48 protein-coding genes, 1 other RNA gene and 2 pseudogenes (2 of these 51 cut by a window edge) are annotated in these 57,671 nt (G+C 32.2%); 43 read left to right on the plus strand and 8 right to left on the minus strand.

Annotated elements, in window-relative coordinates; genetic code table 11:
• The 8 genes and pseudogenes from ATE84_RS15585 to ATE84_RS15615 form a co-directional block, all read left to right on the plus strand.
• Positions 1-480: the 3' portion of a nucleoside hydrolase gene (locus ATE84_RS15585; RefSeq protein ID WP_101448841.1), read on the plus strand. 450 nt of this gene lie to the left of the window's left edge; the window shows 480 of its 930 coding nt (coding positions 451-930); its start codon lies beyond the left edge, outside the window; the stop codon is at positions 478-480.
• 15 nt (positions 481-495) lie between these two features.
• Complete coding sequence (locus ATE84_RS15590; RefSeq protein WP_255412030.1) at positions 496-798, plus strand: MFS transporter; 303 nt, start codon at positions 496-498, stop codon at positions 796-798.
• A gap of 54 nt (positions 799-852) precedes the next feature.
• Positions 853-1,251 (plus strand): LacI family DNA-binding transcriptional regulator, encoded by a 399-nt coding sequence (locus tag ATE84_RS15595; protein WP_101448843.1) that lies wholly within the window; start codon positions 853-855, stop codon positions 1,249-1,251.
• Positions 1,252-1,379: 128 nt separating this feature from the next.
• Positions 1,380-1,547 (plus strand): annotated as a pseudogene (locus tag ATE84_RS26230) (isopenicillin N synthase family oxygenase); the annotation flags it as partial.
• Between the two features lie 305 nt (positions 1,548-1,852).
• A complete protein-coding gene (locus ATE84_RS15600) occupies positions 1,853-4,834 on the plus strand; it encodes a pitrilysin family protein (RefSeq protein WP_101448844.1) in 2,982 nt (993 codons plus the stop codon).
• A gap of 143 nt (positions 4,835-4,977) precedes the next feature.
• Positions 4,978-5,724 carry a 3-oxoacyl-[acyl-carrier-protein] reductase gene (gene fabG / locus ATE84_RS15605; protein ID WP_101448845.1) on the plus strand — a complete coding sequence of 249 codons (747 nt, stop codon included), beginning with the start codon at positions 4,978-4,980 and terminating at the stop codon, positions 5,722-5,724.
• A gap of 156 nt (positions 5,725-5,880) precedes the next feature.
• Complete coding sequence (locus tag ATE84_RS15610; RefSeq protein ID WP_101448846.1) at positions 5,881-7,911, plus strand: hypothetical protein; 2,031 nt, start codon at positions 5,881-5,883, stop codon at positions 7,909-7,911.
• A gap of 21 nt (positions 7,912-7,932) precedes the next feature.
• Complete coding sequence (locus ATE84_RS15615) at positions 7,933-8,748, plus strand: prohibitin family protein (RefSeq protein WP_101448847.1); 816 nt, start codon at positions 7,933-7,935, stop codon at positions 8,746-8,748.
• 167 nt (positions 8,749-8,915) lie between these two features.
• On the opposite strand, the gene ATE84_RS15620 is transcribed toward ATE84_RS15615, so the two are convergent.
• On the minus strand, positions 8,916-10,316 hold the full coding sequence (locus ATE84_RS15620; RefSeq protein WP_101448848.1) for a clostripain-related cysteine peptidase: 1,401 nt from the start codon (positions 10,314-10,316) through the stop codon (positions 8,916-8,918).
• 103 nt (positions 10,317-10,419) lie between these two features.
• Positions 10,420-11,016 carry an AraC family transcriptional regulator gene (locus tag ATE84_RS15625; protein WP_143273652.1) on the minus strand — a complete coding sequence of 199 codons (597 nt, stop codon included), beginning with the start codon at positions 11,014-11,016 and terminating at the stop codon, positions 10,420-10,422.
• 750 nt (positions 11,017-11,766) lie between these two features.
• Here ATE84_RS15625 and ATE84_RS15630 point away from each other — a divergent pair.
• The 4 genes from ATE84_RS15630 (at position 11,767) to ATE84_RS15645 (ending at position 17,925) form a co-directional block, all read left to right on the plus strand.
• Positions 11,767-12,246, plus strand: a complete 480-nt coding sequence (locus tag ATE84_RS15630; protein ID WP_101448850.1) for a MarR family winged helix-turn-helix transcriptional regulator — start codon at positions 11,767-11,769, stop codon at positions 12,244-12,246.
• A gap of 8 nt (positions 12,247-12,254) precedes the next feature.
• Complete coding sequence (locus ATE84_RS15635) at positions 12,255-12,725, plus strand: OsmC family protein (protein WP_101448851.1); 471 nt, start codon at positions 12,255-12,257, stop codon at positions 12,723-12,725.
• Positions 12,726-12,739: 14 nt separating this feature from the next.
• Entirely contained in the window at positions 12,740-13,672 is a 933-nt protein-coding gene (locus ATE84_RS15640) for a GNAT family N-acetyltransferase (RefSeq protein ID WP_101448852.1), read from the plus strand.
• A 122-nt stretch (positions 13,673-13,794) separates the two neighbouring features.
• Positions 13,795-17,925: a CUB domain-containing protein gene (locus ATE84_RS15645; protein ID WP_101448853.1), complete on the plus strand. Its 4,131-nt coding sequence runs from the start codon at positions 13,795-13,797 to the stop codon at positions 17,923-17,925.
• Between the two features lie 158 nt (positions 17,926-18,083).
• Here the strand turns inward: ATE84_RS15645 and ATE84_RS15650 are convergent, their stop codons facing one another.
• Both ATE84_RS15650 and ATE84_RS15655 read right to left on the minus strand, forming a co-directional pair.
• Positions 18,084-18,593 carry a hypothetical protein gene (locus ATE84_RS15650; RefSeq protein ID WP_101448854.1) on the minus strand — a complete coding sequence of 170 codons (510 nt, stop codon included), beginning with the start codon at positions 18,591-18,593 and terminating at the stop codon, positions 18,084-18,086.
• Between the two features lie 13 nt (positions 18,594-18,606).
• A complete protein-coding gene (locus ATE84_RS15655) occupies positions 18,607-19,530 on the minus strand; it encodes an OmpA family protein (RefSeq protein ID WP_101448855.1) in 924 nt (307 codons plus the stop codon).
• Between the two features lie 344 nt (positions 19,531-19,874).
• On the opposite strand from ATE84_RS15655, the gene hisG reads away from it, so the two are divergent.
• The 21 genes and pseudogenes from hisG (at position 19,875) to pdxH (ending at position 41,380) form a co-directional block, all read left to right on the plus strand.
• On the plus strand, positions 19,875-20,732 hold the full coding sequence (hisG, locus tag ATE84_RS15660; RefSeq protein ID WP_101451061.1) for an ATP phosphoribosyltransferase: 858 nt from the start codon (positions 19,875-19,877) through the stop codon (positions 20,730-20,732).
• A gap of 41 nt (positions 20,733-20,773) precedes the next feature.
• Positions 20,774-22,057, plus strand: a complete 1,284-nt coding sequence (gene hisD, locus ATE84_RS15665) for a histidinol dehydrogenase (RefSeq protein WP_101448856.1) — start codon at positions 20,774-20,776, stop codon at positions 22,055-22,057.
• Positions 22,058-22,119: 62 nt separating this feature from the next.
• Complete coding sequence (gene hisC / locus ATE84_RS15670; RefSeq protein WP_101448857.1) at positions 22,120-23,178, plus strand: histidinol-phosphate transaminase; 1,059 nt, start codon at positions 22,120-22,122, stop codon at positions 23,176-23,178.
• Positions 23,179-23,257: 79 nt separating this feature from the next.
• Positions 23,258-24,394, plus strand: coding sequence for a bifunctional histidinol-phosphatase/imidazoleglycerol-phosphate dehydratase HisB (hisB, locus tag ATE84_RS15675; protein ID WP_101448858.1), 1,137 nt, complete (start codon positions 23,258-23,260; stop codon positions 24,392-24,394).
• A gap of 45 nt (positions 24,395-24,439) precedes the next feature.
• Positions 24,440-25,021, plus strand: coding sequence for an imidazole glycerol phosphate synthase subunit HisH (gene hisH / locus ATE84_RS15680; RefSeq protein ID WP_101448859.1), 582 nt, complete (start codon positions 24,440-24,442; stop codon positions 25,019-25,021).
• A gap of 36 nt (positions 25,022-25,057) precedes the next feature.
• Positions 25,058-25,414, plus strand: coding sequence for a four helix bundle protein (locus ATE84_RS15685; protein ID WP_101448860.1), 357 nt, complete (start codon positions 25,058-25,060; stop codon positions 25,412-25,414).
• A 33-nt stretch (positions 25,415-25,447) separates the two neighbouring features.
• Complete coding sequence (gene hisA, locus ATE84_RS15690) at positions 25,448-26,176, plus strand: 1-(5-phosphoribosyl)-5-[(5-phosphoribosylamino)methylideneamino]imidazole-4-carboxamide isomerase (RefSeq protein ID WP_101448861.1); 729 nt, start codon at positions 25,448-25,450, stop codon at positions 26,174-26,176.
• A gap of 120 nt (positions 26,177-26,296) precedes the next feature.
• The gene (gene hisF, locus ATE84_RS15695; RefSeq protein ID WP_101448862.1) at positions 26,297-27,052 is read left to right on the plus strand and encodes an imidazole glycerol phosphate synthase subunit HisF; all 756 of its coding nucleotides are present in this window, start codon (positions 26,297-26,299) and stop codon (positions 27,050-27,052) included.
• 62 nt (positions 27,053-27,114) lie between these two features.
• Entirely contained in the window at positions 27,115-27,711 is a 597-nt protein-coding gene (hisIE, locus tag ATE84_RS15700; RefSeq protein ID WP_101448863.1) for a bifunctional phosphoribosyl-AMP cyclohydrolase/phosphoribosyl-ATP diphosphatase HisIE, read from the plus strand.
• 292 nt (positions 27,712-28,003) lie between these two features.
• Entirely contained in the window at positions 28,004-30,646 is a 2,643-nt protein-coding gene (locus tag ATE84_RS15705; protein ID WP_101448864.1) for a gliding motility-associated C-terminal domain-containing protein, read from the plus strand.
• Positions 30,647-30,650: 4 nt separating this feature from the next.
• Positions 30,651-31,568: a type IX secretion system membrane protein PorP/SprF gene (locus ATE84_RS15710; RefSeq protein WP_101448865.1), complete on the plus strand. Its 918-nt coding sequence runs from the start codon at positions 30,651-30,653 to the stop codon at positions 31,566-31,568.
• On the plus strand, positions 31,569-33,647 hold the full coding sequence (locus ATE84_RS15715; RefSeq protein ID WP_101448866.1) for an OmpA family protein: 2,079 nt from the start codon (positions 31,569-31,571) through the stop codon (positions 33,645-33,647). It abuts the gene before it with no gap.
• A 176-nt stretch (positions 33,648-33,823) separates the two neighbouring features.
• Positions 33,824-35,644, plus strand: coding sequence for a 30S ribosomal protein S1 (gene rpsA, locus ATE84_RS15720; protein WP_101448867.1), 1,821 nt, complete (start codon positions 33,824-33,826; stop codon positions 35,642-35,644).
• A gap of 352 nt (positions 35,645-35,996) precedes the next feature.
• Positions 35,997-36,392, plus strand: coding sequence for a hypothetical protein (locus ATE84_RS15725; protein ID WP_101448868.1), 396 nt, complete (start codon positions 35,997-35,999; stop codon positions 36,390-36,392).
• Positions 36,393-36,516: 124 nt separating this feature from the next.
• On the plus strand, positions 36,517-37,221 hold the full coding sequence (locus tag ATE84_RS15730) for a hypothetical protein (RefSeq protein WP_101448869.1): 705 nt from the start codon (positions 36,517-36,519) through the stop codon (positions 37,219-37,221).
• Between the two features lie 112 nt (positions 37,222-37,333).
• Complete coding sequence (pyrR, locus tag ATE84_RS15735; RefSeq protein ID WP_101448870.1) at positions 37,334-37,873, plus strand: bifunctional pyr operon transcriptional regulator/uracil phosphoribosyltransferase PyrR; 540 nt, start codon at positions 37,334-37,336, stop codon at positions 37,871-37,873.
• A 46-nt stretch (positions 37,874-37,919) separates the two neighbouring features.
• Complete coding sequence (locus ATE84_RS15740; protein WP_101448871.1) at positions 37,920-38,849, plus strand: aspartate carbamoyltransferase catalytic subunit; 930 nt, start codon at positions 37,920-37,922, stop codon at positions 38,847-38,849.
• Between the two features lie 3 nt (positions 38,850-38,852).
• Positions 38,853-39,185 carry a ribonuclease Z gene (locus tag ATE84_RS15745; RefSeq protein WP_101448872.1) on the plus strand — a complete coding sequence of 111 codons (333 nt, stop codon included), beginning with the start codon at positions 38,853-38,855 and terminating at the stop codon, positions 39,183-39,185.
• 50 nt (positions 39,186-39,235) lie between these two features.
• Positions 39,236-39,694: a thioredoxin family protein gene (locus ATE84_RS15750; RefSeq protein ID WP_101448873.1), complete on the plus strand. Its 459-nt coding sequence runs from the start codon at positions 39,236-39,238 to the stop codon at positions 39,692-39,694.
• 62 nt (positions 39,695-39,756) lie between these two features.
• The gene (locus ATE84_RS15755) at positions 39,757-40,662 is read left to right on the plus strand and encodes a ribonuclease Z (protein WP_101448874.1); all 906 of its coding nucleotides are present in this window, start codon (positions 39,757-39,759) and stop codon (positions 40,660-40,662) included.
• 74 nt (positions 40,663-40,736) lie between these two features.
• A pseudogene (gene pdxH, locus ATE84_RS15760) lies at positions 40,737-41,380 on the plus strand (pyridoxamine 5'-phosphate oxidase).
• 6 nt (positions 41,381-41,386) lie between these two features.
• Here pdxH and ATE84_RS15765 read toward each other — a convergent pair.
• Positions 41,387-43,588: an OmpA family protein gene (locus tag ATE84_RS15765; RefSeq protein WP_101448875.1), complete on the minus strand. Its 2,202-nt coding sequence runs from the start codon at positions 43,586-43,588 to the stop codon at positions 41,387-41,389.
• 388 nt (positions 43,589-43,976) lie between these two features.
• Here ATE84_RS15765 and ATE84_RS15770 point away from each other — a divergent pair, with 388 nt between their 5' ends.
• The 4 genes from ATE84_RS15770 (at position 43,977) to ATE84_RS15785 (ending at position 48,153) form a co-directional block, all read left to right on the plus strand.
• A complete protein-coding gene (locus tag ATE84_RS15770; protein ID WP_101448876.1) occupies positions 43,977-44,462 on the plus strand; it encodes a histidine phosphatase family protein in 486 nt (161 codons plus the stop codon).
• Entirely contained in the window at positions 44,462-46,567 is a 2,106-nt protein-coding gene (gene ppk1 / locus ATE84_RS15775) for a polyphosphate kinase 1 (RefSeq protein ID WP_101448877.1), read from the plus strand. The genes ATE84_RS15770 and ppk1 overlap by 1 nt, the downstream gene beginning before the upstream one ends.
• Before the next feature lie 5 nt (positions 46,568-46,572).
• Positions 46,573-47,472, plus strand: a complete 900-nt coding sequence (locus tag ATE84_RS15780; protein ID WP_101448878.1) for an exopolyphosphatase — start codon at positions 46,573-46,575, stop codon at positions 47,470-47,472.
• Positions 47,473-47,592: 120 nt separating this feature from the next.
• Positions 47,593-48,153: a porin family protein gene (locus ATE84_RS15785; protein ID WP_101448879.1), complete on the plus strand. Its 561-nt coding sequence runs from the start codon at positions 47,593-47,595 to the stop codon at positions 48,151-48,153.
• Positions 48,154-48,159: 6 nt separating this feature from the next.
• Here ATE84_RS15785 and ATE84_RS15790 read toward each other — a convergent pair whose 3' ends face one another.
• Positions 48,160-48,813, minus strand: a complete 654-nt coding sequence (locus ATE84_RS15790; protein ID WP_101448880.1) for a Crp/Fnr family transcriptional regulator — start codon at positions 48,811-48,813, stop codon at positions 48,160-48,162.
• Between the two features lie 364 nt (positions 48,814-49,177).
• On the opposite strand from ATE84_RS15790, the gene ATE84_RS26480 reads away from it, so the two are divergent.
• The 3 genes from ATE84_RS26480 (at position 49,178) to ATE84_RS15810 (ending at position 53,881) form a co-directional block, all read left to right on the plus strand.
• Positions 49,178-52,198, plus strand: a complete 3,021-nt coding sequence (locus tag ATE84_RS26480; RefSeq protein ID WP_199176885.1) for an amino acid adenylation domain-containing protein — start codon at positions 49,178-49,180, stop codon at positions 52,196-52,198.
• A gap of 129 nt (positions 52,199-52,327) precedes the next feature.
• Positions 52,328-53,119: an enoyl-CoA hydratase gene (locus tag ATE84_RS15805; RefSeq protein ID WP_101448881.1), complete on the plus strand. Its 792-nt coding sequence runs from the start codon at positions 52,328-52,330 to the stop codon at positions 53,117-53,119.
• Positions 53,120-53,149: 30 nt separating this feature from the next.
• The gene (locus ATE84_RS15810) at positions 53,150-53,881 is read left to right on the plus strand and encodes a DUF6733 family protein (protein ID WP_101448882.1); all 732 of its coding nucleotides are present in this window, start codon (positions 53,150-53,152) and stop codon (positions 53,879-53,881) included.
• 144 nt (positions 53,882-54,025) lie between these two features.
• Here ATE84_RS15810 and ATE84_RS15815 read toward each other — a convergent pair whose 3' ends face one another.
• On the minus strand, positions 54,026-54,607 hold the full coding sequence (locus ATE84_RS15815) for a tRNA-(ms[2]io[6]A)-hydroxylase (protein ID WP_101448883.1): 582 nt from the start codon (positions 54,605-54,607) through the stop codon (positions 54,026-54,028).
• A gap of 147 nt (positions 54,608-54,754) precedes the next feature.
• Between ATE84_RS15815 and ATE84_RS15820 the strand changes: the two genes are divergently transcribed.
• Complete coding sequence (locus tag ATE84_RS15820; RefSeq protein WP_101448884.1) at positions 54,755-55,183, plus strand: hypothetical protein; 429 nt, start codon at positions 54,755-54,757, stop codon at positions 55,181-55,183.
• A 32-nt stretch (positions 55,184-55,215) separates the two neighbouring features.
• Here ATE84_RS15820 and ATE84_RS15825 read toward each other — a convergent pair whose 3' ends face one another.
• Positions 55,216-57,033: a DNA polymerase III subunit gamma/tau gene (locus ATE84_RS15825; RefSeq protein WP_101448885.1), complete on the minus strand. Its 1,818-nt coding sequence runs from the start codon at positions 57,031-57,033 to the stop codon at positions 55,216-55,218.
• A 127-nt stretch (positions 57,034-57,160) separates the two neighbouring features.
• Here ATE84_RS15825 and rnpB point away from each other — a divergent pair.
• Both rnpB and bshA read left to right on the plus strand, forming a co-directional pair.
• Positions 57,161-57,469, plus strand: an RNA gene (gene rnpB, locus ATE84_RS15830) — RNase P RNA component class A.
• A 67-nt stretch (positions 57,470-57,536) separates the two neighbouring features.
• Positions 57,537-57,671: the 5' portion of an N-acetyl-alpha-D-glucosaminyl L-malate synthase BshA gene (bshA, locus tag ATE84_RS15835; protein ID WP_101448886.1), read on the plus strand. Its footprint extends 993 nt past the window's final position; 135 of the gene's 1,128 nt are visible here — the first part of the coding sequence; its start codon is at positions 57,537-57,539; its stop codon lies off the right edge, out of view.

Here is a 57,671-nt window from a genome sequence, read left to right on the forward strand (position 1 = left end):
GGAATAGGAAAAGGAAGAGGTAATGTTACTCCAATAGCAGAATATAATTTTTGGGCTGACCCCGAAGCTGCAAAAATTGTTTTTGAATCAGGGATGCCAATAAAAATGGTAGGTTGGGATATTTCAAGGAAATATGCAGTATTTGATAAGAATGATGCTAATAAAATTAAGGAACTAGGTACTCCTTTAGCAAGTTTTAGTGTTGATATTCAGAAAAAATGTGATGAATATGCAAGAAATAATTCCTTAATAAAAGGATTTGATTTACCAGATCCTATTGCAATGGCAGTAGCATTAGATAAAACCATCGCAACCGAGGTAAGAAAAGCTCATGTAACTATTTTAACCAATGATGATTATTCTAGAGGACAAAGTGCAATAGATTATACAGGCTCAACATTAAAAGAACCAAATGCAGAAATAGTACTAAAGGCAGATAGAAATGGATTTCTAAAAATACTATACGAATCCTTGTCTTAATAGGCATACCTTTTATTGGTTTTAGTCTTTTTAATACTAGAGAAAATGGCCTTTGATTTTTATTTCATATCAGGGTCGCTATTTGTAGATAAAACGGCTAATTCAAAAATACGCTCTAGTACGCAGGGGTTATTTATGATGATGGTGAATGGTCTTGGAGCGGTACTAGGTGCCTACGCTAGTGGTTTTGTGGTTGATTTTTATACGATAAATGGTATAAGAGACTGGAGTACAATATGGTATGTGTTTTCTATTTATGCGCTACTGACTGGGGTTACATTTATGCTGATTTTTAAATATAAACACACCAAAGAATAATAAATTTTATTAGTTCTAAAGAGTAGATATTAAAGTTTCTATTAAATAAAAGACATGAAAAAAAGAGTCACTTTAAAAGATATATCCAAAATATCTGGATTTTCTGTATCCACAATATCAAAGGCATTGCATGATGATGCTGATATAAGTTATAAGACTAAAACAAAGGTTAAGAAATTAGCTTCTATATATAATTATGTACCTAATTTTTTAGCCAAATATTTAAAGTACGAAATACCAAACATTATTGGCGTGTCTGTTCCAAAAAATGGAGAGTTTGATATACCAAAAATTGTAAAAGAGATTACTTGTATTCCCTTATTAAAAAAATGTGAATTGGTTAATTATCAATTAGAAGATAATAAAGTTAATGTAGATGTAAGAATGCAAAATATAATTGAAGGAGATATTGCAGGAATCATAGTTTTATTTTCTAACAAAGCAAGGGATTAGAATACTTAGGAATACTAAGGATTTTGTAGAATAAGAAACACCTTTTTTCTATGAGATATGTTTTGTTCTAAAATAAGTCAATTTTATGTCAACTTATTTTAAGACGAGACAATATAAATAAATTAAAAACCTCTAGATATTCGATGCCTTTTTTCTTACATCCTCATCCATATATGGATTTGTCGTGTTTAGAAGGATGTATTTCTAAAGAAAACCCCAAGAGGTATGTGAATACAACTTCTGGTGAATTTCTAAATGAGCGTTTAATAGAACTTGGTCTAAAAAAACAAATGTAACGTTGTTTTTGTAAGAATTGATTACCTCTTCAATATAAGCTGATAAATTCTAATCAGTATTAATTTCATTGATGTTATGATGGGTACCTGAATATGAAGGTTATATTCATTTTGGGTATGCATAAAATAACTCTTTTGAGATATCTTTTTTGAGTTTTTGTATTTTTCACATTTCTTGTTAAAATACTCTTAAAAATTGTAACATTGATAATAACTACGCGTATTATAGTACATTATTATAAACTAACTCAAAATAATTAACTCTGGTGTTTTTACAAGATACCAAAAAAACAATTAAATAACATATGAAATTAATTAAATCGGTTTTGTTGTTGCTATTAATCATTTGCCTTAGCAATTGCAAAAATTCATCATCAGAAACCAGTATTTCGCAAGAAGCTAAAGTCGAACAACATACCGACGCAGCAGGTTTCAATTATGAAACTGTTACTAATGATCCAACGGGGTTAAGGTTATATACTCTGGAAAATGGCTTAAAAGTATATTTAGCTAAAAATGAAGAAGAACCAAAAATTCAAACATTTATAGCCGTACGAGCTGGTTCAAATTATGACCCTAAAGAAGCAACAGGACTTGCACACTATTTAGAGCATATGGTTTTTAAAGGTACTGATGAGATAGGTACTCAGGATTTTGAAAAAGAAAAAGTGTTACTACAACAGATTTCTGATCTTTATGAGCAACATAAAGCAGAAACAGATGCAGATAAAAAGAAAGAAATCTACAAGAAGATAGACGAAGTTTCTTTTGAAGCTTCAAAAATATCTATATCTAATGAATATGATAAAATGATTAGTTCTTTGGGAGCAGAAGGAACTAATGCACATACTTGGTTTGAGGAGACAATTTATAAAAATAAAATTCCTGCAAATGAATTAGATAAATGGCTGAAAGTAGAAAGCGAACGATTTAGTCAACTGGTATTGCGTTTGTTTCATACAGAACTCGAAGCTGTTTATGAAGAGTATAATAGAGGACAGGATAGTGATGGGTGGAAATCATATGCTGCAATGCTAGAAGGATTGTTTCCTAATCACCCTTATGGTCAACAAAAAACAATAGGAACCTCGGAGCACCTTAAGAACCCATCTATGGTAGCTATACATAATTATTTTGATAAGTATTATGTTCCTAATAATATGGCGATGGTATTGGTTGGAGATATCGATTTTGATCAGACTATCCAAAAAGTAAATAAGACTTTTGGTGGTTTTGAGAACAAAGAAGTAGTTCATCCTGTATTACCAAAAGAAGACCCAATAACCAGCCCGGTTATTAAAGAAGTATTTGGACCGACTGCAGAATCTGTTTCTGTAGCATTTCGTTCTGCTGCTATAGGTACAAAAGAAGAAAAATTGTTAACAGTAGCCGATATGTTATTGGCTAATGGTAATGCTGGTCTAATTGATCTAAACTTAAATCAGAAACAAGCAGTTCAGAATGCAGGTTGTTCACCTACATTTTTAAATGATTATGGATATCATCAATTTTATGGATCACCAAAAGCAGACCAGACTCTGGATGAAGTAAAAGATCTATTGCTCTCTCAAATCGATAAGTTAAAAAAAGGAGAGTTTGACGAGTGGATGATTTCTGCAGTGATTAATGATTTAAAACTTAGCCAAACTAGAGAATACGAAAATAATACGGCATTAGCTTCGGCATATTATAATGCGTTTATTCATAGAGAAGATTGGAAAGATAAAGTTGAATTCTTGAATGAACTTAAAAAAGTTTCAAAACAAGAATTAGTAGATTTTGCAAATTCTTTTTATAAGGATAATTATGTAGTGATATACAAACGTAAAGGAGAAGATAAAAATATAACTAAAGTAGAAAACCCAGGTATTACTCCTGTAGAGTTAAATAGAGATAAACAATCAGAATTTATAAAGGCATTTACTCAGCAAGAAACACCTCCTTTAACTCCTAAGTTTATTGACTATAAAACAGCAATTAAGGAAACTAAGACAGCTAGCGAATTAAAAGTATCTTATATTGACAACCCTAATAATGACTTATTTAACCTTAGTATCATTTTTGATATGGGAAGAGATAACGACCGCAAAGTTTCTCTGGCCGCAGGTTATTTAGATTATTTAGGTACAGATAAATACTCTCCTGAAGAGTTGAAAAAGGAATTCTATAAATTAGGAATCGATTATTATGTTAATGCAGGATCTGATAAAACTTATGTTGGTATTTCAGGGTTAAAAGAAAATCTTGATGCTGGCTTGGCTTTATTAGAACATTTATGGACTAATGCAGTTCCTAACCAAGAAACATATGCAAAATATGTGGACCAGATCGCAAAAGGACGTCAAGATGGGAAAACGCAAAAAGGAAACATTTTGTGGAACGGACTGATGAGTTATGGTAAATATGGTGATAATTCTCCTTTACGTAATATCTATACGATAGGAGAATTACAAGCTGTTAATCCACAAGAATTAATAGATAAAATCAAAGAGCTTCGTAATTTTAAACAACGTATATTTTATTACGGTAAAGATGTAGATGCAGCAATTGCATCCATAAATAAAAATCATAAAGTTCAAAATGAATTATTAGACTATCCGGAAGAAGTAAAATACGTCGAAAAAGAAACTGGAGGAAATGTGTACTTTGTTGATTATGATATGGTACAGAGTGAAATGATATTTTTGGCAAAAGGATCAGAGTTTGATCCAGATAAAATGGCAGCTTCACGATTGTTTAATACATACTTTGGGAGTGGATTATCATCTATAGTATTTCAAGAAATTAGAGAGTCAAAATCATTAGCATATTCTGCGTTTTCTGCATATTCAACAGCATCAGAAAAAGGAGATTCGAATTATATATATGCATATATTGGTACTCAGGCAAATAAAATGCCTCAGGCAGTAGATGCAATGATGGATTTAATGACTAACATGCCAGAAGCAGAAGAACAATTTAATGCAGCAAAAGAAGCAACGTTAAAGAAAATTGCTGCTCAGCGTATCACCAAATCTAAAATTTTCTGGACTTATGAAGGGTTAAAGAAAAGAGGAATCGATAATGATAACCGAGAAGAGATGTATAATACCATTAAAGATATGACTCTAGAAGATCTTAAATCTTTCTTTAATGAAAATATAAAAGGAGAAACGTATAACATACTTGTAGTTGGAAATAAAAAAGATGTAAATATGAATGCGTTATCTAAATTAGGTGAAGTTAAGGAAATGGATATTGATTATCTTTTCAATTATGAGAAGAAAAATGAAGATATAAAACTATAAAATCAGATAAACGATTATTAATTTATAAACCCTGTGAGAAATCACAGGGTTTATTGCTGTTGACCTATTTGTAATTCTTATATTTGAATTCACATTGCAAATTATAAATGGTTTAGATACCACAAAAAATAGAAACATAACGAATGAATCTTTTACAAGGTAAAACAGCTATTATCACTGGAGCTACTCGTGGTATTGGCAAAGGAATAGCAGAAATTTTTGCGCAACAAGGGGCTAATATTGCTTTCACTTATAGTTCTTCTGTTGAAGCAGCTAAGACATTAGAAAAAGAATTAAATGGACTAGGAATAAAAGCTAAAGGATATCAGAGTAATGCAGCAAGTTACGATCAAGCTCAGGAATTGACTGCAGATGTCTTAGAAACATTTGGTAGTATTGATATTTTAGTAAATAATGCTGGTATTACCAAGGACAACCTTTTAATGCGTATGAGTGAGGAAGATTTTGATAAAGTTATCGAAGTAAACCTAAAAAGCGTATTTAATATGACTAAAGCTGTTCAAAGAACGATGCTTAAACAACGTAAAGGAAGTATTATAAACATGAGTTCGGTGGTCGGGGTAAAAGGTAATGCAGGTCAGGCTAATTACGCAGCTTCAAAAGCAGGAATTATTGGCTTTTCTAAATCTGTTGCGCTAGAACTTGGATCTAGAAATATTAGAAGTAATGTAGTTGCACCTGGCTTTATTGAAACCGAAATGACAGAAAAGCTGGACGAAAAAGTTGTAGAAGGATGGCGTAATGCAATTCCGCTAAAAAGAGGTGGTAGTCCCGAAGATATTGCAAACACGTGTTTATTTTTGGCAAGTGATTTAAGTACTTATATTACTGGGCAAGTCCTTAATGTAGATGGAGGAATGCTTACCTGATTTTAGAATTGCAATTAGCGATTTAAGAATCTATTTTTTTTGAATATTTTAATACTAAAAGTCGTTAAATTTCAACTTATATAGAAAGAGTTACACTTAACACTCTAAAATAAATTGTAATTCGTAACTCAACCATTGTATATCGTAATTTATAGAATGCAAACACAAACAATTTTATTGATCATAGCCGCTTTTATAACAGCATTAATTGTTGCATTGTTTCAATATTGGTATAAGACAAAAAACAGGAAAAAAAATATCCTGTTTTTTGCTTTTTTACGCTTTCTTAGTGTTTTTGCACTACTATTGTTATTGATCAATCCTAGCTTCAAGCAGAATACCTATTATATAGAAAAACCGGTTTTGGTGGTTGCAGTGGATAATTCTTCTTCAATAAAATATCTTAAAAAAGATCAAGAAATTACTCAGTTTGTAAATCAAATTGATGATGATGAAGATCTAAATGAAAGGTTTGATATTACTTATTATTCATTTTCTGATAAATTACATGATTCTTTACGCTTTTCTTTTGATCAAAAACAGACCAATATATCAAGAGCATTAGAAGAACTTGAACAAATTCATAAAAATACAATTGCTCCTACAATTGTGATCACCGATGGAAATCAAACCTATGGTAAAGATTATCAATTTAGTAGTATAGGTTATAAGCAAGCTGTGTACCCAATTATTTCTGGGGATACAATTAAGGTACTAGACACCAAAATACAACAACTTAATGTTAATCGTTATGCGTATTTAAAAAATAAATTTCCCGTCGAGGTAATTCTTACATATTCGGGTAATGAAGAGATTACAACTACATTTCAGATAAAATCGGGAATTAATACAATCTTTTCTCAACCCGTTTCTTTCTCGGGAACAAATAATTCTACGGTAGTTAATTTTACACTTCCTGCCAATAGAGTGGGGGTAAATCAGTATGTTGCTGTATTGACACCTTTGGATAAAGAAAAAAATACAATAAATAATTCAAAAACTTTTGCAGTAGAGGTAATTGATCAAAAAACTAATGTGTTATTGATAAGTGATATTGTACATCCAGATCTTGGGGCAATAAAGAAAAGTGTCGAAAGTAATGAAAGACGAAGTATTACAATTAGTAAACCAAGTGAGAAGAAGGATTTAAACGATTATCAGTTAGTTATACTATATCAACCCAATACCAGATATAGAGCAGTGTATGAAAAATTAAACACTCTGAAAAAAAATTACTTTACAATTACCGGCCCTAATACAGATTGGGTTTTTCTTAATAGGATTCAAAATAAATATACTCAGGAAATTACACGACAGAATGAATATTATGTTCCTAGGTATAATAACAATTATGGGGCATTTCTTCAAGAAGATATTGGATTTCAAAGTTATCCTCCTTTAATAGGAACTTTTGGTGAAATTAGAATGAATTCTAATCATGACCCATTATTATACAGAACGGTAAGCAATATTGATACCGAAGAAATATTACTTACGACTATAGAACAAGGAGGAGTAAGAGAAGCAGTTTTGTTTGGAGAAGGAATATGGAGATGGAGAGCTCAGAGTTATTTGCATACTCAAAAATTCGAAGATTTCGATGAGTTTTTTGGTAAACTGATACAGTATCTTGCTTCCAATAAAAGAAAGAGTAGGTTAAATACCATTTCAGAATCGTTTTATTATGGTAATGCCAGTGTTATTCTTAAAGCTGAGTATTTTACCAAAAATTATGAATTTGACAGGAGAGGAAATCTAAGAATCTCTATTAAAAATAAGGAAACAGAAGCGACTCAAACTATCCCTATGTTGTTGAAAAATAACTCATATGAGGTAGACTTGAGTAACCTTGAAGCAGGAAATTATGAATATACAGTAACGGTGTTAGGTGAGAATATAGCACGTTCGGGAAGTTTTGCAATTCTTGAATATGATGTAGAACAACAATTTCTTAATGCAGATGTAACAAAACTAACACAAGTAGCTACTAATACTAATGGAAAGTCATATTATTTAAACCAAAAAGATACACTCATAAAAGAACTACTAGAAGATCAAAGATATCAAACGATACAAAAAAACAAGGAAAATGTAGTATCTTTAATTGACTGGAAATATCTTTTGGCAATAGTTATTTTGTTACTTACTATAGAGTGGTTTGCACGAAAATATAACGGACTTATTTAAAATTAAAAATTCAAAATTATTATGGAAAAATTACCAAAAATAGGATTGCCTATTCTGATTTTATTAGTATTAGTAATCGTCTTCATTTCAAAATCAACAGAAACTATTGGTTCTGGAGAGGCTGGTGTATTATATAAAACATTTGGAGGTGGTGTAGTTACAGATTCTCCGCCATTAGGAGAAGGATTTCATTTAGTTGCTCCCTGGAATAAAGTAATCGTTTACGAAGTAAGACAGCAAGAAGTTTTTGAAAAAATGCAGGTACTTTCTTCTAATGGATTAGAAATAAAATTAGATGCTTCTGCATGGTTTCAGCCAGATTATAATAAATTGGGGCTATTACACCAGCAAAAAGGAGAAAATTATGTATCACGAGTTTTATTACCAACAATACGATCAGCAGCTCGTAGTGTAGTAGGAAGATATACTCCAGAACAATTGTATTCTAGTAAACGAGATGCGATCCAAAAAGAAATTTTTGAAGAAACAAAAAAAATAGTAGGTAATCAATACATTCAGCTTAATGAAGTATTGGTACGTGATGTAACATTACCATCAACGATCAAAGAAGCTATAGAACGTAAACTAAGGCAAGAGCAAGAAGCTTTGGAGTATGAATTTAGATTAGAAAAAGCCAAAAAAGAAGCAGAAAGACAAAAAATTGATGCCGAAGGTAAAGCTGTTGCTAATCAAATATTAAGTGCTTCGCTAACTGATAAAATTCTTACAGAAAAAGGAATAGAAGCAACATTACAACTGGCCAAATCACCTAATGCTAAGGTTGTAGTTGTAGGATCGGGGAAAAACGGAATGCCAATAATTCTTGGAAATCAATAAGTTTTTACAAAATTGTTACTATATATTGGCGCTTTCGGGCGTCAATTTTTTTTTAGTGTTTTATAAAAAAACCGTTCGTTCTCTATACTATATCTTTTATTCCTGTAGTTTACAGAACGAACGATTACAAAAGTATTGATTTGCTTTCTGACTAATAAAGTACATCACTATTTTGTGAAAAGAAAGTCCAAATACTCATAAAAGTTATCTGCTTTTTCATTTTTTGGTTTCATGCCGTCGATACACCAATTATATAAACCGTAAGCTTTTGCAATATGCTTTTGATCGTATGGGCTATACCATTTTTTTACATGTTCCCAAAAAGTTTTTCCCGTTGGAGTATATACCTGATTGCCTCGAGGAGCAATCATATAAACGCCATTTTTCCCTTCCATGAAACCACTTTTTTTTGGTAAAGGATCTTTACCTCCATAATATGAGTGTATTACCAGTTGATCTATGATTTTACAAACTTCTTTGGCTTTTATCCTAGTTTTTTGATGTAATTCTTGAGTATTACTAATTTTTTGTGCAAAATCATAAGCATCTACATATGGGAAGGCTACTTCTTGTTTTTCTTTTTTAATACCTTTTTCATTGTAATATCCAGAGGATCGTTCTAAAATAGAATATATAGTAGCATTCTTTTCTACAGAAAGAAGTCTTGCTAATTCGTCTATTTTTAGTTTAACATCAGTAATCTTAGTATTATCAAATAACCCCCAGGAAGACCATTTTTGGCTATCATATATTTCTTCTATAAGGAGTTTTGAGAATTGATCAGGGGTCATTTTAAATGGATCAAGGATTTTTTCTTTTCCTTCTTCAAAATAATTATTCTGTTTACTAAAACCATTTTTAGTATCTGCACTTAAGCGACTAAATATACTTTTGTAATCCCATGAAGATGAAACAGGAGCCGAAGCAAGGATATAATCTGCAGAAAAAGAAGTCTCGTTTGGTCTCCATTCATAAAAATTTTCTAATCCCGCCATTGAGCATAGATCCAACCCTAATATATCTACTGATTCGTCAATAGATAATACATCACTGAGTTCGGTAGAATGTAGAGCATCATCAATTCCCGCTTCTTTGTCTGGACACATACGCCATCCATTACCATGTGATCGCAGAACTAACATATAATGTTTGGCAGGGTAGTATGTTTTGCAATATTTGATAAACCGTTTTAATAGATCAGCATCCCCCATATTAGCTTCGTAAGATGTTTCTTTTTTGAACTCTGGAAGTATCTCTTTTCCTGATAATTCATGATAACTGTTAGCATCAATTCTATAAAGTTTGGTATCTGTGAAATTTTCACCTAGAGTTTTCGAATTATTAGAGAACCCTTCAATTCTATCTATTAACGTAATTAATTCATAGCCTTTGGATTGTTTTCCTTTGATCATCCCTTTGATGTCTTTTAAAAGATCTAGTTCCGAAGAATTTGATCCTGCACCATAATACATGATGGTCCAACCAGTATCAGTTTGACTGTGAATTGTAGTTGTCGCAACAGATACAATAAAAAGAATAATAAGTGATATGTTGACTTTGTTTTTCATTAAAAATATGCTTTTTGATTTAGAGGTGTAAAAGTATGTTTATCAATGAAATAAGAAGCTGTTTTATGTTTGAAGAAGTCCTGAAATAAGAAAATTACATAAATCAGGACGTTTTTTGAAGTTTTCTGAAGGCTCCTGGAGACATTCCTAAATATGTTTTAAAAGTATTATAAAAAGCACTCTTAGATTTAAAACCAACTTCCATGCCAATAGCTTCTACAGAATATTTATTAAATATAGGATTATGCAATAGATTTTTAGCAGCCTCAATTCGATATTCATTTACAAATTGAACGATATTCTTATTGAGTTCCTGATTTATAATCTGTGATAAATACCTCTCGTTTGTTCCTAATCGAGTGGCTAGATCTAACCTGCTCAAAAGAGGATTTTTGTATAACTCCTCTTGATCCATTATTGTATATAACTGGGTAATAATCTTGGAAACAGTGGTATCGTTTATTTTCTTTTTTGTCTGAGTGCCATTCGTTTTTTTCGAAACTAAATATTGGTGTATTTCATCTTTTTGAACTACTATCTGCAGTTTAAACACTCCATAATACAATATCCACCAAGATAAAAAGGAAAGTAGTATCCATAGAAAATTAATAGCATATTCCGAATTGAATAAATGAAGCCCTATATTAGATAAAAGCCAACTTATAATAATGCATATAATAAAAATCTTTAATCTTAACAACCAACGCTTTTTGTCTTCTGAAATAGTATTGGAGTGCTTTACTAAATGTCTCCCCCAAAAAATTAAAAGAACATTGCAAATTATAGATAGAGTATCTTTAAAATAAAATACCAGAACAGCAAAATTTGAATGATAAAGGTTAAATATTGAATCTAAATGAAGAATAACCTCAATAATCAAAGAGCAAAAGAAAGGAAAGTATAGTCATTTATACCAACTTTTTTTCAAGTATCTGTGCTGAATTTGAATTAGGAAATAGGTAAATAAAGTGACTGCCACTAGAAAATCCAACATGATATAGTTTAAGAATTCTAAAATAGCATTTCCTACACCATACCTGCCTAATAGAGTTAAACTTGTTAGTAAGAACAGCGATAGGGAGAGGTAATTATTTGCACGGCTCTTATAAAAAGGAGTAATGACTAATGAGATACTTATAAAATATCCAATAACTATACTGGAGATAATTGCGAAATCTAATATTGTTTCATTCAATCTTTGTAGAAATTAATAAAGTTCAATTGTTGGTAGCATCAGTTCTAAAAAAAACCTTGTTTTTGTTTTGGGATAAATATAGGTGGATTTACTAGATTTTTGATGTATTCTTTTTAGAGATCTCAAAACTAGAACCTAACATATTGCTGTACAAGATCAAGTGTATTTAATCTTTACTATAAAAATGAATCAAATATATCAAAAAAGCGCAGTCAACTGCGCTTTTTTGATATATTTGTGTAAAACAACTAGTATATGGCAGAGGATATTGTAAGTGAGTTAGGCTATATGGCATTAGGCACACGATTAAAAAGGATTAGTGATAAAATGAGCCATAGCTCTAGAATGATGTATAAAAAATTAAATATTGAATTTGAACCTAACTGGTATCTGGTTTTTTTAATAATCAAAAATAAACCAGGAACTTCTGTTATGGAAATTGCAAGTAGTTTAGGATTTGCTCATCAAACTGTTATGGTAATGACAAGCAAAATGGTCAAAAAAGGATATTTAAAAGTTTCTAAAGGTGAAAAAGATAAACGTAAAACAGTTTTTCATTTAACAACAAAAGCAAATGAAATTTTACCAAAAATAGAACAGGTATGGGAAGCCGGAAAAAAGGTTGTTTATGAACTACTTGAAGAAGATATAACCATAATGAAGCATATAGAAAAATTAGAACAAAACCTTAAAGAATTATCTTTTGGAGAAAGAATAATTGATAAATTAAAATAATTAGTTAAATGAAACATTATCAATATAATGCAACAGTAAAATGGACAGGTAATGAAGGGAGTGGAACTAAAAATTACAAGTCGTATACTAGGGATCACTCAATTTTGATAGAAGGAAAGTACCAAGAAATACTAGCATCATCGGATCCTTCATTTTTAGGAGACAAAACAAGATATAACCCAGAAGATTTGTTCATTTCCTCGCTTTCTGCCTGTCATATGTTATGGTACCTTCATTTATGTTCTGTGCATAAAATAATTGTAATTGATTATATTGATAAAGCAGTAGGAGTGATGGTTGAATCTAAAGATGGAAGTGGGAAATTTAAGCAGGTTACATTAAATCCTGTGGTTACCATAGAAAATGAAGGAATGGTTGAAAAAGCAAACGAAATACATTCTGAAGCAAATAAAATGTGTTTCATTGCCAACTCCTGTAATTTTAAAATAGAGCACAATCCTAAAACTATAATAAAATAAAATCTAGAGCTAACATGCAAACAAAAAATATACTAGAAACCGAAAGATTATCTCTTCGTGAATTTAATTTGGAAGATGCTGACTTTGTTTTAAAATTGGTAAATTCTCCAAAGTGGATAGAGTTTATTGGAGATAGAAATGTTAGAACACTAGCTGAGGCAAAGGAATTTTTAGAAAATAATCTAATAAAAAGCTATAAAGAAAATGAGTTCGGTTTATGGGTAGTTGTATTGAAAGAAACCAGTGCTTCTATAGGAATGTGTGGATTAGTAAATAGAGATACATTAGAAGATATTGACATTGGGTTTGCGATGCTTCCAGAATATTTGGGGCTGGGGTATGGGTATGAAATTGCCAATGCAACAATGAACTATGCTAAAAACACGTTACATCTCGATAAAATTGTAGGAATAACAAATCCTAATAATATTGCTTCAATAAAGTTGCTAAATAAGATAGGGTTGCGTTTTGAGAAAACTATGAAATTATCAGATAAGGATACTGTCCTGTTTTTTTCTACCCCTACAGATAACAAGGAAGAAAAGGAAATAAGTAAACTAACAACTAGTTTCTTTAGTTTGTTTGCCAATGTAGGAGGGAAGATTCCTAATATTGAAGATATAGAAAATATTTTCATTTCTAATGGAATGATAATAAGTAATACTAATGGGACTCCAGAAGTTTATACGTTAAAAGAATTTATAGCCCCTAGAAAAGAAATGTTGACTAATGGGACTCTCACTGATTTTTGCGAAGGCGAAATTTTACATAAAACAGAGATATATAGAAATGTGGCGCAACGATTTAGTTTTTATCAAAAGTCAGGTAAGTTAAATGGAGTGTATTTTGAATCTCGGGGGATGAAGACTATTCAATTTATTAAAGTAGGTTTGGATTGGAAAATGTCTTCTGTGGCTTGGAGTGATGAAGAATTAGGGAATAATTAGTTTTTGTATTGAGAGATGCCAAAGTGATATTATAAATGTTAAAATTAACTTATTTTTATGTTAAATTAGGTGAAAAACCATAATTATATTACTTTTAGACCTCTAACTCAACTAATGCTAACATGAAAAAAAGATTGACTCGCCCGGTTATACTGGGTTTAGGATTGGTCACCCTATCGGTATTTGTCGTAAATTCTGTAAACAAAGACAAATTAGAACAAAGTACTACCGAAACTGAAATTACCAATTTACGAAAACAACATGCTTCGTATATACAAAACAGCCCTTTTAAAGAGACTTTACAATTAAAAAAATCTGAAAGAAAAGCTAAAGGACTTCCCCCAAATAAATATTTTGAACAGATGTGGGAGTTAACTATGAACCCTGCAACAGGTAAAACAGAACCTGAGAAAATCTACGCAGTTCAAAAACGATTAGCAAATACATCAAAAAGAGCACCTGGAGATGCTCAAGATAATCCTTGGGTAGAAAGAGGTCCTAATGATATTGGAGGGCGTACACGCGCTATCTTATTTGATCCCAATGATGCCAATAATAGAAAGGTATATGCTGGTGGTGTTAGTGGTGGATTATGGGTGAATAATGATATTACGTCTGCTGCATCACAATGGAGTAGAGTACAGAACGTTCCTGGAAACCTTTCTGTAACTTCTATAACTGTAGACCCCAGAAACTCTAACACATGGTATGTAGGTACAGGAGAACAATATACCGCAGGAAGTGTTGTAGGTAATGGTATATATCGATCAATAGATGGAGGAACAACCTGGCAAGCATTAAATATTCCACCAGCTGGAGGGGGAAATATTAATCTTAACGCCACAAATCTTTTTCTTTCAGGAATCTATTATGTAAATGATATTGTCGCCTGGAATAATACAGCACAAAACCGTACAGATTTATTCGTTGGAGTAGGAGCGCACATATATGCAGATTCTTCTGGGCCAAGAAACTGGCTTGGGATCCAATCAGCTGGGATTTATCGTTCAATCGATGGAGGAGCAACTTGGAATAGAATAGAAGCTGCTAATATGAGGTACCAAAGAGATAATGTAAATTATTACTATGTACCTAATGATTTTGAAATCGGTCAAAACAATAAATTATGGGTTGGTACAGTAAATTCACCATTAGGAAATGGAGGAGGACGTGTATTTAGTTCTGATGATGGTGCAACCTGGACAGAAGCAGCGGCTTCTCCTCTTAATGATTCTAATAGAGTAGAATTAGAAGTTTCAACAACCAATGCAAATAAAATATATGCATTAACTCAAGGGGTGGCAAGAGATGCTGATGGTAATGTTATAGACCCTGTTCATATTTATCGAAGCTTGGATGGTTTTGCAACAGCTCCAACAGCTACTGTATTACCTAATGATGTAGATAATAGTATTCCTGCTAAAGATTTTACAAGAGGACAGGCTTTTTATGATTTAATGATAGAATCAGACCCTAATAATGACGATATAGTATATGTTGGAGGAATAGATCTTTTTAGATCTACAAATGGTGGTAATGCATGGACACAGATTTCTAAATGGTCCAACAATAATAATTTAGCGGGATTAGGAGCTTCTATTGTACATGCAGATCAGCATGCTATGGTATTCAGACCTGGAAATTCGAATCAGGCAATTTTTGGTAATGATGGTGGAGTGTTCTATGCAAATAGTTTATCTACAGCGGCTAATAATAATGTTTTTGCTGCAAGAAATAGTAACTATAATGTAACTCAATATGTAAAAGCTGGAATAGGTCCGAATGGAGCTGGAGATGTTAATGGAATTTTTTCTGCAGGAGCTCAGGATAATGGCTCTCAAGCATTTAGAAATGTAGTTGCAGGGATAAACGGATCTGAGCCATTAACAGGTGGTGATGGGTTTTATACTTTTATAGATAAAGATGGTCAATATATGATTGCCACTTATGTTAACAATGTTATTTATAGATTTAATTTACCATGGGATGGACGTAGTAGAATCCAAGGTGGTGCAACTACCCTTGTAAATGATGACTCTAAAGGAGATTTTGTAAACCAAATGGGATATGATAGTGGTGCAAATTTTCTTTTATCAAATAACACACATGTAGTTAATCGAAATAAAGTGTATTCGATAAAAACTGTTGATGTTGCTAGGAATAGAAATGCAGATATTACAAATGCATTATTAACAAGTAAACCTACTGCTTTTATAGCTTCTACTTTTGCCAATAATACTTGGTATGTTGGTACTGCTTCTGGAGGCTTATTAAGATTAACAAATGTAGGTGTAGGGGCCGCTAATTGGGCAGAAATAAATACGCCTTTTGTTGGGTCTGTTTCCTCTGTTAGATTAGGTGCAACAGCAAATGATATTATGGTTACTATCCATAACTACGGAGTTACAAGTGTATGGTATTCTTCTGATGCTGGAGCCAACTGGTCAAGTAAAGAAGGTGATCTTCCGGATATCCCTGTTAGAGATATTTTACAAAACCCATTAGATAGAACAGAGGTTATTGTAGGAACACAACTAGGAGTATGGGTTACTACTAATTTTGATGCGGCAAATCCAAATTGGACAAGATCCCAAAACGGAATGAGTGATGCTAGTGTAACTTCTTTTGATTACTGGGAAGTAAATGGAGATCAAAATAACAATAAAATTATAGCTTCGACTTATGGACGAGGTGTATTTACAGGTTCATTCACTGCAAATGGAGCTCAGGATAACGAAGCGCCAACTGCACCAACAAATCTAGTTACTTCAAATATTACACAGACAACTATAGATTTAGGATGGACAGCATCTAATGATAATGTTGGAGTTACAGAATATGATGTATATCAAGATGAAGTTGTTATAGCAACTATTAACGCTACCAATAGAACAGTAACTGGTTTAACAGCAAATACTACGTATGCGTTTAAAATAAGAGCTAAAGATGCAGCTGGTAATGTGTCTACTGATAGTAATATAGTGAATGCTACAACAAGTGCAGTAGCAGCAGATCCTTGTAATGGAGGTGCTACATTAACAGCAAATTCTGGTAATTTTGAAGATGGTAGTGATGCGCAAAATTATAGCAATAATCAAAATTGTACATGGTTAATAAGACCAGGAAACGGAGGTACAGTAACATTAAACTTTGATAATTATAATACAGAATCTGGTTATGATTTTGTTACAGTATATGATGGAGAAAACGCTAACGCAACGCAATTAGGTAGATTTTCTGGAACAACAATCCCAAATCAAATGGTTTCTACAGGTAATGCGATGTTTGTTCGATTTACATCTGATGGATCAGTTACTGCTTCTGGGTGGGCTGCTAGATATACTTCTACAGTTCAAGGAGAAGCAACTTGTAATGATGGTATTCAAAATGGAAATGAAACCGGAGTAGATTGTGGAGGAGATTGTGCTCCTTGTAATGCTGTAGAACCTGGTTGTGCAAACGGTATTAGCGCTTTCCCTTATAATGAAGGGTTTGAAGCAGGGTTGGGGAATTGGACTCAAGGTGCTGGAGATGATTTTGATTGGACTCGCCAATCAGGAGGAACACGCTCTAGAGATACAGGCCCATCTGGAGCACAAGAAGGTAGCAACTATGTATATGTTGAAACTTCAAATCCTAATAGCCCTAATAAAACAACAATTCTTAACTCTCCGTGTTTTGACTTGAATGGAGTAAATTCACCAAGTTTTACATTTAGATACCACATGCTTGGTAATGCAGTAGGAGAACTTAAGTTAGAACTAAGTAACGATGACGGTACTAATTGGGTATCAGTTTGGAGTAAAACAGGTACTCAAGGTAATGTATGGAATAATGCCAATGTTGATTTAAATGTATATGTAGGAAGATCAGTAAAAATGCGTTTTGTTGGTACTTCAGGAAATTCTTGGCAAGGAGATATGGCGATTGATAATATATCGTTGACTACTGTAAATGCAGCAGCTGTGGCAGGTAGATCGAACGGAAACTTGATAGATTCAACACTTGATGATCAAGAAATTAAAGCTTTTGATGTGAATATCTATCCTAATCCGGTTCAAGATATCTTGTATATTACTACAGCCAAGACATCTACAATGAATTATAAAATAATGAATATCACTGGTCAAATTGTTAACCAGGGAGTTGTTTATAATAATAGTATAGATGTGCAGAATTTAACCAAAGGAGTATATATTCTCGAGCTGAAATTAGAAAAAGATAAAAGCATTAAACAATTTGTAAGAAAATAATATTTATAAAATAGTGATTTGTTTAGGAGGCTGTCTGAAAAGGCAGTCTCCTTTTTTTTAATAAATTGTTTAGGTCTGATGTATCTAAAATGCATAAAAAAAGCCTCCATAATATGAATTATGAAGGCCGTACTAAATAGTAAAATGGTTAGTGGTTACTACTTATCTTTAAGTTTCTTAGCTTGTTTTGTCCACTGATCTCTTTCAATCCTACCAGGAAAAAATTGGATAAGCGTTGTTACTGTATCTATATCTTCTGCGGTAAATTTACTAATTTGATCAAAAGTATAGATACCAATACTGTTTAATTTTTCTTCAATAAAAGGGCCAACACCGCTAATTAGCTTTAAATCATCTTTTTGAGAGGCATCTGCTTTGCCAAAACTATCAAAATTTAATGTAGGCATTTCTCCACCATTTGTAACGGCTACTCCTCCATGATCGCGGGTTTTAACTGCTTTAATTTCATTTCCGGAATTAGAAAATGTAGTATTGGCTTTTTCATTGCTTGTATTTCTAAGCTTTATATTTTCTCTTTCACATTCGTCTAATTCCTTTTTATATTTTTTTTTGACGGCTCTTTTTCCTAATAATCTTCCTAATAAAAAGGCAAGGAATAATAGCAATAATAAGCACCACCAATTTGCTTCGTTTAAAAAATCTAACATAGTTGTAATATTTTTAGTTTACGGTTATTTCTATTCTTCTGTTTTTTGCTCTGTTTTCCTCACTATCATTTATAGCTATGGGACTCGATTCTCCTTTAGATAGGGCTATGATTTTATCCTTGACTATACCTTGTGAAATAAGATATTCTCGTACATTATTAGCTCTTTGTTGTCCAAACCAAAGATTTGCTTCTTCTTCACCAACATCATCTGTATGTCCTGTGATCACAATTGATTTATCAGGATATTTATTAATATAATTTTTTAGCTCGAGTGCATAATTAGATAAAGAAGCATCTGGTTGAAATGTTTTTTGAGCAAAATTAGAATACAACGTTCTGGCAGCTATACTTTTTTCTACTTCAACCAATCGGGCTTCATTTAATGTCATGAAATTTAATAGTATTCCACCGGTATAATCACCATCATTAGAGTAGGTATACTTATTTAATTGAGTTTTGGTCACGATACGACCTGAATTAATTCCAGCTTCAACTAAAATATTTTTAATAAAATTAGCCCTAGTGATACCTAATTGTGTACTATCGTTATTTTCAGAAGAATTCTCATAACCATAAATGACAAGCTCTTGATCTTGGTGTTGTCCTAGATAATCAGCTATTTGTTGACTAAATCCATTTAAAGAAACAGGAATAAATACATCTCCGTTAGTATTGTTAATTTTTAGATTTTCAACATACCTAAAAACATCTTGCCCGTGAGGACCTTTAGCAAATAATCCAACAGTCCTATTTGCGGCGGCAATACTGTCTTCATACGCTTTTTTAGCTAATGCTTCTGATTCTGGATCAGGTTTTTGTTCTACCACAGGTATACTTTCATTGGTGCTTTTTGTACACCAATCACAGGAGTAGTACCACCATATTGCTAGCCATGCAAAAAGTAGAAAAATAAAAAAAGAGGATAAATTTTTCATGTGTTGTTGATTAGTATTAGTTTCTTAAAGTTATAAAAATGTTTATAATCAACCTATTGCAGACTTTGAATTCTATGAATTTAATGATAGAAAAAAGATGAATCGCAAAAAAATAAGTTGAAATGCGTTTGAGAGAAAATAATTTTTTATAAATTCGCAGAGTATTTAGAAAAAAACAATGAATAATATATTTGTACATCATCATCATTCTTACATTTTCGCTCAGGCGTGGTAAGTATGATATGTGTATAACACAAAATATGAAAACCCGTTTGAGTAATTCAAACGGGTTTTTTGTTTCTACAAAACTTGTTTTTGAATTGCTCAAGCATAACAACAAGAAAATGTCAAAAATTAAAATAGCAATTCAAAAAAGCGGTCGTCTTAATGAAGATTCAGTAAAAATATTGAAAGACTGCGGTATTTCGATTGATAATGGTAAAGATCAGCTAAAAGCTCAAACCCGTAATTTTCCTATGGAAGTTATGTTTTTACGAAATGGTGATATACCTCAATACCTTAGGGATGGTATTGTTGATATCGCTATTATAGGTGAGAATGTACTTATAGAAAAAGGAAAAGATATTTCGATTACAGAACGACTCAATTTTTCTAAGTGTAAAGTTTCTCTGGCGGTACCAAAAGATTTTGAGTACAATTCAATCAAAGATCTCGATGGAAAAAGAATTGCTACTTCATACCCAAATACAGTTAGTGAATATTTAGATAAACAAGGGATCTCGGTAGAATTACACCAAATATCAGGATCTGTTGAGATTGCACCGAATATCGGTTTGGCAGATGCAATTTGTGATATTGTATCGAGCGGTAGTACATTATTTAAAAATAATCTTAAGGAGGTAGAGGTAATGCTTACTTCTGAAGCTGTACTGGCAGTATCTCCAAAAATATCAAACGAAAATAAAAGACTGCTTGAAAAATTACAATTTAGAATCAAAGCTGTTTTAAAAGCCAGGAATTCTAAATATGTCTTACTTAATGCTCCCAACCACAAAATCGAAGATATCGTTAAGATATTACCAGGTATGCGAAGCCCTACAGTATTGCCATTGGCAGAAGAGGGTTGGAGTTCTATTCATACTGTGGTAGAAAAAAATAAATTTTGGGATATTCTTGATGAGCTAAAAGCAGAAGGAGCAGAAGGAATTTTGGTGTGCCCAATTGAAAAAATGGTTTTATAAATAATTTAATGTGTTTCTGTAAAGACAGAAATTAAGAAGAGATGCAAAAAATATACAATCCAAATAAAAATAATTGGCCCGAAATATTGAAAAGGCCAACGCAAACTGTGGCAGATATTGAGGAAAAAGTAATGACTGTTTTTAAAGAAGTCAAAGCAGAGGGTGATCAAGCAATACAGCGATATACTAAGAAATTTGATAAGGTAGATCTAGATACTATCCTTGTGAATTCTGAGGAGATAAAAGAAGCAAAAAGACAGGTAAATCAGGATTTAAAGGATGCAATAGGGTTGGCTAAATCTAATATCGAAAAGTTTCATGCAGTACAAAAAACGGATAAAGTTTCTATAGAAACAACAATCGGAGTTAAATGCTGGCAAGAGAAAAGACCAATCCAAAAAGTGGGATTATATATTCCAGGAGGAACAGCTCCTTTATTTTCTACAATTTTAATGTTAGCTGTTCCTGCTAATCTTGCAGGGTGCAAAGAAATAATATTATGCTCCCCTCCAAATAAGGAAGGAAAGATTCATCCGGCTATTTTGTACACAGCCGACCTTTGCGGAGTAACAAAAATATGTAAAGTAGGAGGGATTCAAGCTGTTGCGGGGATGACTTTTGGGACAGAAACTATTCCGTCTGTGTATAAAATATTCGGTCCGGGTAATCAATTCGTAACGGTAGCAAAGCAACTGGCAACGAAGTTTGGTGTCGCTATAGATATGCCGGCTGGACCAAGTGAATTGCTCGTGGTTGCAGATAATACTGCTAATGCATCGTTTGTTGCTTCTGATTTGTTAAGCCAGGCAGAACACGGCAAAGACAGTCAGGTAATTTTGGTATCTACTTCCAAAGAAATAATGGATAAAGTAGAAGAAGAGGTTATCAAACAATTAGCAGTTTTACCTAGAAAAGAAATTACAGAAGGAGCAATATCCAATTCTAAATTAATTTGTGTCGAAGATGATCAGGAAGCTATAGAATTAATCAATGAGTATGGTCCAGAGCATTTTATAATATGTGTAAAAAATGAAGATTTTTATATCAATAATATAACCAATGCAGGTTCTGTGTTTATCGGTAATTATACACCAGAAAGCGCAGGTGATTACGCTTCGGGAACCAACCATACATTACCTACCAACGGGTATGCAAAACAATATAGTGGAGTAAATCTTGATAGTTTTATGAAATCAATGACATTTCAGAAAATATCAAAAGATGGTATCCAGAATATAGGTAAAGCTATTGAACTTATGGCAGAAGCAGAAGGCTTGCAAGCACACAAAAATGCAGTAACATTACGACTAGAGAGTTTAAAATAGTTGGCCGCTACAAGTAGTCAGGAATCATCAATGATGCTTTAACCAACAACAATAAACTAAAAATGAAAAAAACACAATTTAATATAAAGCAATTAGTTCGCAAGAATATACTACATCTAAAACCGTATAGTTCGGCAAGAGATGAGTTTACAGATTTTGATCAGGATATGGTTTTTTTGGATGCCAATGAAAACCCTTATGAGAACGGAGTTAATCGATATCCTGATCCACAACAGAAAAGTTTAAAAAAGATAATAGCAAACCAAAGAAAAGTTTCAGAAACAAATATACTTCTGGGTAATGGTAGTGATGAAGTATTAGATCTAATATTTAGAGCATTTTGCGAACCTGGTATCGACAATATTATTACAATGCCCCCTACATATGGGATGTATAAAGTATTAGCAAATATCAATAATGTAGAAGAACAACAAGTATGGTTAGGAGAAAATTTTCAACCTGATGTCGAAGCGATACTCGCAGCTGAGAATAGTAATTCTAAATTACTTTTTATTTGTTCTCCTAATAATCCTTCAGGTAATTTAATTGAACAACAACGGGTAGAAGAACTTCTAGAACGTTTTAATGGACTGGTAATTATTGATGAAGCCTATATCGATTTTACCGATAGAGAGAGTTGGGTGGGTGATATATACAAATATCCAAATCTTATAGTGACACAGACTTTATCCAAAGCATACGGTTTGGCAGGGATACGATTAGGGATTTGTTATGCTTCTGAAGAAATAATTAATGTTTTAAATAAAATAAAACCTCCTTATAACGTGAACGAACTAACACAACAACGAGCACTGCAAAGGGTTATTGAAGAAGATCAAATTAAAGACGAAGTGTCTATAATAATAGAAGGGCGTGCTCATTTAGAAGAAGCTTTATCTACCATAAATTTTGTAGAGAAGATATTTAGAAGTGATGCTAATTTTATTTTGGTAAGGGTAGATGATGCAAATAAGCGATACGATCAGTTAATTAAGCATGGTATTGTGGTTCGTAATAGAAGCACACAACCTTTATGCGAAAATACACTTCGGTTTACAGTAGGTACTGAAGAAGAAAATAAAAAATTAATACAGATACTTATGTCAATTTCGAAATCGTGAACTCATTTCAGAAATTACAGGAAGACAATAATAATTAGATAAAAAACACTCAAATTAAACTCATAGTCAATACAATCCAATGAAAAAGAAAGTATTATTTATAGATCGTGATGGTACGATTATCAAAGAAACTGCAGACGAGCAGATAGATGCGTTCGAGAAAATGATTTTCTACCCAAAAGCATTTACGTATTTAGGTAAAATTGCTCAGGAATTAAACTATGAATTGGTAATGATTACCAATCAAGATGGTTTGGGGACTGGTGTGTTTCCTGAAGATACATTTTGGCCTGTGCATAATTTTATTATGAAATCTTTTGAAAACGAAGGAGTTGTGTTTGATAAGGTGTTTCTTGATAGAACCTTTCCTCATGAAAATGCAAATACCAGAAAACCAGGAACAGGATTATTAACCGAATATTTTTCTGATGAATATGATCTAATAAATTCTTTTGTAATTGGAGATCGTTTAACCGATATGGAGTTGGCTAAAAATCTTGGAGCGAAAGGGGTTTTTATTAATGATAATACCAACTTGGGAACAGGAGAAATTACAATAAAAAGAGAAGAATTAGATAATCATATTGCTTTGGAAAGCAATGACTGGCAAAAAATATATGAATTTCTTAAACTGAAAGATCGAGTTGCCGAAATTTCCCGAAAAACTAATGAAACAGATATTTATATCCAACTAAATCTTGATGGTACCGGTAAAAGTAATATTAGTACAGGATTAGATTTTTTTGATCATATGTTAGATCAAATTGCTCGTCATGGTCAAATGGATTTGGATATAAAAGTAAAAGGAGACTTAGAAGTTGATGAACACCATACTATCGAGGATACTGCGATAGCATTAGGAGAAGTATTTAGTAAAGCTCTGGATAACAAATTGGGAATCGAGCGTTATGGCTTTTGTTTACCAATGGACGATTGTTTGGCGCAAGTAGCAATTGATTTTGGAGGACGTAATTGGTTGGTATGGGAAGCAGAATTTAATCGTGAAATGATAGGTAAAATGCCAACAGAAATGTTTTTTCACTTTTTTAAATCGTTTACCGATGGAGCTAAAGCAAATCTTAATGTAAAAGCAGAAGGTACTAATGAGCATCATAAAATTGAAGCTATTTTTAAAGCTTTTGCCAAAGCTATTAAAGTTGCAGTAAAACGTGATCCCGATAAAATGGTTTTACCTAGTACTAAAGGGGTATTATAATTAATTGTGAATTAAGATTGAAGAATCATAAATCTAAAATATAAAGTGAAAATTGTAATTATCAATTACGGAGCAGGGAATATCCAATCTATAAAGTTTGCAATACAAAGATTAGGATATGATGCGATATTAAGTAATGATCCCGAAGAGATCAAAGCAGCAGATAAAATTATCTTTCCTGGAGTAGGAGAAGCTAGTAGTGCAATGCGAAAACTTAAAAATTCTGGATTAGATGGCTTGATTCCAGAACTAGAACAACCGGTTTTAGGAATTTGTCTGGGGATGCAATTAATGTGTAACTATACCGAAGAAGGAAATACTAAAGGATTAGAGATTTTTGATGTTGACGTCGTACGATTCAATAATGAAGTAAAAGTACCACAGATAGGCTGGAACCAGATAGAATCTCTCGATTCACCTTTGTTTGAAGGGATCTTAGAAAAAGAACATATCTATTTGGTGCACAGTTACTATGCGCCAATAACAGAAGATACAGTCGCGCAAACTCATTATGGGGTAACGTATAGTACAGCTCTTCAGAAAGATAATTTTTATGGAACCCAGTTTCACCCAGAGAAAAGTAGTGTTGTAGGGGAGAAGATATTAGAGAATTTTCTGAAACTGTAAAAATAAAGTAATAAGTACAAAGTATTAAGTTATAGTATGAATCAATTTGAGAATTTAAATGTTTGGAAGAAGTCAATGGATTTAGTTTGCGAGGTATATAAACTAATGAAGCTTCTTCCTGATAATGAAAGATATGGTTTAATATCACAAATAAAAAGGTGTTCAGTTTCGATACCATCAAATATTGCAGAAGGTGCTGGAAGAAATTCATCAAAAGAATTTATTCATTTTTTGAGTATAGCTAATGGATCAACTTGTGAGTTAGAAACACAATTGCTTTTAACTGTTAAACTGGATTTTATAAATAAGGATCAAATAGATGTATTACTCAATTCCTGTAGAGAGATTAGAAATATGAATTATTCTCTTCAACGAAGCGTTAAACAATCTTAGGACATAATACTTACTACTTAAGACAATAAAATTATGAGAATAATACCAGCAATAGATATTATCGACGGAAAATGCGTTCGTCTTTCTAAGGGAGATTATAACACAAAAAAAATATATAATGAAAACCCATTAGAAGTAGCTAAGGAGTTTGAAGCTCATGGAATCGAATACCTACATTTGGTAGACCTTGATGGAGCAAAGTCTAAGCACATAGTCAATCATAAAGTTTTAGAACAAATCGCATCAAGAACAAGTTTGAAAATTGATTTTGGAGGAGGTCTTAAGACTGATGATGATCTTAGAATCGCTTTTGAGAGCGGAGCAAATCAAATTACCGGTGGAAGTATTGCTGTAAAAGATCCTGATATTTTTATATCGTGGTTACAAAAATTCGGAACAGATAAGATTATTTTGGGGGCAGATGCAAATAATGAAAAGATAGCAGTAAGTGGATGGCAGGAAGAAAGTGATAAAGAGTTAATTCCATTTATTCAGGAGTATCAAAAAGAAGGAATAACTTATGTGATTTGTACTGATATTAGTAAAGATGGAATGTTACAAGGGCCGTCATTTGAACTGTATAGTAGGATTCTATCTCAAACAGATAACCTTAAGCTAATTGCATCAGGAGGAATATCTACTTTTGACGAATTACCAAAACTGGCAGAGCTCGGTTGTGAAGGAACTATTATTGGAAAAGCGATTTATGAAAACAGAATTAGTCTGAAACAATTAGAAGAATACATCCTGTTAAAAGCATGAAAAAGTGAATCAAGAGATGGCTAAAGAGCTTATTGAAAAGCAACTTTTTGAAAAATTAAAGTCTATAGTAAATAAGGAATAGTAGCGTCCAGAACTCATATTTGAGTAAAAAAAATGATTATGTTAACAAAGAGAATTATACCATGTTTAGATATCAAAAACGGACGAACCGTAAAAGGAGTCAATTTTGTAAATCTACGAGATGCGGGAGATCCTGTAGAACTTGCTGATGCATATTCTAAAGCAGGTGCTGATGAATTAGTGTTTTTGGATATCTCTGCAACAGAAGAACGTCGTAAAACATTAGCAGAATTAGTGCTTAAAGTAGCAGAAAAAGTGAATATTCCTTTTACTGTAGGTGGAGGGATTTCATCTATTGAAGATGTAGATGTTTTGTTGCAAAACGGAGCAGATAAAGTATCTATAAATTCATCGGCAGTAAAAAATCCACAATTAATTAATGACCTAGCAGGAAAATTCGGATCACAATGCATTACTGTAGCTATAGATGCAAAACAAATCGATGGTAATTGGATAGTACACTTAGTTGGTGGTAAAGTACCTACAGAATTGGATTTGTTTGATTGGGCAAAAGAAGTAGAAAAACGAGGAGCGGGAGAGATATTATTTACATCTATGGATCATGATGGTACCAAGGATGGATTTGCAAATGAAGCATTGTCGACACTGTCAAGAGAGCTAAATATCCCCATAATTGCTTCTGGTGGAGCAGGAAAAGTTCAACATTTTGTGGATACGTTTAAAGAAGGTAGAGCAGATGCAGCTTTAGCAGCAAGTGTTTTTCATTTTAAAGAAATAGAAATTAGAAATTTAAAGCAAGAATTAGAGGATAATCAAATCCCTGTAAGACTATAAAATTATAAACGAGGTTTTAGGCAATTATATATTGAACTTGTTAAAACCATTTTAAAAAAGATATGGAAATAGATTTTAATAAAAATAACGATGGACTTGTTCCTGCAATTATTCAAGATGAATTAACCAAAAATGTATTAATGCTTGGATATATGAATCAGGAGGCATACAATAAGACTATAGAAACCAAAAAAGTAACTTTTTTTAGTCGTAGTAAAAATAAATTATGGAAAAAAGGTGAAGAAAGTGGTAACATTTTGAATCTAGTAGACATAAAGAGTGATTGCGATAATGATACGCTTTTGATTAGAGTCAATCCAGTAGGCCCAACTTGTCATAAAGGATCAGATACTTGCTGGAATGAAGATAATGTACAATCTTTCGGATTCTTATCAGAACTAGAAGATGTAATTAGAAATAGAAAAGAAAATCAGGAGGATTCAACATCATATGTAGCATCGTTATTTAGAAAAGGAATTAATAAAGTGGCACAAAAGGTAGGAGAGGAAGCTGTAGAAGTAGTTATAGAGGCAAAGGATGATAATGAAGAATTGTTCTTAAACGAAAGCGCTGATTTATTATTTCATTATTTGATACTATTACAGGCAAAAGGATATGAACTAAAAGATATTGTAGAGGTTTTAAAATCAAGGTCTTAGTTTTTGTACGACTAGGTTGTGTAAGAAAACTATTTTAGGTTATGGTTTTAAAGTATAAAATTTATATATATTTGTGATTAAATTTTTCCTGCCCTATATAAAATCTGCATATAATTGTAAGATTTGTATCAATATTTTTAGTAAAATATTTTTGATGTCAAATATTTATTAAATAAAATCAATTTTGAAATATACTAGCAAATTACTATTTCTATTATTTACCATATCCTTAATGACACAAAGAGTACATTCTCAATGTAATCTGGGTTTAATCTCTATAGAAAAGTGTAATATGGAGAATATAGACTTCGATGGAGTTAATGGACCTGATGGGATTATCAACATATATACAGAGACAGGCACAACTCCTGCAGATGGTAAATGGACTATAGACCCAAAATTTGTTTCAGCATTCGATGTTGTAACAGGTAAATTATTTATGTGGGAGCTCAAAAAAGCCACGACAACAGCTACACAAAATGATTATTTTTTCGAATTAAAGAATACAACTTGTGGAGATGTTCCTGTTAGAACAGCAAGATTAATTCTAGGCCCATATTCTGGGGTAGCACTACCTCCTTCAGGACCACTTAATGTGAATGCTCAAGGCTGTGATTTTGAAGGTTTTGATTTGTTTAGTGCGTTTGCATTAGATAAGAATACACCATCTCCACATTTGAATGGAAAATGGACATACAATGGTTCAAGTAGTAGTTTTAAAAGTGTTAATAGTGATGGTTCTCTTATGGTAGAAATACCGTACCAACCTGGGGTACCTTTGGTAGATCAGGAGGTTTTCGAATTGACTTACACTGTTTCTGGTATGGCGGGGTGCTCTCCTCCACAACAAACTACCATTCGAGTTGCGATGGTAAGACAGGTGAAATCAGGAACTTCAGAGCCAATAGATATTTGCGAAGACGATTTATTAGCTGGGGTTTTTGATACAGATATAGATTTAAGAGACGATAAGTTTTTAAAAGGAGAAGATATAGAAGGGATCTGGTTATCAGAACCTACAGGTCAAATTGATAATGAGCAGGATTCCAAGATTAATTTAAGAACAATTTATAACAATTTGATTGATAATGGTAATAATCTACGTTTTGGATGCGAAAATTTTAAATTCGTTTATTCGGTAGAACAGCGTTCAGCAGTATGCAGTAATATGGAAACTATAGTTAGTTTTACTTTATTTGAACAATTAAGACCATTTAATCAAGTTAACCCTCCTCCAAAAATATGTGCAAATCAAGGGCCTGGAAATTTGGATTTGTTTAGTTTATTAAAATTTACGAAAGAAGGCCGTTTTGATTTTATCTATAAAAATGAAAGTTATGTAAATTGGAGATTAGTTTCTGGTGATTCTAATTTAGGATTAAAAGAGAGAGGGAATCCGCAATTTACTCATTTAGGAACCATTACTACTTTAGGAGCAAAACCAGGAACTTATGTTTTTGAGTACGGAGTGAGTCCAAAAATAAACTGTATGGAACCTGGTGATGATTGTGATCCATTTGCTTTAAATGGAGGAGCAAATTGCAAACACCCATGCAATATCATTACTGCTAGAGTAGAGATTGAGATCTTGGCATTTGACTATGCAGGAGAAGATACAAAAGATATTAATTTATGTGAATCCCAAGGGCAGGTTGATCTTAGGAGCTTATTAAAAACAAATGGTAATACAATAGTAACTACAGGAGTATGGACAAATTCAACAGGAGGTGTAATTGATAATATGTTTGTTTTTCCTAGTATAAGTAGTGATCAAACATTTGACTTTACATATACAACTACAAGTTCTGAAGGTTGTATAGAAACTTCAAATTTAAAATTTACAATATTTAAGAAGCCAAATGCTGGAGAAAATGGAACTGCAACCTTATGTTCTGATAATTTAACGATAACACTTTTTAATCTTTTAGGGAGTAATCCAGATACAACAGGAACTTGGTCAGGGCCTTTTGGATATACTTCACCAGATCATTTAGGTGTTTTTGATTCTGGTAATGTTTTACTACCAGTTTTAGGGGCAGGAGAATATATATATGTAGTGCCTGGTAATGCAGGGTGTTTTACACCAGATCAATCAACGGTAACAATTACAATTGTAGAACCAGTAGAAATTGGTAATGATAGGAGTGAAACGTTCTGTAAAATAGATGGTAGAGTAAATTTATATTCGCTTTTAGACAGAGATACTCCTCGTACCGGGATTTTTGAAGATACCGATAATACAGACGCATTAAGTACAGATGGAGTAGTAGAGTTCGAGACATTAACAAACAATATTTATAATTTTAGATATATAATAACAAATACACAGCCTTGTGATCAGTCTTCTTTAAATGTAGCGATACAAATCGTGGATTTACCAACTCCTAATGTGCCATCTCAAGAGTTTTGTATTCTTGATGCGGCTAGATTAGAGGATATTGAAGTTGATGTTTTAAACTATAACTGGTATACTACTTTAGAAAGTGAAATCCCTATTATAGATAATCCCTTGCTTTTTGATAATCAGGTATATTATATTGCTACAGTTGATGCAAATAATTGCGAATCCGAACGTCTTGAAGTTTTGATAAATATACTAAATACTGGAGAGAGGTTTACAAATGGTGAATTGTGTACTCTTGATTTTCAGGATGGAGTATCACCAAATGGTGATAGTCAGAACGATACTTTTGATTTGTTGATAGAGGAAGTATATAATATTCCAGAGGCATTCCCTGATTTTGATCTAAAAATATACAATAGATATGGTAGCCTTGTCTATGAAGGAAATCTTAATACAGAAGAGTTTAGAGGAGAAAGTAATGTGTCAGTACAGCTAGGAGATGACCTTCCTTCAGGAACATACTTTTATGTTTTTGTTCCAAACTTTGAAAACAATTTACCGATACAAGGAAGTTTTTACCTAAGCAGATAAACCAATGAAATTGAAGTTAGTTTTTGTAATGTCAATAATTTTCTGCTCGGTAATCTATGCCCAGCAGGAACCACAATATTCTCAATATATGTATAATATGAGTACGGTTAATCCCGCATATGCTACAGGTCAAAGTGGTTTGATTTCGACCGGATTGTTATACAGGAGACAATGGACAGGTGTTGAAGGAGCGCCGCAAACGGCCAATATATTTGCTAATGTTCCTATGAGTGAAAAAATTGAGCTAAGTGTGAATTATGTAAATGACAGGATAGGAGATGCTATACCGGTAAAGAATGATTACATAAATCTTGATTTTGCGTATGTCACAAGGATTTCTGATCAGACTCGATTATCATATGGACTAAAAGCAGGTATTAATAACTTTAAAATTGATCCTTCTGGTTCTGATGTAGCTAATGACCCTGCGTTTGCAGATAATACATCTACTACACAATTAAACATTGGAGCAGGATTATATTTGTTTACCAATAATTTTTATGCAGGTATATCTTCGCCTAATTTACTTCCTAGTGATATAGATATTGATGGTATTGGTGTAGCTCAAACAAAAACGCATATTTATGGTATTGCTGGTTATGTTTTTGACTTTGTTGATGAAGTAAAATTAAAACCTTCAATGGTTATTAAGCAGGTTATAGATTCTCCCTTAACCTTTGATCTTTCGCTAAACTCTTTGATTTATGATAAATTTGAATTAGGAGTGTCATATCGATATACAGACTCATTTATTGCTTTAGCTGGTTTTAATATTACAAAAAACCTAAAAGTTGGATATTCCTATGATTTTAGTGTTAGTGATTTAAGTGGTTATAATAATGGAAGTCATGAAATTGTTATATTATTTAATTTTGATCTTCTTAAGTTTAGTAATAAATATTCCTCTCCAAGATTTTTCTAGATGACAAAAGCTAAGATATTATTGATAATAACTGTACTGATTACTCAGTTTGCCTTTTCACAACAAAAAAGCAGAGCAGATCGTTTTTTTGAAAAAGGAGATTATATAAATGCTGCACTGCAATATGAAGAAGAGTTAAATAAAGAAGGGTATACAAAACATATTCTTAAAAACATTACCACTTCATACTATAATACGTTTCAATTTAGAAAAGCATATAGATATTTAAAAATATTGACTTCAGGTAAATTTTATGATAAAGATAAAACATACCATAATCAGTATAATTTTATGATGTACCAGGTGCTTTCCGCATTAGGAGAATATGAAAAATCTGTAAAGTACCTTTCTGTATACAAGTCAAACAATACAGTGAGAGACTTTAGTGCCTCTGATGCAATTTCTACAATAGAGGATTTTAAATTAAAAGATGATGATTATACTATAGGGAGTGCTGTTTTTAACTCAGAAGCTTCAGAATTTGGTGCTGTTAGGAGAGATAGCATCCTTTATTTTACTACAGATAGACGTCCTTACAGCCCTTTGGATAAGAATTATAGATGGACACATCGACCGTTTTTGGATATATATAAAGTAAGGGTAGATCAGAATAATAAACCTGTTTCTGAAATTGAAACTATTTCAAAAGAAATTAATTCAAAACTTCATGAAGGTAATTTTTGTTTTACTGCCGACGGAAATACAATCTACTTGTCAAAAAGTAATTCTGAAAAGGGAAAAAAGAAATTTGATAGTATTAATAATAACGCAATTCATTTATATAAGGCCGTTAAGGTTGATGGTAAGTGGGGCAAACCTGATAAATTAGAATTTAATGATGTAAATTATTCTGTTGAGCACCCGTCATTAAGTGCAAATGGAGATATGTTATATTTTAGTTCGAATATGCCTGGAGGATATGGGGATTTTGATATTTATTTTGTTACAGTAAATCAAGATGGTACATATGGTAAGCCAACTAATTTAGGACCAACGATTAATACCGAAAATAGAGAGCAGTTTCCATTTATTTCTGAAAAAGGTCATTTGTTTTTTTCTTCAAATGGTCATTTAGGATTAGGTATGATGGATATATTTGTTTCAGAACTACGAAAAGAAAAGCTAATTAGGCCCATTAACTTGGGAGCGCCAATTAATTCTAGCTACGATGATTTTTCTATAACTTATTATAATGAGACAGATGGTTTTTTTGCATCAAACCGAAAAAAGGTGGGAGATGATATTTATACCTTTTCTCAGATTGGAGATATTTTCCCACGTGAATATAGAACACGTTTTGAAGTTCGGGATTATGCAACCGATAATTATATAGCCAATCCAGATGTTGTTTTGTATAATAATGACAATGTAAAGGTATATGAGAGTCAATTAGATTCTATTGCAGCTTTTGATATTAAAATATTCCCTGGAAGATATAACTTTAAAGCTTCTGCAGATAAGTATAAAACCAGAACTAAACCATTGATGGTAAAGGATAAAGATGAAGAAACCTACATCATTTACTTGGATAGAGCAAAGGATATTGTGGTGACAGATGATGAAAAGAGAATACAGATTAGTGACAGTACTAATATCAATGAGCGTACTAGAATCAGTGAATCTAATACAGAACGTGAAAAAGAAGAAATAACCAAAACCAGACTTAGAGAAATTCTTCTTGCAGATAAAGATGGTCCACCGGTTATTGAGAAGAATGGAAAACTTTATTTTGATATGCCTCCAATTTATTTTGATTATGATAAATGGAATATACGGGCTGATTCTAAAAAAGTATTGGACAAACTTGCAGCAAAGTTAGAGCGATATAAAACTGTTTATATTAATATAAGTTCTCATACCGATAGTAGAGGTACAGATTCATATAATCAAGTGTTATCGGCAAAAAGAGCTGAATCTACCCGTAATTATCTTGCTTTAGTGGGGTATGTAAATGCAAGGAGAATGCAGTTTGTTGGATTTGGAGAATCTCAACCTCTAATTGACTGCGATAGTAAAGCGTGTACAGAAGAAGATCATCAAACCAATAGGAGGAGTGATTTTGAAATTATTAAGTATTAATAATTTATTGAAACGCATTATAATCTTTTGTTTTCTAATAAATTAAATTGTACTTTTGCACTCCTTTTTAGCGAGTAAGAGAGTGTAAAAAGGGTTATAAATAATTAATTTTAACGCTTCTGTATAATTTTCGCATTGATTCTCAATAATATACAGGATACAAATTTTTATCTTCAATGTCTGAAGAAACAAAAAACACAGACGTTCAGGAAGTAGAGAAGAAAGCAGTAGCTGAAGCTCCACAACAAACAAACCCTGAACAATTCCTAAAAGATTTTAATTGGCATAACTACGAAGAAGGGATAGATCCTATCGCTGATTCGAAACTTGAAGAGTTTGAAAAGCTAGTTGCCGAGAATTTTGTAGATACCCTAAATGATGAGGTAGTAGACGGAACAGTAATTAACATCACTGATCGTGATGCTATTATTGATATCAATGCCAAAAGTGAAGGTGTTATCTCATTAAACGAATTTCGTTATAACCCAGATCTTAAAGTAGGAGATAAGGTAGAGGTTTTAATTGATGTACGCGAAGATGCAACAGGTCAATTAATTTTATCTCACCGTAAAGCTCGTGTGATTAAAGCATGGGATAGAGTAAATGGTGCTCATGATACAGGTGAAATCGTAAATGGTTTTGTAAAATGTAGAACCAAAGGTGGTATGATCGTAGATGTATTTGGTATTGAAGCATTCTTACCAGGTTCTCAAATCGATGTGAAGCCAATTCGTGATTACGATGCATATGTAGGAAAAACAATGGAATTTAAAGTGGTAAAAATAAACCACGAATTCAAAAACGTTGTTGTATCTCATAAAGCGCTTATCGAAGCAGATATCGAAGAGCAGAAAAAAGAAATTATTGGTCAATTAGAAAAAGGTCAAGTATTAGAAGGTACTGTTAAGAATGTTACTTCTTATGGTGTATTTGTTGATCTTGGAGGAGTTGATGGATTAGTTCATATTACAGATCTTTCTTGGTCTAGAATCAACCATCCAAATGAGATCGTTGAACTTGATCAGAAGTTGAATGTAGTTATCTTAGACTTTGATGAAGCTAAGACTCGTATTCAATTAGGTCTTAAACAATTAAAACCACACCCATGGGAAGCTCTTGATAAAGAACTTAAAGTAGGTGATAAGGTTAAAGGTAAAGTTGTTGTAATTGCTGATTACGGTGCTTTTATTGAAGTTGAAGAAGGAGTAGAAGGATTAATTCACGTTTCTGAAATGTCTTGGTCTACACATCTACGTTCTGCACAAGATTTTGTAAAAGTTGGTGATCAGGTAGAAGCAGTAATTCTTACTTTAGATAGAGAAGAACGTAAAATGTCTCTTGGTATTAAGCAATTGACTCCAGATCCATGGACAGATATTACAACTAAATATCCTGTTGGATCTAAACATAATGGTATCGTTCGTAACTTCACTAATTTTGGTGTATTCGTAGAATTAGAAGAAGGTATTGATGGTTTGATTTATATCTCAGATCTTTCATGGACTAAGAAAATCAAGCACCCATCAGACTTTACTAATGTTGGTGATAAACTTGATGTGATTGTTCTTGAGCTAGACGTAGAAGGACGTAAGTTAAGTCTTGGTCATAAGCAAACAGAAGATAATCCTTGGGATAAATATGAAGGTGAATTTGCTTTAGGAACTAAGCATACTGCAACAATTGGTGAAATCGTAGACAAAGGTGCTACAATAGATTTCAATGAAGATGTAGTTGCTTTTGTACCATCTCGTCATCTTGAAAAAGAAGATGGAAGCAAACTTAAGAAAGGTGATGAAGCAGAATTCCAAATTATTGAGTTCAATAAAGAATTCAAAAGAGTGGTTGCTTCTCATACAGCTTTATTCAAAGAAGAAGAAGCTAAGATCGTTAAACAAGCTGCGAAGAAAGCTGCTACAGGTTCAGCAGAAAAAACAACGCTTGGAGATATCGATGCATTAGCAGATCTTAAAGCTAAAATGGAAAAAGGAGGGAACTAGTTTCTCAACATTTTTTAATATAGAAAAGGCCGTTCGAAAGAACGGCCTTTTGTTTTTTTAAACACACTGTATTCAGTGCTATTTTTACTAGTGTTTATTGATAAGTTCACTCTTTCTAAAATAACAGCCCAGTTTTTATTATTTATCGTAACCGTGATTATGCCTAGAGCTTTTATAAAAAATAGTTCAATAGGTGAGTTGTTCTATAAAGATGTTGCTACGTGATGATGTGTTGACTAGTGTAGTTCTATATCCCTGAAAAAAGGGAGGACATTTTCACTAATAGTAGTATGGTGCACAGCGTAAAGCTTCCTGATATTTGCATTGTAAAAAAACATAAACATTTTTTAAAATGAAAAATAGTAATAGGGCAATCATATTTGTGTTAAATTTCTTAATAATTGTTCAGGCGAATGCTAAAGAGGCCAACAGATTATCTCTTATTGCAAATGATAAAACGATTACAATATCTGAAAAAGAGGATATAGATACTGAATCAAAAAATAAAAAACCAAAAAAAGTTGCTAAGGATAAAAGTTTTCATTCTATCAAGAAATGGAAAATAACAATAGAGTATACAGATGGCGGTATGATGTCTAAGACTATTATTGTTAAAGAAAATTCTGAATTAAGCCCTTTGGAAACTGCATTTTTAGAAGCAGAAAAATACTTAAAAACTACAGATAATGTTAGTAACTATGAAGTGTCTCCAGTGTCTCAAAATTCATTTATATTATTAGCCAAATAAGAAATACGCTTTTAAAGTTAAATTTGCATAGTAGTATCGAGGAATATATAACACTTCTATAGTCATATGATATTAATGTGTGTACATTTTATCACAAACTAGACTTCATAAAAAGTAAGGAAGCATGAAAGCGAAATATATTGTAACTATAATCATAATAATTTTGTTTGCCAATATAATGACAGGTCAAATCAGATTTACAGAAGAAGAGTTGAGGATATTTAAGGAACGTGTTACTGAAACCAGAGCATTAGGTAGAGCAGGAATTATTGCAAAAGCAGCAAAAGCAGCAAGTGATGATCCCGAATCTCTAATTCATGATAAAAATGTACTCATTTCTGTTTGGTATAATGATATTGAGGTTAAAGTAGAATTTATAGAACATTCTCCTGTACGATATATTCCTTACGATTCTAAATGTGTTACTAACATGGAAGTATATGTTTCTACGGATGGAGTATCTGGAAGTAGTAGTTCTGATGTATATGAGTCTGAAGGATATGTCAGTGATTTTAGTAAACCGATCTATTTATATCGTTCAACAAAAGAAAAGGAATTGATGATTGATAAGGTTCTTAAATTAAATAATACAACTGATGATGTCCCCAATATAGATAAATCAATCTATACCAACATAATCATTAGAGAACAAAAGGACCATTATGCTATTCAAATTGGAAGTTCATATCCTATTACTTATAAGATAAAGAAAAAATCTGGGGAACTATATGATTATGAAGATCCATATCGAGATTTGTATCCTACACCTGATATTGAGTATGATGCACCTCCACCAATTGGAGGCGAGTGGATAGAAATGAAAGAATGATTTGTATATCCACAATATATAATAGTAAAACTGATATTTTTAAAATTACCTTAAGCGTGGATTAATTCTAAATTTTCATTACTTTTGTACTCCAGATATCCATTTGGAGATTATGAGTCAAAAATTACTACTTAGTGCAAAAGAGATCGATATAATTCTGCACCGTTTGGCTTGTCAATTAATTGAAAATCATACGCATTTTAGAGAAACTGTTTTAATTGGAATTCAGCCTAGAGGAACTTTTTTAGCGGATCGTATCAGGAAAATTTTGGTGGATCATTATATGGTAGAAGATGTTAAACTGGGTTACCTTGATATTACATTCTATCGAGACGATTTTCGGAGAGGAGAAAAAACTCTTGAGGCTAATAAAACTCATATTGATTTTATAGTAGAAGATAAGCGAATTGTGTTTATTGATGATGTACTATATACAGGACGTAGTATTAGAGCAGCTTTGACAGCTGTGCAGTCTTTTGGTAGACCACAGGAAATTGAACTACTAACGCTAATTGACAGACGTTTTAGCAGACATTTACCTATACAACCTAATTACAGAGGTCGTCAGGTAGATGCGATAAACCAAGAAAAAGTGAAAGTAGATTGGGTAGAAAATGATGGTATAGATGCCGTGTATTTGATAGGAAATTAAGACCTCTGAATAAGATTGTTTTATTTAAAATTATAAATTAAGACGAATGAGCGAATTAAGTGTACATCACTTATTGGGAATAAAATATCTGAATAAAGAAGATATTAATTTAATCTTTGAAACTGCAGATCACTTTAAAGAAGTTATTAATCGACCAATTAAAAAAGTTCCTTCGCTTAGAGATATAACTATTGCTAATCTGTTCTTTGAGAACAGTACGAGAACAAGGTTGTCTTTTGAATTAGCAGAAAAACGACTTTCTGCAGATGTAATTAATTTTTCTGCTGCATCTTCTTCTGTAAAGAAAGGAGAAACACTTATTGATACCGTTAATAATATCCTTTCTATGAAAGTAGATATGGTAGTTATGAGGCACCCTAACCCCGGGGCAGGAGTTTTTCTTTCTAAACATGTTGATGCAAGTATTGTTAATGCAGGAGATGGAGCTCATGAGCATCCTACGCAAGCTTTATTAGATTCGTATTCTATACGAGAACGATTAGGAGAGGTAGGAGGAAAGAAGGTTGTAATTGTAGGAGATATTTTGCACTCTAGAGTTGCGCTTTCTAATATCTTTGCCTTAAAATTACAAGGAGCTGAAGTGAAAGTTTGTGGCCCCAAAACTTTAATTCCTAAATATATTGAGAAATTAGGAGTTCAGGTCGAAACAGATTTGAAAAAAGCACTAGAATGGTGTGATGTTGCCAATATGTTACGTGTGCAAAATGAAAGAATGGAAATTAGTTACTTTCCATCGACACGAGAATATACTCAACAATTTGGGGTAAATAAAAAGTTATTGGATAGTCTGAATAAGGAAATTGTAATCATGCACCCAGGACCAATCAATCGTGGAGTAGAAATCACGAGTGATGTTGCTGATTCTAACCAAGCCATAATATTGGATCAGGTACAGAATGGAGTTGCAGTGCGAATGGCTGTGATATATCTTTTAGCTTCAAAAATTAAACGATAATTTATGATTTTTAATAAAGAAGGTTCTACAACTATAATTACACAAGAAAAAACTACTATTATAGAATTTGTTAAAGGCCTTGAAGACAAGTATACTTCCCTAGAAAACGATAATATAATTGTTAACTTGTTTTCACTAAAGCAGATTTCGATTGATAATATCAATGAGTTTTTAAGGATTTCTAATAAGCATAAGGCTGCTAAGCATTCATTCGTGATTGTTACAAATAAAATATCTTATGATGAGATCTTAGGAGAGATTACTATTGTTCCTACATTACAGGAAGCATATGATTTGGTCGAGATGGAAGAAATAGAAAGAGACCTGGGTTTTTAGAAAATTCAACTTTTTTGTAATTATTTATTTTACTTTTCGTCTGATACGCTATGAACAGATTCGCCCCATTTGTAAGTATACTTTTTTTTGTGTTTTTTAGTCATGATGTTATTGGTCAGGACTGGAAATATGATTTTGATGAAGCAAAATCACTAGCAAAAGAAAAAGATCAAAATATTGTATTGTTTTTTACCGGTTCAGATTGGTGTCCTCCTTGTATTAGATTAGAAAGAAAAATTTTATCTAATGAAGAGTTTATTGAATTTACTGATCAAAAATTTGTTTGGGTAAAAGCTGATTTTCCTAAACGTAAAAAAAATAAACTTTCATTGGCTCAGCAAAAGAAAAATGAAGAGCTAGCTCAAAAATATAACAGGAAATGGGTTTTCCCCGTTATTTTAGTTCTGGATAAGGAAGGAAAAGTATTAGGAGCAACAGGTTATAGAAGAAATCTTGATGTAAAAGGATATATATCATTATTAACATCGTTTGATTCTTTTGGTCGTTAGATTGATTTATAAATAAGATTAGATTATATTCACAGCCTGTTTAATAAATAGGAAAAATAATTTTGAAACTTACGATTTTAGGTTGCTATTCTGCAACTCCCCGAACATTTACAAATCCAACTTCTCAGGTCTTAGAAATGAACAATCATCTCTTTTTGATTGATTGTGGAGAAGGAACTCAGGTAGAATTACGACGAAATAAAATCAAGTTTTCAAGAATAAAACATATTTTTATTTCACACCTTCATGGAGATCACTTTTTCGGACTGATTGGATTAGTATCTACATTTAGATTACTTAGTAGAGATGTACCATTACATATTCACGGCCCTAAGGGAATAAAAGAAGCGATCACATTACAACTAAAACTTTCTAATTCGTGGACAGATTATCCATTACACTTTCATGAACTTACCAATACAGAATCAGAAATTGTTTTTGAAGATGAAAAAGTAGTGGTGCGTACAATTCCCTTACAGCATAGGGTCTATTGTAATGGGTTTTTATTTCAGGAAAAACCAGGAGATCGAACGTTATTGATAAACAAAGTATCTAATTATAATATTGATAAAGCGTATTATCGTGCGATAAAAAAAGGAAAAGATGTTGTTTTGGATAATGGTACTGTGATTTCTAATGAAGAACTTACTGATCCTCCTAAACCAGTTAAGAGCTATGCATTTTGTAGTGATACGAAGTATAATGAAGAGAAAATCCCCTTAATTAAAGACGTTACTGTATTATATCACGAATCTACTTTTTTAGAAAGTCATAAACATTTGTGTGCAAAGACAGGTCATAGTTCTGCTATTGAAGCAGCTACTATTGCTAAAAAAGCAAATGTTGGATCCTTGATTTTAGGTCATTATTCTACCCGATATGAAAATATTGAACTTTTTAGAGAAGAAGCGAAAACTGTTTTCGATGATGTAGAAATAGCTGATGACGGTAAAGTGTTTGAGTATTGATGAGATAAAAATTATCTGTTTATTATTGTTTTCTGTATTTTAAAAATAGGTAAATTGCATAATAATTTGAGGTAATGAATAGAGATCTTACAGCATATAGAAAGTCGTACGAAAAAAGTTTTTTGGAAGAAGGGAACCTTCCAGATTCTCCTTTTAAACTTTTCTCTAATTGGTTTGCAGAAGTAGAAGAAGCGGGTGGAGTCGATGAGACTAATGCAATGACTATTACTACTACAGGTTTAGATGGTTTTCCAAAAGCTAGAATAGTATTGTTAAAGCACTTTGATGAGGATGGTTTTGTGTTTTACACGAATTATTCTTCAGAAAAGGGGAAAGCTATAGCTAATAATAGTAAAGTATGTATTTCTTTTTTTTGGCCTAACTTGGAGCGGCAGGTCATTGTTAAAGGTATTGCGCAAAAGATAGAGGAAAAAGAGAGTATTCGTTATTTCTTATCTCGCCCAAGAGGAAGTCAATTAGGAGCTTTGGCATCTGATCAGAGCGAAGTTGTCAAATCAAGAGAAACATTAGAAAAGCGATTACAATCTTTAGAAAAAGAGTATGAAGATAAAGAAATACCTAAACCCAAATCTTGGGGGGGTATTGTATAAAACCTATTGAATTTGAATTTTGGCAGGGTAGAGCTAATCGATTACATGACCGTATTCGTTTTTCTGATCAAAAAAAGAATTGGGAGATTGAAAGATTATCTCCATGAAAAAAGTTACATAATTACAAAACTAGAACGTCTGTTCTTTTGGTATTGATCTTCAGAACAATCTTCTCCATCTTTGCAATTATTCACGGGTCTGGTTTCTCCAAATCCAACGTAGGAAAGAATCCTGTTTTTAGAAATATTTTTACTTAATAGATAGTTATATATTGATTCAGCTCTTTTTTGAGAAAGAGTTAGGTTGTAATTTTCTCCGCCACGACTGTCAGAATGTGTTTCTATCTTAATTACCATATTTGGGTAATCATTATTCATGATTTCTACCACTTTATCAAGTTCAGTTTCTGCTTTTTTTGTAATATCCCATTTGTCAAAATCAAAATAGATTTCATTTAGGTTTATCAGATCATTTATTGTTTTACTTAGTTTTATATCCGATTTTAGAGATGATTCAGGAGTATCATTAGACTTTACAATATCTCCTGAAGTTATGCCTCCACTTTCTGTATTATTAGATTTATCTGATTTATCAATTTCACCTGGTATTACTACAGCAAATTGACTATTCATTTTCTTTTTAGGAATAGAAACCAGGCGATTGGCATTAGGACAATTTAAAGAGCTAATATCAATAGCTAATTTGAATTGATAGTAATCTGGAAGCTTACAAGAATTTATATGATTATACCCCTTGGAGTATTTTATTGTTTCATTTAGAGTTCCATTAAATTCAGCAGTAACTGGCTGATCTACGACCAGGATGTCATCAATTGTGTTGATTGATTCACATCCGGTATCTACAATAACATTATAACTAATCTTAAATGGTTCACTATCTGTTCTTACCATTTTATTAGGTACAATAAAATTTAATGTACGGGACGTTTTATCATATTTCACCTTCACTCTTTTTGTAGGCAAAACCAATGTTTTTTCAGAAAAGATCACATTTTTTGGCAAAACATCTTTAATTATAGTGTTTTTAGCGTCATCATTACCATCGTTATAAATAGTAAGGTTATATGTTATTTCTTGTTTTGGAGCCAAAACGTCGTCTGGGTGAATGTATTGATTACTAGCTGTATATTTTGATCTTTTTACAATATGAATTGCTGGTTCGTATATTTCTACACTAAAAGCAACAGCCATAACAGAATATCCATCATTATTTGTCGATAATCTAAATTTAGCTTCTGTCTGGTTATTACCTATAATACTATTTCTTACATTCTTAATGTCAAATAAATCAGCATCATATCCCAACGTATTTTGACTTGCGGGCACTCTGGATTTTACATTTTTTCCATTTTCGGTGATATTGGCATTAAAGAAATTATTCATTGGATTAATACCATCTGCAAGACTTTTGTATCTGTTGGTCTCATTTGACATTACCTGAAAACGATCTCCAATAATTCCTTTATCACCTTCATAAGCAATTACACCAATTTTTCCATGAACAGCTCCATTAGGGATAGTTTGAAAATTGTTGAATGAAAATGCTACAGGTTTAGCTTTAGAATCAATATTAACAAAACCGTCATATACATAAAACTTTTTTCTTGGCTTAGTATCGTCTTCATAAATAACAACCATTGTCCATCCACCTGCAAGCCCATTACCCAAAGTATCATCATCATTTACAGAAGAAGTGGTAGCAGGGATATTAGCGACTGTATATGTGCCTAACGGATCTTTCAAATTTAAAACATCCTTAGTGATATCCTTATAGCATGAGTATTGCTGGAACAAGGATTCACTATCTTTATAGTAATCATGAATTATTTGCCCCTCACTAATTATAGAATATTGCTTTTGACCCGGATATTTTATTTTTATTGACGTAATATCATGTTGTCTATTATCATCTGCATAAGCGGCAGTCCAATATAAACCAACATGTTTGATAGCATTACAATTAGAATCAATATTCAAATCTGCACTACTTGAATTAAAAGTTGTAGGATCATTATCAATATCAATAAAACCCATTTTAAATTGATTGTTTAATCCGCCATCATTATAACTCTTGTTGGGGTCGAATATACCAGACCCATCATCATTACTAACTTTACCGAGAACAGTATTGGATACAAATTTAAAATCTCCTTTAAGAGTTAATGCAGTACGTTTTTTAAGAGGTACCTCTACTTGACCATATGTGATTGTAGAACCAATACAGCATATGAGTATAAGTATATATGTATTTTGAAACCATTTAAGATTTCTTGTTATAGTAATTACTTTTTCCACCTTTTTTGATTTTTATAATCCTACTATATTATGATAAATTTGTGCTCATAATGTTTGGAGGGGAAACACTCTGATTTAAGGGAAAACCGTATGTAAATTTATATTTTAACATTTGATTTTGTGTAAAAAAAATGATGTTTTCGATGTAAATACCATTTTTACCGATTAAAATCAGAAGATTATCACGTTCATTTTCATTATTTTAGCTGTCTTGTCTGTTATTTTTGTATTAAATATTTGACAAACATGAGTGATATAAATAAGAGAGTTAATCTTACTCATAATTCTACAAAAAATGATATTTTATATCCTTATATTAAGATTTGTTAAAACGAATCCTTAAACTTGTATTAAATAACTTCATTTTTGCTAAAATAGTATCAGATTCATGAAAACTTTATATATAATAAGACATGCAAAATCTTCTTGGGAGTTTGATGTGTCAGACGATAAAAGACCTCTTAATGATAGAGGTATAAGAGATGCTGGATTAGTAGGAGAACATTTGAAAACACTAGTGGGGTCAATTGATAAAGTTTTATGTAGCCCAGCTAAAAGGGCACATAGTACTGCAAAAATTATCATAAGTTATCTGAATGTTCCTGAAGCGGTATTTTCTTTAGAACCAGATCTTTATGATTTTGAAGGGAGTCAAGTTATTGATGTTATAAAAAATTGCGAAGATGACATTAATTCTTTAATGATATTTGGGCATAATCACGCTTTTACTTCAATTGCTAATCTTTATGGAGATCAGCATATAGATAACTTACCAACTGCAGGAGTAGTTGCTATAGAATTTGAAGTAGATTCATGGAAAAATATTTCTGTAGGAAAAAACTTATTAACGATTTTCCCTAAATCTTTAAGATAATGACAGAAAATATTAAAAATCAATACGTTAATAGAGAATTGAGCTGGCTTCAGTTTAATGCAAGAGTGTTACAAGAAGCTTCAGACGATACGGTTCCACTGTTAGAAAGATTACGTTTTATTGGGATATTTTCAAATAATCTGGATGAGTTTTTTAAGGTAAGATATGCTACCATTAAACGAATAGACCTAGCAGGAAAAGATGGAAAGAATTTTCTTAAAGGTACCACCGCAAAAGAGCTATTAGAAAAAATTACAAATATAGTTATCAAACAGCAAGCAGAAAGCCTTAAAACCATTGATAATATTAGGATTGAACTTAAAAATCATAATATTTTTATTATCGATGAAAAGCAGGTTACACCAGATCAAGATGCTTTTATTCGTAATTATTTTGTAAGTAAGGTAAGTCCTGCCTTAGTTACCTACATCCTTAACGATCTAGAAAAATTTCCACATCTAAAAGATAGTGTAGCTTACTTAGCAGTAAAACTGGTTTTAAGAGATAAAATTCCTAAAGAAGGTCGAATTTCCAAAATATTACAACAAACAACCAAAGAAAAAATATATGCATTAATCGAGATACCAAAGAATACAGATCGATTTGTTGTACTTCCCGAAAAAGACGGAAAACAATTTATTATCATTCTTGATGATTTGATTAGATATTGTATGCATATTAACTTTAGTATTTTTGATTATACAAGGGCATCGGCTCATATGATTAAAATTACGCGAGATGCGCAGTTGGATTTTGATAATGATCTGAGTAAGAGTTTTATTCAAAAAATATCAAGTAGTGTAAGATCTCGCCGTGATGGAGAACCAGTTCGGTTTGTCTATGATAAAACTATAGAAAAAGATACTCTTGATTTTTTAATGGAAAAAATGGATGTAGATAATACAGATAGTATTATTCCCGGAGGAAGGTATCATAATCGTAGAGATTATATGAATTTTCCAGATTTGGGTGCTGCTAATTTAGTATATCAGTCCATTAAACCCTTAGCTATACCTGGTCTTGTTTTGCAAGGAAGTTTATTAAATAAGATTGCTGAAAAAGATTTTCTGCAATACACACCTTACCACACTTTTTCATATACAGTAAAATTTTTACGAGAATCTGCAATTGATCCAAAAGTAAAAAGTATTAAAATTACGATATATAGATTGGCAAATATATCTCACATTGCCAGCTCGCTTATAAACGCAGCCAAAAATGGTAAAAATGTTACTGTACAAATAGAATTACAAGCTCGTTTTGATGAAGCTGCAAATATTCGTTATGCCGAGCAAATGCAAAGAGAAGGGATACATCTGATTTTTGGAGTTACTGGACTTAAAGTACATTGTAAAGCATGTATAATTGAACGAGAAGAAAAAGGAAAACTTAAAAGGTATGGTTTTATAAGTACAGGTAATTTTAATGAATCTACAGCAAAAATCTATACCGATTATACACTGTTTACGACCAATGAGTCTATTTTAAAGGAAACTAATAGAGTTTTTAAATTCTTTGAAATAAATTATAAAATAAACCGCTACAAGCACTTATTGGTTTCTCCACATTACACCAGATCATCTCTGGTAAAACTAATAGAAAAGGAGATTAGTAATGTAAAAGAAGGCAAGCCAGCAGGGATTAAATTGAAATTGAATAGCTTGAGTGATTATGATATGATAGATAAGCTATATGAAGCAAGTAGAGCGGGAGTAAAAATAGATCTGATTATTCGTGGTATTTGTTGTTTAATACCTGGTATCCCGGGAATGAGCGAAAATATAAGAGCAATTAGTGTGATAGATAAATTCTTAGAACATACTCGATTATTTATATTTCAGAATGGAGGAGATCCCAAAGTATATATTTCGTCTGCAGATTGGATGACACGTAATTTAGATAGAAGAGTAGAGATTTCTTGCCCTATCTATGATGAAGATATCAAATTAGAATTAATGGATACTTTTGATATTTGTTGGAATGATAATGTAAAAGCCAGAAGATTTTCTAAAGAGCAAGATAATGTGTACATTAAAAACGATAAGGAGAAAGTAAGATCTCAAAAAGAAACATACGATTATTATTTAAAAAAACTTGGAAATTAATTATTTTGTTAACTATAGAAAAATATGGAGCTATAGATATAGGTTCCAATGCAGTACGATTATTAATAAGTAGTATTCACGAAGAGAAAGGAAAAACTACTAGATTTAAAAAAACAAGCCTTGTTCGGGTACCTATACGATTAGGAGAAGATGTTTTTAAGTCTGGACAGGTTTCTCAAGAAAATATTACCCGAATGATAGATGCTATGCAGGCATATCAACTATTGATGAAAACGCATAAAGTGGTTAGGTATAAAGCTTGTGCAACATCTGCTATGCGCGAAGCTGAGAATGGAGAAGAATTAGCTCGCCTTATAAAAAAGGAAACAGGCATTCAAATTGATATTATAGATGGTAAAGATGAAGCTGCTATAATTGCTATGACCGACCTACATGAGCTAATAAATACAGATGCAACATATTTATACGTAGATGTTGGAGGAGGTAGTACAGAATTTACACTTTATCATAATGGAAATACTATTGTCTCCAAATCTTTTAAATTAGGAACCGTAAGACTTCTTAATAATTTGGTATCTGATAAAATTTGGAAAGATGTAGAAAATTGGATTAAAGAAAGTACCATAAACTATGGTAAAGTTTCATTAATTGGATCCGGAGGAAATATTAATAATATTTTTAAGAATAGTGGTAAAAGAATGGGTAAACCTCTGTCTTTTTTATATTTAAGTTCTTATTATAAATTACTTAAATCTTTAACTTATGAAGAAAGAATTTGGCAACTTAATTTAAATCAAGATAGAGCAGATGTGATTATTCCAGCAACTCGAATATATCTTTCTGCAATGAAATGGAGTGGTTCTAGAGAAATCTTTGTCCCAAAAATAGGTTTATCAGATGGGATTATAAAATCACTGTATAATGAGAAACTAAATAATCGTTGAAATCTATGAATAGTGTATTTTATCGATATTTAAAGGGTAATAATCCTCACTAAGTCCTAAAATGTTACTAAAAATCCATTATTTTGTGTTAAATTGAACAATAACCTAATAATTTATACTATGAAAAAAACAGTACTATTCACTGTGATTTTATTGATGTTTATTACTTTAAAAACTCAAGCCCAAGAGACTTCATATGGTGTGAGACTTGGAGCTAATCTAAGCTCTATAAGTTCTGATGATATTCCTGAAAACCTTAAAGATAGTAGATTTGGTATAGTAGCAGGGTTCTTAGCAGAAGTTCCTATTAATCAAAAATGGAGTATTCAGCCAGAATTTCAGTATTCCTCTTTAGGTAATGATGATGAATCCTTAAGAGTAGATTACCTTCAACTACCAATATTACTTAAATATAATTTCTCAGAATTGTTTAATGTTCATATTGGCCCTCAGGTAGGACTCAAGATATGGGAATGGGAAGATAACGCCTCGGGCGAAACTGATTTTAATACATTTAACTTATCTGCAGTTGCAGGTATTGGTGTAAATATTACAGAGAATTTCTTTGCTGATTTACGATATGGTTTTGGTGTGTCTAATATTATAGATGATGAAAATATTCCTGGAGGAGCAAAGGGTAGTAATAGAAATATTCAACTTTCTTTCGGTTACAAGTTGTAAAAAATACTACATGTTATATTGCTTATAATCATCAAAGAAAGATTTCTTTATAATTATACTTTTGTTACTATATTCTAGCAAAAGATCATTATTGAATTTATTAATAATTTTATTAGTAGTTACTCTGGAAACTCTGATATAATTAGATAGTTCATTTTGATTAAGGGGAGAGTTTATAATAATTTTTTCTGAATTGTATGGATATCCAAATTTATCTTTAAATTCAAACAGCACTTTTATTAATCGTAATTCTGCAGATTGAATTTGAAGTGTTTTTATTCTGTTTTCATACTCATGATATTCCTTACCAAATATTGACAAAAAGTCTTTATAAAGATTTGGATTTTTTTTTATAGTTTTTTGTATGATATTTTTATCAAATTCATACACTTTTGTTTCTTCACTAAGAGATTCATAGATACAATACGAGTAAAAATCTATAAAAATAGAACTTGCACCAAAAACTTGGTTTTTTGTCAATATAATGAGAACAGCCTCCTCTCCTTGGTTAGTAAAACAACCAATTTTCATGATTCCATTCTTAATAAGATAAATCTTCTTAGAGCATGCTCCAGTACTTTTTATAACCTCATTCCGATAATAAACATTGCATTTATATTGATCATTTTTCACAAGAATATTTAATAATTCAAAGCTCATAGGGGTTGTTTTTTGAAATTGAATTATTTCCTGACTTTATATTGGGTAAATGTTAAAAAACAGATTTATTAACAGATAATTAAGGTTTTTATTATGATTTACACACATTCTTTTTACGCTAAAAATGTAATATGATTGCAATCATAACTAAAATATAAATGATTTAGTGTTAGAATTTTTATATCAATAATTTCAATGCGTTTCTAATTTCGGTGCAACAAATATTAACTCTTAATTTGCATAACTCATGAAACGTATAAACTCAATTTTTAGAGAAATACATCATCTCTATAAAAATAATATTTCCAGAACCTTACATCAGGTAATTTCATTTAGTAGATCATTTTAGAAAGGTATTCTTGTTATGGAAACTACAATTTCTCACGCTATTTCTGAAGCAGAAATACGTGACACTTTCGGGTATATACCTTTAGTACCAGGAGATACTTTTATAAAGTCTACAATAGCGAATTTATCATTGTCCGATCAACATCTTTTTCAAAGATTTGGTCAAGGGCCAATAACTAGAGTTCCATATAGATGTATACATCATGCATTTGAGGCTCATGCCAAGGTGAATCCTAATGCTATTGCTGCTAGTCATTTGGATAAAGTAATCACATACAAAGAATTAGACCATCAGGCCAATTTATTGGCTTTAGAACTGATAAAAAATGGAGTTCATAAAGGTGATAATGTAGGGTTGTTTGTTCAACGATCAATACCAATGTTAGTTGGGATATTAGCCATCTTAAAAGCTGGAGGAGCTTATGTTCCTCAGCATATTGGATTAGCCAAAGATGAGCAGTTAAAGTATGTTATTAAATCAGCAAATATAAATTTAGTACTCACTTTATCAGAATTTAAAGATTTAGTACCCTTAGTCGATGATAATAAGCTTATCGTAATAGACGATTTCTTAAAATCAAATGCAAATAGTAATGAGGAAATTATACTGTCAAGTGTACCTGTTACCGAAAATGATATTTGCTATATGATTTTTACTTCAGGAACAACCGGAAATCCCAACGGAGTCCAGGTTAGTCATGGAAATACTTGTAATATACTCCTTACATCACCCGGTAATTTGGGAATGAGACCTGGATTAAAAGTAGGGCAAATTTTAAGTATTGCTTTTGATATGTCTGTATGGGAAATTCTGGGGAGTCTGGCAAATGGAGCTACCTTGGTGATACGCGGAAAAAATATTCAAGAAACGGTAAGTGAAGTAGATGTGGTGATTTCTACACCAACGATTCTTAGTTCATTGGATGTTACACGTTGCCAAAATGTTCGTGTCGCTATAGTAGCGGGTGAACCTTGCCCTCGAATTTTAGCAGAGAAATGGTCTCTATTTTGTGCCTTTCATAATTCGTGTGGACCTACCGAAACTACAATTGTCAATACCATAAAACGATTTTTTCCAACAGATGAATTACTTACCATAGGAAAACCTACACCCAATAACACAGTATATGTTTTAGATGAAAATTTAAAACCTTGTGGCATAGGTGAAGCTGGAGAAATGTGGGCGGGAGGTCTTTGTGTAACTCACGGGTATATCAATAATCAAGAATTAACAAGTGAAAGATATGTAGATGACCCATTTCTTGGTAATGGTAAAAAAATGTTTAGAACACGAGATTTAGGAAGGTGGACTTTAGATGGTGAATTAGAACATTTAGGAAGAACTGATGATCAGGTCAAAATATGTGGCTTTAGAGTAGAATTAGATTCTGTATCCTCTATTATAGAGAAAATGCCAGATAGTAAAAGAGCAGCAACCTTAAAAATAGATAATAGAACATTAATATCCTTTGTAAGTCCAGGAGATGTTGATCAAGAAAAAGTTAAAAAACAAATAGGAGAAATACTACCATATTATTGTGTTCCCGCAATAGTAGTGGCAATGCCTGAACTTCCTATGACAGACCGTGGTAAAATCGATAAAACAAAATTAATGAATCTGATCCCTCTTAAAAAAGAACAAGAAGAAAAAGCAACAAACATAACAATAGATCAAAAACCTATAGAAAATGATGAAATTCCTAATTTAGAAATAGTACAGTTACCTCCTCAAAAAAAATCATTTAGCAGAATGTGGAAAGGAGAAAAGTTAATGCACTACTATCGCTTATTTGCATTGCTTTTAATAGCAAACATTGGAATAATGATCTATGGAGTAACGGAGGGTAATTGGTGGTCTCAGCAAGAAATGCGTCTAGATATTATATCTAAAATTACACTAATTAATTTTACAATAGGAATCCTTATCAGACAACAATATATCATTAATTTCCTGTTTTGGGTAGCAACCAGTATTCCTACAAACTGGCCTTTGTCTATAAGAAGAAGAGCTGGGAAAATATATCATTTTGGAGGAATTCATATCGGAGGAACGGTAAATGGAACCCTTTGGTTTATAGTGTTTATGGGATCCTTGTACTATGATTTTTTTAATCCTCAAAATGAAACTTCTAAAGACATTTCATTGTTATGGGTAACTACCATGCTTACAGGAATTTTGGTTTTTATGATTATTATGGCTTTGCCAAAATTAAGAGCAAAATTTCATAATAGTTTCGAAAAAACTCATCGATTTGGTGGATGGACGGCACTAGTACTATTTTGGGTGCAAACCATGCTTATATTAAGTGAGAATGGTTCAGAACAACCCTTTTTAGAAAATTTACTCCACTCTTTCAGTTTTTGGGCATTAACACTAATAACAATTAGTATAATATTACCATGGTTAAGGCTAAAAAAAGTGGAAGTCGATATAACAAGACCATCAAATCACGTTATTCTGGCAAGATTCAATTATGGAGAAACTCCTTTTGCAGGTTCCTCTACAGCAATTAGTAGAGACCCTTTGATGGAGTGGCATTCTTTTGCAAATGTTCCAGAACCTGGTAGAGATGGGTTTCGGTTAACGATCTCCAGGGCGGGAGACTGGACAGGTGATCTTATTGATGATATGCCAAAATACTTATGGGTTAAAGGAATCACTACCGCAGGAGTAGGAAATGTTGATAAGCTATTTAAAAAAGTCATTTGGGTAGCGACAGGTAGTGGTATTGGGCCATGTTTACCTCATCTTTTTTCTCAAGAAACTCCCGCTCGTTTGATATGGGCAACCCGAAATCCAAGAAAAACGTATGGTGATGAATTGGTAGAAGAAATTCTCGAGTCACAACCAGAAGCTATCATATGGGATACAGATGCGCATGGAAAACCCGATATGGTGAAACTTGCATACAAAGCATATAAAGATTTTGATGCAGAAGCAGTAATATGTATTTCTAATAAAAAACTCACCTGGAAAGTAGTCTACGGAATGGAAAGTAGGGGGATACCGGCATACGGGGCAATTTGGGACTCTTAAACTTAAATACATACTAACACAAACTCAACTTTTTTATACAACAACATATAGCGGAAACTAACAATTTTAATAAAGACGTCTTTAAAAAAATGGACAGTCTATAGGAGATGCTATGTAAAAATTAAAACTATGAATATAAAAATCGAACAAAGAAAACGGGTAGTGATTATAACCTTAAATCGCCCAAAAGCATTAAATGCACTAAATAGTGCATTGATGCTGGAAATGGTTTCTGTTATGCAGAAATTAGATAAAGACCCAAGTGTTGGGTGTTTTGTAATCACAGGATCTAAAAAAGCGTTTGCTGCAGGAGCAGATATAAAAGAAATGGAACATAAATCCTATATGGATATGTTTCATGAAAATTATTTTGCTGCCTGGGAAGCTTTTACAGCAATCAGAACTCCTAAAATTGCAGCCGTATCTGGGTATGCTTTAGGTGGGGGATGTGAATTAGCTATGATGTGTGACATCATTTATGCATCTAATACAGCAAAATTTGGTCAACCAGAAATAAAACTGGGAGTGATTCCAGGAATTGGTGGGACCCAACGCTTAACAAAAATGGTAGGAAAAACAAAAGCTATGGATTTGATTCTTACCGGACGTTTAATGAACGCAGAAGAAGCAGAACGATCAGGTCTAGTATCTCGAATACTGCCATCAGAAACCTTATTAGAAGAATCTATAGAAGCTGCAACAACTATTGCTTCGTATAGTAAAACAACGGCTATGGTTGCCAGAGAAACGATAGACAGAGCTATGGAGTTGAGTCTTCGCGAAGGAGTACTCTATGAAAGAAGAGCATTTCATGCACTGTTCGCTACAGAACATCAAAAAGAAGGTATGCAGGCTTTTGTAGAAAAAAGAAACCCAGACTTTTCTATACCCAATCAAAAACAAATCATTCAAGCTCACTAATTATTAAACACATATTAAAGAAACTAAATCATGAAAAAAATCATCATATTATTAATAGCAATAAGTTTTCAGTATTCAACGATACAAGGACAAGAAGAGAAAAAGAAAAAAGCAACATTAGCGGTAAAAGTTATCCAAAACAGTGTTGCAGGGTTTTCGACCTTATTTTTAGGAGGTTTTGAAACGAATAAAAAATTTGATATTACTTTTTATAGTATGTTCTGGACAAATCCTTCCTTTGGAACTCCAGAATCTGGTAGTGATCAATTATTAGAAACAGGTATTGGATTAGGGTTTAAACTAATGGATGGAAAATTATTTCTTAATCCAGGAGTTGGATTTGCCCATGGTAAATTCTTTTCAGATGTTGCTGGTACAAAGATAGGAGAGGCTGTAATTCCTAATACTTTTGTGGCGTATCATAACTCCATTTTTGATATAGAAGCATATTTAGCTTATTATAAATCATTAAGAGATAGAGAAGATATCTCTACCAAAGATCTACTTCTTTTTTGGGCAGCACCCGGAATTAATGTTAGCGATCGTTTAGTGTTAGGTGGTTTTTTTGAAGAATTAGCCTTTATGAACCTAGAAAATGACGATGTTAATAAGAATATACAGGTATATCGTTATTTGGGAGGTTCTGTAAAATTAAAACTTGATAACGGTATGGCATTTAGATTTTCTGCAGGAGCTAACCTAGTTACAGATGTAGGTGCATCAGACGAATTTTATAAAGTATCTGCTTTTATACCATTTTAAGAATGATTAAGCAATTTATTAACCAAATATTATATCAAGAACCCGTTTTCACTGTTATGGTTTTTATAGTAAACCTGTAGGTGAAATGATGAATAAGGCTATCAAATAGATAGCCTTATTCTATTTTGTGATCATCGTATTTATTTACCCATGTACTGTCTCCTTGGTACCTAAGTTCTTCATAATCTCTGCTTCATAAGTCAGTAAATCCTGCCATTTTTTATCAACTTCTTCCCGATCTCCGTATTGACGAGCGAAATTTAAAAACATGGTATAGTGATTGGCCTCACTTACCATAAGACTTCTGTAAAAATCAGCAAGCTCTTTGTCTTCTAATTCTTCAGACAGTAGTTTAAAACGTTCGCAACTTCTGGCTTCAATTAAAGCTGCATATAATAGACGGTGTACAAGTTGTGTTGTTCTACTTCCTCCTTTTGGGAAAAAAATTATCAATTGAATCACATAATCATCTTTTCGATCCCTACCTAGAATCCAACCTCGTTCAATAATTTTATCATGAACCATTTTAAAATGACTCATTTCTTCTTTTACCAGTTTTACCATCTCTTGCACTAATTCTGTATATTCAGGAAAGCTCACAATAAGCGATATTGCTGTAGAAGTAGCTTTTTGCTCGCAGTACGCATGATCTGTAAGAATCTCTTCAATATTTTTTTCTACAATATTTACCCATCTTGGGTCTGTGGGAAGTTTTAGGCCTAACATGATTCTGATAATTTTTTATAATAATTACAAATTTATGAAGTAACTCATTATAGAACTAAGATTCGAAAGAAAATATTATTTTTTCCATTTTTACTTGTTTGAAGCAACCTTATAGATTTTTATTCATCTTATTAAAAAATACATATTATGAATAAAAGTAGCCTGATTGGTCTAATTGTAGTATTCGGATTCTTAGCCTGTAGTAGTGATGACGATAACAATAATATAAGTAGTTGTGATCAATTAACCGTAATTAGTTCAAAACAATATGTTGATGAACCAAATCATAACTTGACAATAAACAGCTTGAAAATAAATGAAAATTGTTTGAAAATCAGTTTTAGTTCTAGTGGATGCAGTGGAGATAGCTGGGAAGTTAAACTTATTGATTCTGAAGAAATTTTGGAATCAAACCCACCAAAAAGGAATCTGAGGTTGTCTCTAAAAAATGAGGAGTTATGCGATGCATATATTACAAAAGAAATATCGTTTGATATTCTTGGACTAAAAGTAGATGGTAATAGAGTATCACTCAATATAAAGAACTCAGACGATCAAATACTTTATGAATATTAAAAAAGTCAAATAATTTTAAAGACAAGATAAAATTAAATATCTAAATCAAAAGAAGAGCGTAACTTATCAATAAGAGGATTTTTTTCTTTTAATTTTTCATACTTATCCTGGGGAGTGAAAGCATACTTTTTAGAAGCTTCTTCATTTACATTGATTTTCAGTTCAATACTGTAATTTTTTAACTTTTTGAATAAAAACTGCAATAATCCGGATTGAGCAGTTTCCATATCAACTTTCATCGATTGGTTAGGTAATTCTAATAATACAGAACCTTCGTTAAGGGTAGGGATATTCATAGCAAACATAGATCCAATAATACGCTCTCCTTTTTTGTCTTGTATTTTCCCATATTCTACCCAGGCTTCTTGCATCTGTGATTCTGTAAACTCTTCTTTTGGTAAATTTCTAGGATCAATTACTACTTCTTCTTTATTTTCTTCATGTTCTTTCTTCTTCTTAATACTACTTAGTGATAATCCAGAAGTTCTGCGTTCTTTATTTAGTGAAATTGGTTTTTTCTCTACTACCACAGGAGCTTCAGTGGTAATTGTATCCTCAGAATTATCTTCTTGAATATGAGATTCTGTATGCTCATCCTGTGTAATCTCAGGAATTGAAGTAGTTGAAGATTCTAGTTTTTCCTCAGCTAGCGGAAGTGTATTGTTTTGTTTTTCGGTTTCAGTTTTTTCTAAAGCCTTTTCTTTTACTTCAGATGAAATTTTAACAGGCTTAATTCCTTTTTCTTTAAAATATGAAGGTGGAATTATGTAGGGTTTGTCATTTTTTTTTTCTCCATCCATAAGGATAGAGGCAAGCTGCATTAGACATAACTCAACCAGCAATCTTTGATTGCGACTGGTCTTGTATTTTAGATCACAATCGTTAGCTAGTTCAATACCTTTAATAAGAAAGTTGTGCAGAGCTTTTTGCGATTGTTCTAAATATTTAGCTTTTGTTTGCTGACCTACCTCCAGAAGATTGATAGTAGCTTGATTTTTACATACCAATAAATCTCTAAAGTGCGATGCAAGACCAGATATAAAATGATGTCCATCAAAACCCTGGGCAAGAATTTCGTTAAATTCTATTAGAAGCTGTGGGATATTATTCTCAAGTATTAGATCGGTAGTTTTAAAATAAGTTTCATAATCTAATACATTCAGATTTTCGGTTACTGCCTGTCTGGTTAAATTTTTCCCGCTAAAACTAACAACTCTATCAAAGATTGATAAAGCATCTCGCATTGCACCATCTGCTTTTTGAGCGATAATTTGCAAAGCATCTTCATCTGCAGTAATCCCTTCTTTTGCAGCTACTTGTATTAAGTGGTTTTTAGCATCAGTTACTGTAATGCGTTTAAAATCAAATATTTGACATCGTGATAAAATGGTTGGTATAATCTTATGCTTTTCTGTTGTTGCCAGAATAAAAATAGCATGTTTAGGAGGCTCTTCTAATGTCTTTAAAAAAGCATTAAAAGCTGCTTGAGAAAGCATATGAACCTCATCAATAATATATACTTTATATTTTCCTACTTGTGGAGGAATCCGTACCTGATCGATAAGACTTCTAATATCATCTACAGAGTTGTTTGAAGCAGCATCGAGTTCAAAAATATTAAAAGCAAAATCTTCATCTGGATGCTCATTTCCATCCTGATTAATTGTTTTTGCCAGAATCCTGGCACATGAAGTTTTTCCTACTCCTCTTGGTCCGGTAAATAATAATGCTTGTGCAAGATGATTGTTTTCTATAGCGTTAAGCAATGTATTTGTAATTGCCTGTTGCCCTACAACATCTTTAAATGTCTGGGGTCTGTATTTACGTGCTGATACTATAAAATGCTCCATCGTTACAAAGTTAAAAATTGCTTACAAAAAATAAATTATAGCTATCGGTTTTTATCTTTAGTTATTAACAGCTAAAAAATAATTCTGAATTCTCAATTCTAAGTTCAGAATTATAATACTTTTGCACAAAGCAGATCACCTTATCGCTCCCGATTATTCGGGGGAGGAAAGTCCGGACACCATAGCACAGTATAGCGGGTAACGCCCGTCCGTCGTAAGGCGAGGACAAGTGCAGCAGAAAGTATGTACAGGTAATGCTGTAGTGAAACCAGGTAAACTCTATACGGTGCAACGCCATGTAAACCAGCTTTTGAGGGTTGTGCGCCCAATGTTGGAGGGTAGGCGGTTTGAACTGATAAGCAATTATTAGTCTAGATAAATGATAAGGATCCCGATGTATCGGGAAACAGAATCCGGCTTATGATCTGCTTTTTTTTACAACTCTTTTAACAATATCCAATATCAATTTTCTTGTACCTTGTACCACAAGAAAAATTATTTGAATGAAAATTGCTATAGTCTGTTATCCTACCTTTGGAGGTAGTGGGGTAGTGGCCACAGAATTAGGAATTGCTTTGGCAAAACTAAACCACGAAGTACATTTTATTACCTACAAACAACCTGTTAGGCTCAATCTG

The sequence above is a fragment of the Aquimarina sp. MAR_2010_214 genome (assembly GCF_002846555.1).
Classification (GTDB): domain Bacteria; phylum Bacteroidota; class Bacteroidia; order Flavobacteriales; family Flavobacteriaceae; genus Aquimarina.

Coding starts and splice junctions, on each gene's coding strand:
- ATE84_RS15815 (WP_101448883.1), bottom strand. CDS start 54,607: ATGTTAGGCCTAAAACTTCCCACAGACCCAAGATGGGTAAATATTGTA.
- ATE84_RS15630 (WP_101448850.1), top strand. CDS start 11,767: ATGGCAGAGGATATTGTAAGTGAGTTAGGCTATATGGCATTAGGCACA.
- ATE84_RS15725 (WP_101448868.1), top strand. CDS start 35,997: ATGAAAAATAGTAATAGGGCAATCATATTTGTGTTAAATTTCTTAATA.
- hisF (WP_101448862.1), top strand. CDS start 26,297: ATGTTAACAAAGAGAATTATACCATGTTTAGATATCAAAAACGGACGA.
- ATE84_RS15745 (WP_101448872.1), top strand. CDS start 38,853: ATGATTTTTAATAAAGAAGGTTCTACAACTATAATTACACAAGAAAAA.
- hisA (WP_101448861.1), top strand. CDS start 25,448: ATGAGAATAATACCAGCAATAGATATTATCGACGGAAAATGCGTTCGT.
- hisG (WP_101451061.1), top strand. CDS start 19,875: ATGTCAAAAATTAAAATAGCAATTCAAAAAAGCGGTCGTCTTAATGAA.
- ppk1 (WP_101448877.1), top strand. CDS start 44,462: ATGACAGAAAATATTAAAAATCAATACGTTAATAGAGAATTGAGCTGG.
- ATE84_RS15620 (WP_101448848.1), bottom strand. CDS start 10,316: ATGAAAAACAAAGTCAACATATCACTTATTATTCTTTTTATTGTATCT.
- ATE84_RS15640 (WP_101448852.1), top strand. CDS start 12,740: ATGCAAACAAAAAATATACTAGAAACCGAAAGATTATCTCTTCGTGAA.
- ATE84_RS15820 (WP_101448884.1), top strand. CDS start 54,755: ATGAATAAAAGTAGCCTGATTGGTCTAATTGTAGTATTCGGATTCTTA.
- pyrR (WP_101448870.1), top strand. CDS start 37,334: ATGAGTCAAAAATTACTACTTAGTGCAAAAGAGATCGATATAATTCTG.
- ATE84_RS15710 (WP_101448865.1), top strand. CDS start 30,651: ATGAAATTGAAGTTAGTTTTTGTAATGTCAATAATTTTCTGCTCGGTA.
- ATE84_RS15615 (WP_101448847.1), top strand. CDS start 7,933: ATGGAAAAATTACCAAAAATAGGATTGCCTATTCTGATTTTATTAGTA.
- ATE84_RS15685 (WP_101448860.1), top strand. CDS start 25,058: ATGAATCAATTTGAGAATTTAAATGTTTGGAAGAAGTCAATGGATTTA.
- ATE84_RS15740 (WP_101448871.1), top strand. CDS start 37,920: ATGAGCGAATTAAGTGTACATCACTTATTGGGAATAAAATATCTGAAT.
- ATE84_RS15655 (WP_101448855.1), bottom strand. CDS start 19,530: ATGAAAAATTTATCCTCTTTTTTTATTTTTCTACTTTTTGCATGGCTA.
- ATE84_RS15635 (WP_101448851.1), top strand. CDS start 12,255: ATGAAACATTATCAATATAATGCAACAGTAAAATGGACAGGTAATGAA.
- ATE84_RS26480 (WP_199176885.1), top strand. CDS start 49,178: ATGGAAACTACAATTTCTCACGCTATTTCTGAAGCAGAAATACGTGAC.
- ATE84_RS15715 (WP_101448866.1), top strand. CDS start 31,569: ATGACAAAAGCTAAGATATTATTGATAATAACTGTACTGATTACTCAG.
- ATE84_RS15785 (WP_101448879.1), top strand. CDS start 47,593: ATGAAAAAAACAGTACTATTCACTGTGATTTTATTGATGTTTATTACT.
- ATE84_RS15610 (WP_101448846.1), top strand. CDS start 5,881: ATGCAAACACAAACAATTTTATTGATCATAGCCGCTTTTATAACAGCA.
- ATE84_RS15770 (WP_101448876.1), top strand. CDS start 43,977: ATGAAAACTTTATATATAATAAGACATGCAAAATCTTCTTGGGAGTTT.
- hisC (WP_101448857.1), top strand. CDS start 22,120: ATGAAAAAAACACAATTTAATATAAAGCAATTAGTTCGCAAGAATATA.
- ATE84_RS15750 (WP_101448873.1), top strand. CDS start 39,236: ATGAACAGATTCGCCCCATTTGTAAGTATACTTTTTTTTGTGTTTTTT.
- hisD (WP_101448856.1), top strand. CDS start 20,774: ATGCAAAAAATATACAATCCAAATAAAAATAATTGGCCCGAAATATTG.
- ATE84_RS15705 (WP_101448864.1), top strand. CDS start 28,004: ATGGAGAATATAGACTTCGATGGAGTTAATGGACCTGATGGGATTATC.
- fabG (WP_101448845.1), top strand. CDS start 4,978: ATGAATCTTTTACAAGGTAAAACAGCTATTATCACTGGAGCTACTCGT.
- ATE84_RS15650 (WP_101448854.1), bottom strand. CDS start 18,593: ATGTTAGATTTTTTAAACGAAGCAAATTGGTGGTGCTTATTATTGCTA.
- hisIE (WP_101448863.1), top strand. CDS start 27,115: ATGGAAATAGATTTTAATAAAAATAACGATGGACTTGTTCCTGCAATT.
- ATE84_RS15805 (WP_101448881.1), top strand. CDS start 52,328: ATGAATATAAAAATCGAACAAAGAAAACGGGTAGTGATTATAACCTTA.
- ATE84_RS15810 (WP_101448882.1), top strand. CDS start 53,150: ATGAAAAAAATCATCATATTATTAATAGCAATAAGTTTTCAGTATTCA.
- ATE84_RS15600 (WP_101448844.1), top strand. CDS start 1,853: ATGAAATTAATTAAATCGGTTTTGTTGTTGCTATTAATCATTTGCCTT.
- ATE84_RS15595 (WP_101448843.1), top strand. CDS start 853: ATGAAAAAAAGAGTCACTTTAAAAGATATATCCAAAATATCTGGATTT.
- rpsA (WP_101448867.1), top strand. CDS start 33,824: ATGTCTGAAGAAACAAAAAACACAGACGTTCAGGAAGTAGAGAAGAAA.
- hisB (WP_101448858.1), top strand. CDS start 23,258: ATGAAAAAGAAAGTATTATTTATAGATCGTGATGGTACGATTATCAAA.
- ATE84_RS15645 (WP_101448853.1), top strand. CDS start 13,795: ATGAAAAAAAGATTGACTCGCCCGGTTATACTGGGTTTAGGATTGGTC.
- ATE84_RS15825 (WP_101448885.1), bottom strand. CDS start 57,033: ATGGAGCATTTTATAGTATCAGCACGTAAATACAGACCCCAGACATTT.
- ATE84_RS15790 (WP_101448880.1), bottom strand. CDS start 48,813: ATGAGCTTTGAATTATTAAATATTCTTGTGAAAAATGATCAATATAAA.
- ATE84_RS15730 (WP_101448869.1), top strand. CDS start 36,517: ATGAAAGCGAAATATATTGTAACTATAATCATAATAATTTTGTTTGCC.